This window comes from Methylobacterium platani (assembly GCF_001653715.1).
In the GTDB taxonomy this organism is placed as follows: Bacteria; Pseudomonadota; Alphaproteobacteria; order Rhizobiales; family Beijerinckiaceae; genus Methylobacterium; species Methylobacterium platani.
The window spans coordinates 1-56,275 of the sequence record NZ_LWHQ01000001.1 but is presented as its reverse complement, the minus strand read 5'-3'; the positions used below and the strand labels follow the sequence as shown (position 1 = coordinate 56,275).

The following is a 56,275-nucleotide window of genomic DNA, read 5'->3' as shown; positions in this document are numbered from 1 at the left end:
CTGCGCGCCGCCTACGACGCGGCGGCGCTGCCGCCCTCCGGCGAGTTGGAGGCGCTGGTCGCCCGCCTCGTCGTGGCGCTCGCCGGGATCGACGTCGCGCCGGCGGAGGCGTTCCGCCGCGACCTGCTCGCCGAGGTGCCGCGGCTGCGCCGCCGCGCCCTGACCCTGTGCAACAACCACGCCCGCGCCGACGATCTGGTGCAGGAGACCCTGCTCAAGGCATGGGCGGCGCAGGACCGGTTCGCGCCCGGCACCCACCTGTCGGCCTGGCTCTACACGATCCTGCGCAACAGCTTCTATTCCGAGCACCAGAAGCGGGCGCGCGAGGTCGGCGACCCCGACGGGCTGTTCGCCGCGAGCCTCGTCTCCCTGCCGGCGCAGCAGGGCAGCCTCGACCTGCACGACGTGCAGGCCGCCCTCGACCGCCTGGTGCCGGACCAGCGCGAGGCGCTGCTGCTCTCGGCCGTCCACGACCTCTCCTACGAGGACATCGCGGTCGCGATGGAGTGCCGGGTCGGGACCGTGAAGAGCCGGATCAACCGCGCCCGGGCGCGCCTCGCCGAGATGCTGGGCTGAGACGTCGCCGCTTCGCCGGACCATGCCCTAGAGAACTCCATGATCGCGCTGCGATCGCGAAGCTCTCCAGGTCTTTGTTCTGCCGAGTTTCTACGACGAACCGGTTCCCACTTCCTCGGACAATACTCTAGCGGCCGCAGCCGGTGCAGATGCCGCTGTCGATCCGGTCGTCGAGGCGCTCCTGGCGGGTGCGGTCGTCGATCCGGCGCTCCAGGCGCGCGTCGGGCCCGCCGGGATGCGGCATGACCTGACCGACCGAGCTGGTATTCGGCGCCGTGATGGTCGAGCGCGGACCGCCTCCGGTGCCGGTCTGGTCCGGGAGGTCCCGAGCCTGCGCGACGCTGCCGGCGGAGACGAGCGCGCCGACGAGGAGCGCGCGGATGAGCGGACGCGGTGCGGGCATGATGGGCTCCTGTCGCAAGAGGACGATCAACAGCCGGGGCGGGGCCGTCCGCAGGATCCAACGCGGCAGGGGAGCGCCCGTTGCGCCGCCCGCGATACCGTCAGGGTCGCCGATTCGGGTCCGGCAGCTCGCGCTGGTCGGGATGATGACCGAACACGCCGACGGCGACCAGAACGACGATGAGCCCGAGGGCGACCAGGAATACCTGCATCACGACTCCTATCGCGCGAGGACGGGCCGGAACCGGACCCCGCGCGCTCCCTTTCAAGATCCACGCCACCTTCTGCGGGTGGCCATAGCCGCCGCCCCATGACAGCCGGACGACGGCGGCGGGGACGACAGGATGCCCAGTCTGCATGCAGAGCGGACCGAATGCCAAGGATTTCATCCGCAAGGCGGCCTCGGCGGCCGCTTCGCCGCGGGGCGGGCGGGGAACGCCGACCCGGTCCCACCGTTGCCCCGGTCCGCTTCCCGCCCGAACAGACCGGACACCTCCCATGCCCGCCTCCTTGCCGATCCGCACCTCCCTCCTGGCCTTCGCCCTCGTCGCGGGCACGGCGACCGTCGCGGCCGCCCAGGGCATCAACAACGGCACCGGCGTCGCCCCGCCCTCGAGCGGCAATACCGGCTCCGGCATGGCGAGCCAGCCGCCGGGCACCGGCATCGGCGGCAACAACCCGGGCAGCATGGGCTCGACCGGCTCGCAGGGGTCGAGCGGCGGCAACATGGGCCCCGGCCCGACCGTGAAGACCGACGGCCCGACCGGCAGCGGCGCCCCCGGCACCGGCCCGGGCTCGCAGAAGAACGGCACCGCACGCTGAGATAGAACGCGGCTGCGCGCCAAGATTCCGGCGCCGGGATCTCGGCGCCAAGATCCCGGCGCCGAGATCCCGCGCGTCCGGCGCATTTGTCAGCGCCGGCCCGCGCCCCTACGACACGGATCATCAGGTTCGGAGGGGATCATCCATGCGCATCACCGCCATCCGCGACATCGTCGCGCCGATCAAGTCCGACATCGCCAACGCCTGGATCGACTTCTCGACCATGACGGCGAGCGTGGTCGCGGTGGTGACCGACGTCGTGGTCGACGGCCGGCCCGTCGTCGGCTTCGGCTTCAACTCGAACGGGCGCTACGCGCCGCAAGGCTTGCTGCGCGAGCGCTTCATCCCGCGCCTGCTCTCGGCCGCGCCCGAGGACCTCCAGGGCGAGGACGGGCTGATCGACCCGCACCGGGCCTGGGCGGCGATGATGCGGAACGAGAAGCCCGGCGGCCACGGCGAGCGCTCGGTGGCGGTCGGCGTCCTCGACATGGCCCTGTGGGACGCGCTCGCCAAGGCGAAGGGCGTGCCGCTCTGGCGGCTTCTCGCCGACCGCTACCGCGGCGGCGAGGCCGACCCGACCGCCTGGGTCTACGCCGCGGGCGGCTACTACTACCCGGGCAAGGGCGTCGGCGCGCTCCAGGACGAGATGCGCTCCTACCTCGACCGCGGCTACAGCACCGTGAAGATGAAGGTCGGGCTGGTGCCGCTGGAGGAGGACGTCGCCCGGATCGAGGCGGTGCTCGCCGTGCTCGGCGGCGACGGCTCGCGGCTCTGCGTCGACGTCAACGGCCGCTTCACCCTCGAGGAGGCGATCCGCTTCGGCCGGGCGGTCGCGCCCTACGGGCTGCGCTGGTACGAGGAGCCGGTCGATCCCCTCGATTATCTCGCCCATGCGGCGCTCGCCACGACCTATGACGGCGTGCTCGCCACCGGCGAGAACCTGTTCTCGCACCAGGATGCCCGCAACCTGATCCGCCACGGCGGCCTGAGGCCGGACCGCGACATCCTGCAATTCGATCCAGCCCTGTCCTACGGGCTCGTCGAGTACCTGCGCACCCTCGAGGTCCTGCGCGCCCACGGCTGGTCGCCGCGCCGCTGCGTGCCCCACGGGGGGCACCAGTTCGCCCTCAACATCGCGGTGGGCCTCGGGCTCGGCGGCAACGAGAGCTATCCGGACGTCTTCGCCCCCTTCGGCGGCTTCGCCGATGCGGTGCCGGTCGCCGACAGCCGGGTCGCGATGCCGGACGTGCCCGGCATCGGCTTCGAGGCGAAGAGCGCGCTCTACGCGGTGATGCGGCCGCTGGAGCGGGCGTGACGCGAGAGCCCGCGACGGACGGCCGACCCGGGGGCGGCGGCCGGCCGGCCGTCCCGCTTGCGCCGCCGACCTGGCGTCGCTCCTGGCGCTTCTTTCCGCCTCCGAGGTCAGCCGCGCCGCCCCGGTCGCCGCGGCCGAGCGGATCTGGCAGGAGACCCTGGCCCATCCGGGCGTCGCGGTCTTCGTGTCGGAGGAGGGCGGGAGGATCGTGGCGACCTGCACGCTCGTCACCGCGCCGAACCTGCTGCGCGAAGGACGCGCCCATGGCTTCCTGGAGAACGTCGTCACCCATCCGGAGGCCCGGGGGCGCGGGCACGGCCGGGCCGTCGTGCGGGCGGCCCTCGCCCGGGCCTGGGCGAGCGGCTGCCACCACGTCCTGATGCAGAGCGGGCGCGCCGATCCGCGGGTGCACGCCTTCTACGAGGCGCTGGGCTTCGTGCCGGGCCGGCGTACGTCGCGACGCCGCCCGTCGCGCCCTCGGGCGAGTGACCGCGCCCTACGACACCGCCCCGGCGAACTTCTCCAGGTGGCCCCAGGCCTCCGCCCCGTACTTGCCCTTCCACTCGGTGTAGAAGCCCGCGCTCCGCAGCTTGTCCTGGAAGGGGCCGGCGGGCGCGTCGTTGATCGCGAAGCCGGCCTTCCCCAGCGCCTCGCGCATCGCCACGCCCTGGCCGGCGATGTCCTGCCGCTGGTCGAGGGCCACGGCGTTGAAGTGGCGGGTCAGCACCGCCTTCACGTCCTCGGGCAAGCGCGACCAGGTCCGGTTGCCGGACATCAGCCAGAACCCATCCCAGATGTGGTTGGTGAAGGAGAGGTACTTCTGCACCTCGGCGAGCTTGAAGCTCGCGATGATGGCGAGCGGGTTCTCCTGGCCGTCCACCACCTTGGTCTGCAGGGCCGAGTACGCCTCCGAGAAGTTGAGCGCTACCGGCGCGGCGCCGAGCGCCCGGAAGGCGGAGGTGAACAGCGCGCTGTTCGGCACCCGCAGCTTCAGGCCCTCGAAATCGGCCGGCCCCCGGATCGGCCGGGTGCTGGTCGTGGTCTGGCGGAAGCCGTTGTCCCACATCCGCTCGAACGGCACGAGGCCGGCCTTGGCGATCTCGCCCCGGATATAGGCGCCGAGCTCGCCGTCGACCGCCGGCCAGACCTTGTCGTAGCCGCTCCACGCGAAGGCGATGTTGATGAGCGAGGCCCGCGGCACCAGGGTCGCCAGGTTCGAGGAGGATTGCGCGAACATCTCGAGCGCGCCGGAGCGCAGCTGGCTCAGCATGTCGGTGTCCGAGCCGAGCTGGCCGTTGGGAAACACCGCGACCTCGACGGCGCCGCCGGTCTCCTTGGCGACCCTGTCGGCCGCCTCGCGCAGGCGGATCGTCGCCGGATGGGTGTCGGGGGTGACGACGCCGCATTTGAGCCGCAAGGCCCCGGCCTGCGCGCGGAGGTGCGGTGCCGGGAGGAGCGCGGTCGCGGCGGCGCCGGCGATCAGGGCGCGGCGCGTGGGGTGGTGCATGGTGTCGGCCTCCCGGGTGTCCGGCCGCTCCGGGGGCTGCTTCGCGCCCGTGGGCCGGATCTCGTCTGCCGCCCTGCCTTAAGCCGAATGCGCGCGCGGTGCCAACGCCGCCCTCACCGCCCCCCGAGCGCCCGCGCCGGCGCGGTGGCGAGGTCCACCGCCCCCTCGGCGGTGTCGCCGATGCCCTGGCCGAGGTTGCGCAGGTGCTCGCCGTAGGTCTCGCGGCTCTGGGGGTCGATCACCGCGACGGGGGCCGAGACCGCGAGGCCCGCGGCGGTGCCGACGGTGGCGGCGGCGCCCGCGGTCATCTGGACGATGCGGTCGCCGAAGCCCACGCGGGAATCGGTGATGGTCTGGCCGTCGGCGAGGCGGTTGCCGAGGAGCTCCACGAGCTGCGGGCTGCCGGCGAACTTGCCGTGGTTGAGGGCGTCCTCGCCCTTCATCGCGGTCAGGTTGAGCACCGCGATGTTCTCGCGGGCGAGTTCGCTGCGATAGGGTTCGGTCGAGGGGTCGATGGCGCCGAGCCGCGCGCCGGAATTGCCCCAGACCAGGCGCGAGACCGCGAGCGCGTTGTCGTCCTGGGAGACGAACAGGCTGAGCCGCGGCCGGGTCGGGCCCATGTCGCGGAAGGCCTCGCGGGCGAGGTCGACGTCGACGTCCGGGGCGGCCAGGACCACGTCGCGGATCTTTCCGGCGACGCGCCCGTCGCGGATCGCCATCTGGCGCAGGGATTCGAGCACCAGCCAGTTGCCCATCGAGTGGGCCAGCACCGTGATCTCGCCGACCTCCGGGTTCTGGGCGAGGCGCCGCAGCACGCCCTCGAGGGCGTTGCGCGAGTAGTTGGTGCTCTCGCGGTCGTAGCCGTAGGCGAGCACGCTGCCGCGGGACGGCCAGGTGAACAGCACCGGCATCACGTCGGCCTTGGTGTCGTGCACGATCTGGGCGAAGCGGTAGACCGCGTCTTCGAAGCGGTTGTTGAAGCCGTGGACGAAGACCAGCACGTGGCGCTTGCCCGTCCGCGCGGCCGTGCGGCGCAGGCGGGCGGCCGCCTCCGGCCGGTCGAGGGTCTCGGCCTTGAGGGTGACGAAGTCGGTGGCGGGGTTGCCGGGCAGCTCCTTGGGCCACTGCACGGTGCCGGGCTTGCGCATCGAGTCCGGCGGGATCGACACCGTGATGTCGGCGTAGGACAGGGCCGGCCCGCGGTCGCCGGAATACATCTCGCCCGGATTGGCGGCGGTCTTGCGGGTCGTGGCGACCAGCATGTCGACCCGCGACGCCCCCGGCACCGTGGCGGCGACCGGCGCCAGCACGCCCTTCGGCGTGCCCGCGCAGGCACCGAGCACGGTCGCGGCGAGGAGGATTCCCAAGCTCCGGCTCCGCACGAGGATCCCCATCGCCAACACCGCTCTTCCCCAAGGCCAGGCTCAAGGCCACGCGCCGGCGAACCCTGCGGCGCCCGGCGATTCCTCGCGCCCGATTCTTGCGGGCACTCCTTAAGGATGAGCCAAACCGATGCGGCGCCAATGGGGCGGCGGGGCCGGCGCGCATTTCCCCGCGCCACCGTGGCCGCGGGGGCACGCTCCCGCCCGGCCGCGGGCCCGCAGCGCCCGGGCCGGTTTTCAGGAACCCGGAAGATGCTCTAGAGGCTGGCCCGACAGACCCGGCGCCCTCCCGGCGGGCCGGGATCCTCGCCTCGGTCCATGGTCGCCCCCCTCCCCCTCTCGATCTTCCTCATCGCCCACAACGAGGCCGACCGGATCGGCGCCACCCTCGCGGCGGTGCGCGACCTGACCGACGACCTGATCGTGGTCGATTCCGGCTCGACCGACGGCACGCGCGAGCTCGCCGCCTCGCTCGGCGCGCGGGTGATCGCGCGCGACTGGCCCGGCTACGGGCCGCAGAAGCGCTTCGCCGAGGAGCAGTGCCGCCACGTCTGGATGCTGAACCTCGACGCCGACGAGGTGGTGCCGCCTTCGCTGAACGCCGAGATCCGCCGGCTGTTTTCCGCCGGCGAGCCGCCGCACCCGGCCTACGCGCTCGGCATCGCCGAGGTGTTTCCCGGCGAGACGCGGCCGCACCGCCTCGCCTACACGCTGTGGCCGGTGCGGCTCTACCGGCGCGACCGCGGCCGCTACTCGCCCTCGCCGGTCCACGACCGGGTCGACCTTGATGCGGGCGCCACGGTCGGGCGCCTCAAGGGGGTGATCCACCACTTCTCGGTCCGCTCCCTCGGCGACCAGCTCGACAAGCTCAACCGCTATTCCGACCAGCAGGCCGACGATCTCGAGGCGCGCGGCGTCGCGATCCCGACCTGGCGGCTGTTCGTCGAGCTGCCGGGCAACTTCCTGAAGGCCTATTTCGGCCGCCGCCACTGCGTGCGCGGCGCCTACGGCTTCCTGACCGCGATGAACTACGCGATCTCGCGCCACCTCCGGGTCGCCAAGCACTACGAGCGCCGGATCGGGGCGAAGGGCCGGCGCGCGAGCCGCTGACGGGCCGCCGCTTAACCTGTGTTGGAGCGGACCGGGGCGGCCCGGTGCGAGGCTCGCCCTCCCCCCAGGCGGCGCGACGCGCGCGGCCGCCGCCCCTTCGGCGACAGCCATGCCCCCGGCACACAGACGAGACCCTCCGGCGCCGGACGCCGCCGCATCCGCGCACGACATCGTGGTGATCGGCGGCTCCGCGGGGGCGGTCGCCCCCTTGCGGGCGATCCTGGCGGGTCTGCCGCCGGACGGCCCGGCGGCGTATCTCGTCGTCCTGCACATGGCGAGCGGCGGGCGCCTCGCGGCGCGGCTCGGCGCCAATCCGGGGCCGCTCCCCCTGGTGACCGCCGAGGACGGCCTGGCGATCCGCCCGGGGCACGTCTACCTCGCGGCGGCGGACCGGCACCTGCTGGTGGAGACCGGCCGCGTCCGCCTCGGCCGCGGCCCGCGGGAGAATACCAGCCGGCCGGCGATCGACGCCCTGTTCCGCTCCGCCGCGCTCGCCTACGGGCCGCGGGTGGTCGGCGTGCTGCTGAGCGGGCTCCTGCACGACGGCGCGGCGGGCCTCGATGCGATCAAGGCCTGCGGCGGCCTCGCCCTGGTGCAGGATCCCGACGACGCCGAGGCGCCCGACATGCCGAGAAGCGCGCTGGCGGCGGTGGCGGCGGATGCCTGCGTGCCGACGGGCGGCCTCGGCGATGCGCTGGCCGGCCTCGTCGCCCGCCCGGCCGGTGCGTCCGGCCCGGTCCCGGACGACCTCGCCCTCGAGGTCGCGATCGCGGCGGGCCGCTTTCCCGCCGCGGAGCCGGGCCGCCGGGCCGAACCGGCCCCGATCACCTGCCCGGATTGCGGCGGCGTGCTGTCCCAGCTGCGAGAGGGCCGGGTGCTGCGCTTCCGCTGCCAGGTCGGCCACGCCTACACCGCCGAGGCCCTCGCCGACGCGCAGGGCGACGCGGTCGAGAACGCCCTGCGGATCGCCCTCCGGGTGGTCCAGGAGCGGGCGGATCTCGTCGGGCGCATGGCCGCGGAGGCCCACCGGCGCGGCAACGCCCTGATGGCCGGGATGTACGAGGAGCGGGCCCGCGAATACGGGGGCCACGTGCGCACGATCCGCCGGGCCCTGCGCGACGGGCCGGGCCGCGACGGGCCGGACGAGGCCGGCCCGGCCGGCTGAGCCGGTTGCCCCGGGAGAAACCCGCCGCCTTACCCTGACAGCGCCGCCCCGGATGCGTATGATCGGGGTCGACCGGCCGCGCCTGCCGTCCGCCGCCAGACACGGAGACGACGACCCTTGGCCAGGAAGACCCGTGCGGGATCGGGAAGCCCCATGGAGGAAGGACGGTCGCAGGAGCCTCTGGTGGTGGTCGGCGTCGGCGCCTCCGGGACGGCGATCGATTCCCTCGAACGCTTCCTCGCCCACGCGCCGGAGATGCCGGGCATCGCCGTGGTGATCGCGCCGCAGCAGCGCCAGCTGTTCGACGAGGCGCGCTGGCGCACCGTCCTGGCGCGGGCCGCCGCCCTGGTGCCCGCCACGGTCGAGGAAGGCGGGGCGATCGAGCCCGGCCGGCTCTACGTCCTGCCGGAGGGCCGGAGCGCGACCCTCGCCGGAGGGCGGTTCCGGCTCGGACCCGTGGGCGATGCGGAGGCGCGGGGCGCCCTCGACACCTTCCTGGTCGCCCTGGGCGAGGACCGGGGCGCGGGCGCCGTGGCGGCGGTGCTCGCCGGCACCGGCGGCGACGGTACCCTCGGCGTCACCGCGATCAAGGAGGCCGGCGGCCTGACCCTGGCCGAGCCCTGCGGCGAGGAGGCGGCGTCCGCCAGCACCGCCGCGGCCCTCGCCGACCACGTCGTGCCGCCCGAGCAGATGACGGAGCGGATCCTGTCCTATGCCCGTCACCTCGCCCGCGGCCGCAGGGCCGCCCGGGAGGCGGAGCCCGAGACCGCCGGCGAAGCGCTCCTGCGCATCGCCACCATCCTGCGCAACAAGACCGGGCACGACTTCCACGGCTACAAGCAGAACACCTTCCTGCGCCGCGTCCACCGGCGGATGCAGGTCGTGCAGGTCGAGACCGTCGAGGCCTATGTCGAGCACCTGCGCGCCGACCCGGACGAGGTGCAGAACCTGTTCAACGACCTCTTGATCGGGGTGACGCAGTTCTTCCGCGACCATCGCGAGTTCGGGCTGCTCGAGAGCGCGGTGATCCCGCGGCTGTTTGCCGGCAAGGGCTCGGGCGACCAGGTCCGGGTCTGGGTGCTCGGCTGCGCCACCGGCGAGGAGGCCTACTCGATCGGCATCCTGCTGCGCGAGCACATGGCGACGCTCGACGCGGTGCCGCAGGTGCAGATCTTCGCCACCGACATCGACGGGCGGGCGCTGGCCTCCGCCCGGGTCGGCCGCTACGGCGAGGCGGTGGCCCGCCAGGTCCGGCCCGACCGCCTCGCCCGCTGGTTCGTCCGCGAGGGGACGACGTACAGCGTCGTCAAGGAGCTGCGGGAGATGTGCATCTTCTCCCAGCACAACGTCATCAAGGACGCGCCGTTCTCCCGCCTCGACCTCGTCTCCTGCCGCAACCTGCTGATCTACCTCAACGGCGACCTGCAGAACCGGGTGATCCCGCTGTTCCACTTCGCCCTGCGGCCGGGCGGGTTCCTGTTCCTGGGCAATTCCGAGAACGTCACCCGGCACGCCAAGCTGTTCGCACCCGTGGACCGACGCTACCGCATCTTCCGGCGCCTGGAGAGCGCCACCCGGGTCCTGCCGGAATTCCCCCTCACGGTGGCGGCCGACCGGCGCCAGGCGGAGACCGGCGGCGCCTTCCCGCCGCGGGCGATCGAGGGCGGCCTCGCGCGCCGGGCCGAGCGGGTGGCGGAGCGCTACGCCCCGGCCTACGTCGTGGTCGACGAGGCCTACGACGTGCTGCACTTCTCCGGCCGCACCGGGCGCTACATCGATCCGGCGACGGGCGCGGCGAGCCTCAACCTGCTCAACCTCGTCCACCGCGACCTGCGCCTCGACCTGCGCGCCGCCCTCCTGAAGGCCGGGGCCGAGCACCGCACCGTCAAGGCCGAGCGCACCGCCATGGGCTCGGACGGCGAGCGGCGCCTCGTGACGCTCGTGGTCGAGCCGGTGCCCGGCCCCGACAATCCGCCGAGCTTCGTCATCCTGTTCCAGGAGGGCGAGACCCTCGACGGCGACGGCACCGGGGAGCCGACCCCGTCCTTCCTGCGCGACGAGCACGTGCAGCGGCTCGAGAGCGAGCTGCGCCTGACCCGCGAGCGCCTCCAGGCCACGATCGAGGAGCTGGAGAGCACCAACGAGGAGCTGAAATCCTCCAACGAGGAATACCAGTCGATCAACGAGGAGCTGCAATCCGCCAACGAGGAGCTCGAGACCTCGAAGGAGGAGCTGCAATCGGTCAACGAGGAGCTGCAGACCGTCAACGGCGAGCTCGGCCACCGGGTCACCGACCTCGGCCGGGCCAACAGCGACCTCAAGAACCTGCTCGAGAGCACCCAGATCGCCACGGTGTTCCTCGACAACGAGTTCCGGGTGAAGAACTTCACCCCGGCGGTGACCGACATCTTCCACCTGATCGAGTCCGACCTCGGCCGGCCGATCACCCACATCGCCGCGCGGATCCACTATCCCGAATTGCCCGAGGACGTGCGCAAGGTGCTGCGCACCCTCGGCACCATCGAGCGCGAGGTCGGCAGCCCGGAGAGCGGCGGCGCGCGCTACCTCGCCCGGGTGCTGCCCTACCGCTCGATCGACAACTTCATCGCCGGCGTCGTCATCACGTTCCTGGACATCAGCGCGACGGCCCGGGCCGAGCGGGCCCTGCGCGCCAGCCAGGAGCGCTTCCGCCGGATGGAGCGCGTCGTCCCGGCCTTCCTGTTCACCGCCGATGCCGGGCTCGACTGGCTCTACGTGAACCCGCGCTTCTACGAGCATACCGGCCTCGAGGACGGCCGGGCCCTCGGCCTCGGCTGGCTCACGGCGGTGCACCCGGACGACGTCGAGGAGAACCGGCGCCGCCGGCAGCGGGCGGTCGCCGGAAGCGAGACGTTCGAGCACGAGTTCCGCATCCGCTCGGCGGCCGGCACCTATCGCTGGTTCACCGCGCGGGCCGAGCCGATGGCCGATCCCGACGGCGGCGCCGTCACCTGGTTCGGCTCCTGCACCGACAGCCACGAGCGCCGGATGGCCGAGGACCGCCAGCGGCTGCTGCTCACCGAGCTGCAGCACCGGGTGAAGAACATCCTGGCGGTGGTGCGCTCGGTCGCCAACCGCACCGCCGAGGGCACGAGCTCGCTCGACGACTTCGTGATGCATTTCGACGGCCGCCTCGGCGCGCTCGCCCGCACCCAGAACATCCTGACCCGCAGCGCCGACGCCGCCACCGACCTCGCCGAGCTCGTCGGCGAGGAGGTGCTCTCGCACGCGGTGCGGGACGGGGGCCAGGTGACCCTCGAGGGCCCCGAGATCCGCCTGCCGCAGAAGACCGCCGAGACCCTGGGCCTGGCGCTGCACGAGCTCGCCACCAACGCGATCAAGTACGGCGCCCTCGCCCGGCCCGAGGGGCGGATCGCCATCGCCTGGCACCTCGACGGCGACGGCCTCGACCGGCGCCTGCGGCTCGACTGGCAGGAGAGCGGCGTCACCCTGCTGGCGACCGCGCCGACCCGGCGCGGCTTCGGGCGCGAGCTGATCGAGCAGGGGCTGGTCTACGAGCTCGGGGCGGCGACCGCGCTGGAATACCGCCCCGGCGGCATGCGCTGCGTCATCGAGCTGCCGTACCGGACCCTCGCGGCACCGGACCGGGCGGCGCGGGGCGTCGGCGCCGCGCCGGGGGAGGCCGACGATGCCGGTTGAGCTCCTCGCCCGCAACCCCGCCCCGCCGGACGCGGTCCTGCGCCGGCTGTCGGCCTACGCGCCGCTCGCGCCCGACGAGGAGGCGCTGCTGCGCCAGATCACCGCGCGACCGGTCCCGATGGCGGCCCGCACCGAGCTGGTGCGCGACGGCGAGGCCTCGCCGCGTCCCCAGGTGCTGGTGGAGGGCTGGGCCTGCCGGCAGCGGCTGCTCCTCGACGGGCGGCGCCAGATCGTCGTCGTGCTGCTGCCCGGCGACGTGATCGGCCTCGACCGGCGCCGGCGGCCGCTGCCCTTCGGCGCCGTCGCCACCCTGACGCCGGCGCAGGTCTGCGACGCAGGCCCCCTGCGCGAGCGCGCCGCGGGGCACGGCGGCGCGCCGGGCGACGAGACCGGCCTTGCCGCCGCGCTGCGGCAGGCGCGCGAGATGGAGGAGATCTGGCTCGTCAACCAGGTGGTGCGGCTCGGGCGCCAGACCGCCTACGAGCGCGTCGCCCATTTCCTGCTCGAGCTGCGCGAGCGGCTCGCCGCGGTGGGACGGGTCCAGGACGACCGCTTCTCGTTCCCGATCACCCAGGAGATCCTCGCCGACGCCCTCGGCCTGAGCGTCGTGCACGTGAACCGCACGATGCAGCAGCTGCGCCGGGACGGATTGATCGAGCAGCGCGCCACCGCCATCACCCTGCGCGACGTGCCGGCCCTGGCCTCGATCGCCGACTACCCCTACCTCGCGAAAGCGGCGCCGCGCTGATGTCCGCCCCGGGCCGGACCGGCCGCCTCTCCCCGGCGATACCGCATGCGTCCCGGGCTTCTTCACATAAGTGATAGAAAAGGCCCGAAAAGCCCAGCAACCTGTCAATCGTTGCGGCAATTCTTGCCCGACCGTCCCTGTTGGCCCGGTCTCGACCGGGTGGACGACCATCAGGGATGTTGCTGAGGCCCCCAAGTCGACTTCACCGCCCTGCTCGCTCCCGCCGGCAGGGCCTCTTTTTGGGTGCGAGCGGGCGACGGGCCGGCCCCGCGCCGAGAGGACGGAGCGCGGCCGGCGGTCGACGATGCCGCGTTGCCAGCGCCCCGGAAGCTTCCCATCCTGCCGCACCGCCGGCCGGCGCGACCCGGACCGGGGCGCGCCCTGAGCCGGCCGCTCCTTTGACGCGAGGCGGGGAGGGATCGAGCGTGGAGGATTACCGGGCCGAGTTGCTGCGCCAGGTCCGCCTCGGCGACATCGCCACCGGCGAGGCCGCGGGCGCCTGCCTGCCGGGCCTGCTGCGCCGCCTGAACCATCACGAGACCCGGGCCGGCACCGCCCCGCATCCGTTCCGGCTCTACCATCTCTGGCGCCGCAACAGCCTGCGCCGGCAGGTGGCGGATGCCCGCTGGCACGTCGAGCAGGGCCGGGCCGCCCGGATGGGGGACCTGGCCTCGCGGCGGTGAGGCAGGCTCAGGCGCAGCTCTCGGCGATCAGCCGGCGCACGAAGCCCGCGCAGTCCGCCAGCTCCCGCGCCTCGACGTACTCGTCGGCCTTGTGGGCGCGGGCGATGTCGCCCGGGCCGATCACCACCGAGGGCACGTCGCCGAGGCTCTGGAACAGCCCGGCCTCGGTGCCGTACGACACCTTGGCGTGGCCGTTGCGGCCGGCCAGCCGCTTGGCGAGGGTGACGAGGGGCGCGTCGGGCGCGACGTCGAGGCCCGGATAGTCGATCACCGGCTCGACCGCGATCCCGCAGGCGGGGTCGCGCGCCCGCATCTCCGGCACCAGCACGTCCTCGGCATAGGCCAGCACCGTCCCGGCGAGGGCGCGGGGATCGTCGGCGGCGATGGCCCGGAACTCGAACCCGACGGTGCAGCGGTCGGGCACGATGTTGAGCGCGGTGCCGCCCTGGACCAGGGCGGTGAGCCCGGTCGTGTGGGGCACGTCGTAGAGGTCGTCGCGGGTGCCGTCGCGGGCGAGCCCCTCGGCGGTCACCCGCACCCGCTCGATGAAGCGGGCCGCGTACTCGATCGCGTTGACCCCGGTCGGGGCCAGCGCCGAGTGGCAGGCCCGGCCCCGGAACGTGACCTTGGCGCCGTACTTACCCTTGTGGCCGATCACCACGTCCATCCCGGTCGGCTCGCCGACGAAGCAGCCGAGCGGCCGGACGCCCCGCTCGCGCATGTGGGCGATCAGCGGCCGGACGCCGAGGCAGCCGACCTCCTCGTCGTAGGAGACGGCGAGGTGCAGCGGGCGCGTCAGGGGCGCCGCCGCCATCTCGGGCAGGAGCGCCAGGCAGACCGCGAGGAACCCCTTCATGTCCGAGGTGCCGCGGCCGTAGAGGCGCCCGTCGATCTCGGTCAGCCGGAAGGGGGGGTGCGTCCAGTCCTGGCCCTCGACCGGCACCACGTCGCTGTGGCCCGACAGGACGTAGCCCGGCCGGTCGGCCGGCCCGATCGTGATCCACAGGGCCGCCTTCTCGCCGGTCCCGTCGACGACCCGCTCGACCGTCGCGCCGTGACGCCGGGCATGGTCCTCGACGAAATCGACGAGCGGCAGGTTCGTGGCGGAGCTGACCGTCTCGAAGGCCACGAGGGTGGCGAGAAGGTCCTGGATGGCGGCGGACTGGCTGTCGGAGGACGTCATGGGAAATACGGGGGCCTGACGGGACGCGGTGGGACGCCCACCGGGGACGAGAGTTCGGGCCGGTCGCGGGATCCGCCGGGGGCGAGGCCGCCGCGGGACGACCGGAACGCCCTCCTTATGCCGCGTTCCGGCCCCGGCGCACAGCGGGCGCAGGCCCGTCGCGGACGCTCAGTCGGCCTCGGTCGGGGCCTTGCGGATAAAGGCGAGCACCTCGTTCATCGGCAGCGACCCGGGATAATCCGGGAAGGCGAGGCTCACCGGCGCGCCGAGGACCGCCATGATGTCCCGCAAACCGTCGACCCAGGCGCCGGCCTCGGCCTGGGTCGCGAAGCCGTCGCGCGTCATCGTCTTGTCCGGTTCGATGGTCACCATGACGGAAAATCGTCCGTCCGGCATGTCGAAGATCTGATAGGTCACGCGACGAGCCATTCGCGTGATTTACGAAAAAATACCCATAAGTCAATTGATAAAAAGAGCCCTGCACTTTCGAAGGAATCTAAACCTCCCTGGCGCGTACCAGATTTAAGGCCTCACAGGCCTCGCATCAGCTTGATCGCGCATCGCCGAGCGCGCATCGCCGAGCGCGCATCGCCGAGCGCGCATGGGCGCATCACGGACCGGTCGCCGGGGTCGGGGGCTGCCGCCTACCCGGCGAGGTCGAGGAAGTGCCGCCCCTCGCGGTCGTCGATCTCGACGATCCAGAGGTCGGAATCGAACCGGATCTCGCGCGCGAGCCTCGTCTCGACGTCGGGCGGCAGGGCCTCGCGCATCAGCGGCTCGAAGCGGCGGCCGCCGGTCTCGTCGCCCTCGAACAGGGCCTGGGGCGCCGGGCCGTAGAGGTCGGCCCGGCCGTCGAGCCGGTCGACCTTGACGAAGATCGCACCCGCCTCCGGCGCGCCGCGCCGGCGCTGCACCGCGCTCACCCCCTCGACCGCGCAGCGGCGCAGGTGGGCGGCGACCCAGAAGTCGGAGCGCAGGCGTGCCATCGGGCGGGGCGTCCTCGGGATGTCGGTCGGCGGAAGGTCCGTGCGCCTCATAGGACGGCGCCCGATCGCGGGGCAATCGGGCGCCGCGTCGGATCGAACGGGACGCACCGGATCAGGACATCTGGGCGATCCCGGCCTCGAGCTCGGCCACGTCGGCCCGCTCGCGCCAATCCTCGACGCCGTGCTGGCGGGCGAAGCGCAGGGCGGCGGCGCGGACCGCCCGGTCCGGATCCCGGGCGCGGGCGATCTCCACGGTCCCGACCGTGAACGGGACCCCGAGGATCTGCTTGGCGAACAGCACGCGGTACTGCGACATCGACCGTCTCCTTCAGGCGGTGGATCGCGTCGACACGGGATGGGTTACCGTCCGCAGGGCTCCCGAGGCGACCTCGCCGCGGCCGTCGGCCGGGCCGTGGACGGGGCGCGCCGATGCGCCTTTCGCCACGAGGGAACCGATCGACCACGATCGGGAAGAGGGTATCGGCGCGCTCCGCGCCGGAGCAAGCCTTCCTTCCGGCCGCTCGTTCCTCCATGTGGCGACGATCTGCGCCGACGGAAGGTGCCTCACGGGCGTGTGATCGGCGGGGCGCCGGGTCCCGGCGACAGGGTCGCGAGCGGCATGCCCGCAGGGCGGGGCGGCCGTGCGGGCGGGCCCGGTGCGAGGCCGCGAAAACCCGCTATCTCGTGCGCGCAACGCCCGTCGGGCGCACCGCATGACACGCCGCCGGGATCCCATGCACGCCCTCTCCGCCGCGACCCGCCTGAGCCTCAGCCTGATCGCCGGCGGGGCGGTCGCGAACATCTACTACAACCAGCCGCTGCTCGGCCTCCTGGTCCAGGATTTCGGCCACGACGCCTCGGTGCTGGTGCCGACCGCGACGCTCGCCGGCTACGGGCTCGGCATCCTCGGCCTCGTGCCCCTCGGCGACGCGCTGGCGCGGCGCAGCCTGATCGTCGGCCAGCTCCTGCTGCTCGCCGCGGTGCTGGTCCTGGCGGGCCTGAGCGGCACGCTGAGCCTCCTCGTGCTCGCGAGCCTCCTGATCGGCGTCCTGTCGACGGCGGCCCAGCAGGCCGTGCCCTTCGCCGCCGAGCTGGCACCGGACGCGACGCGGGGCCGGATGGTCGGCCAGGTGATGACCGGCCTGCTGCTCGGCATCCTGCTCGCCCGGACGCTCAGCGGCTTCGTCGGGTCCTGGCTCGGGTGGCGGGCGGTGTTCGTCGGCGCGGCCGGCCTCTCGGTGGGCTTTGCCGCGCTCGCCTGGTTCGGCCTGCCGAAGGCGGCCCCCGCCGCGCGGCTCGGCTACGGCGCGCTGATGGCCTCGATCCTCGACCTGGTGCGCGAGCAGCCGACCTTGCGCCGGGCCGCCCTGTCGCAGGCGCTGCTGTTTGCCGCCTTCAACGCCTTCTGGACCACGCTCGCGCTCCTCGTCGAGGCGCCGCCCTTCGGGCTCGATCCCGCGGGCGCCGGCCTGTTCGGGCTGATCGGCGCGGCGGGCGCGCTCTGCGCGCCGATGGCCGGGCGCTTCGCCGACACCCGCAGCCCGCGGCCGGTGCTGATCGGCGGCGCCGTGCTCACGCTCGCCGCCTTCGCGGTGTTCGGGCTGTTCGGCGGGTTCTCCCTCGTCGCGCTGGCGGTCGGGGTGCTGCTCATCGACATCGGCATCAACACCGCGCTGATCGCCAACCAGACCCGGGTCTACGCGCTCGCCCCCGGCGCGCGCGGGCGGATCAACACCGTGTTCTTCACCGCGGTCTTCGCCGGCGGCGCGCTCGGCGCCTCGGCGGGCACGCGGGCCTTCGCGGCCGGGGGCTGGCCGGCGCTCTGCGCGGTCGGCGGCGCCTTCGCGGCGGCGAGCCTGCTCGTGCCCCTGCTGGAGCCCCGCGACCGCCCTAGATCGTAGCGATCGCCGTTTCCGAGCCCGCCCCTGTCCCGCTCCGCCCGCCTCCTCGACATCGACACGATCTACTGCGAGCCCGCGGTCGAGGCGCACGAGCGCGGCCGGGAGATCCTGGCGCGCTTTCCGCAAGCGCGACGGATCGCGGTCCCGTCGCACTGGAACATCCCGGAGCTGCACGGCAATGCCGGCTCGGTCGAGGACTGGGTGCGGATCAAGCGCTCGACCCTGGTGCTCGGGGTCAAGAAGGGCCTGGCCTCGCGGCCGAACGGCCGCAGCGCCCACTTCATCGCGCCGTCGAGCTCGAACGGCTGCGCCATGGCCTGCGCCTATTGCTACGTGCCGCGCCGCAAGGGCTACGCCAACCCGATCACCCTGTTCGTCAACACGGAGGCGATCGGCCGGGCGATCGGGCGCCACGCCGCCGCGCAGGGCCCCCTCCCCGCCCCCGACCAGATCGACGACCGATTCTGGGTCTACGACATCGGCGAGAACGGCGACCTCTCGGTCGACGCGCTCGCCTGCGACAGCGTGCGCGACCTCGTCGGGCTGTTTCGCGGCATACCCAACGCCAAGGCGTCGTTCGCCACCAAGTTCGTCAATCCCGACCTGCTGGCTTACGCGCCGGAGGGCAAGACCCGGATCCGCTTCTCGCTGATGCCCGAGCGGATCGCCCGGGTGGTCGACGTGCGCACCTCGCCGATGGCGGAGCGGATCGCCGCGATCGACGCCTTCGTCGCCGCCGGCTACGAGGTCCACGCCAATTTCTCGCCGGTGATCCTGTACGAGGGCTGGGAGGAGGATTGGCGGGCCTTGTTCCGCGCGCTCGATGCCGGCATCGGCCCGGCCGCGCGGGCGCAGCTCAAGGCCGAGATCATCTTCCTCACCCACAACGCCGCGCTCCACGACGTGAACCTGCGCTGGCACCCGAAGGCCGAGGCGCTGCTCTGGCGCCCCGACATCCAGGAGACCAAGCGCTCCGAGGGCGGGATGGAGAACCTGCGCTACCGCACCGGCTGGAAGGGCCGCTGGCTGTCGCGGTTCAAGGCGCTGCTCGCCGAGGAGCTGCCGTCCTGCGGGGTGCGCTACGCCTTCTGAGGCGCGCGCCCCCGGACGTCCCGGCTCAGTGGGTCCAGGGCGCGGTGCGGTTGTACTTGAAGTTGTCCGAGTAGGAGAGGCCGCGGCGCAGGGCCTCCTGCGGCTCCTCGACCCGGTAGGCGATGCCCTCGCGGGTCGCGTAGGCGATCGCCTCCTCCTTGGAGTCGAACTCGAGCCGCACCTGCTGCAGCATGTCGGAGGACGAGGTCCAGCCCATCAGCGGCTCGGTCTCCCGCGGGCTCGTCTGCTCGAACTCCAGCGTCCACTGCTTGGTCCGGGCGAGGCCGGACTGGGTCGGGTCCTTGGCAGGGCGGAAGATGCGGGCGGTCGACATCGCGGGCTCTGATCCGTGGGGTGGATGGTCGGGGCGGCCGGATTCGAACCAGCGACCCTCTGGTCCCAAACCAGATGCGCTACCAGACTGCGCTACGCCCCGACTGGCGCTAGGCCGTTGGATCTCTAGCGATTTGCCACCTTACGCGCAAGACGCCACGCAAGACGCCACACTGGGCCGGACGCGAACGAACCGGCGTCCTCGGGGAACCAGGCAGAATGACGAGCCCCGATCGACGGCCGAGGTTCGACCGGAAACACCGCGGCCGGGAGAACGAGCCTGCACCGGATTCGAGCCGGGCGCTCTGCCGTCCCCGTCGACTAATCGATTTTCTTCATGCGGGCATTCACCAACGCCCCGACTATGCCGCTCACGCCCAAGCCCGCCAGAGCCATCGCTGCAGCATCATGTTGCTGCTCCGCGAGCCTGATGACGCCATACAAGATTGCCAACAAGCCCGTCACGCCGCCGATGAGCGCGATGATGTTGAACGAGAAATCAAGGTACTGCGCGCGAGTCGCTGATGATATGTACGCACGCTGATCGCGCTCAGCCATTTCGATCAAGCGATTGGCCGACCCTGCCAAAATCCCTTCGTACCCGGCGACCGTTTCCGGCGCCGGGATCGGCCCGCCATGCTGCCTGGACAGCACCTCGGTCTGCGTGACCGTTATACCCTGACCGATCGCGTTCAACACGCGATCGACGATCTCCGGCTGAAGCTCCGGGCCGACCACACCGTCGAGGTTCTCGCTGATCTTCTGCAAGATCTCCTGACGGACCTCCTGAGGCAGACGATTGTCGCTAGGCGGAACGTTGCCCGGTCCGCTGCTCATGCGCAATCCGTCTCATGCTGCGGGATAGGCTATCGCCGACACTGCGCCAGGCATGGTCCACCGTTTCACCTCTGCGCAGGCTGCGCGACTCGATCTGCGCTCCCGATACGAGCAAGGCCGGTGCGCCCAAGCCCATCGTGAAGATGCGCAGCAGGGAGCGCTTGGCCTTTCTGACCGGCACGGCATCGTCCCTCGTCGCTTCGCTCGCCATCCTTCAAGGCCTCGCATGCTGGGACCGGACCCGTCAGCGACCATATAGGAAGCCGGGTCCGACTTCGCATTCCGCTGCGGCCCGGATCATCCCCCGCGCGGTCGGTGAGGGAGGACCCGGGGCCAACTCCCGGCACCTCCGACGGGGCGACGCGCTGCATCGCGCCGCCTTGTCGCCTGCGGCCGGGCTGGGTATGGGCCGGGTCCGGGGCCCCTCCCGCCAGAGACGAGACGGCATGATCGGCAAGCTGAAGGGCGTGGTGGATTCCTACGGCGAGGACTTCGTGATCCTCGACGTGCACGGTGTCGGCTACGTGGTGCATTGCTCGGCCCGCACGCTGCAGCGCCTGCCCGCCACCGGCGAGGCGGCGGAACTGGCGATCGAGACCCATGTGCGCGAGGACATGATCCGCCTCTACGGCTTCCGGGCCGATGCGGAGCGCGAGTGGTTCCGCCTGCTCCAGACCGTGCAGGGCGTCGGCACCCGGGTGGCGCTGGGGGTGCTGTCGGTGATGGAGCCGGGCGACCTCGCCACCGCCATCGCCACCGGCGACAAGGGCGCGGTCGCCCGCGCGCCCGGCGTCGGCCCGCGCCTCGCCGCGCGGCTGGTGGCCGAGCTGAAGGACAAGGCGCCGGCCTTCTCCCCCGTCGATCCGGCCCTGATCCAGCTCACCGGGGCGGTCGAGGCCAACACCGCACCCCAGCCGGTGGCCGACGCGATCTCGGCGCTGGTCAATCTCGGCTACGCCCAGGTCCAGGCCTCGGCGGCGGTCGCCGCGGCGCTCAAGGGTGCCGGCGAGGGCGCGGCCGCGATGGAGGCCAAGACCCTGATCCGCCTGGGCCTGCGCGAACTGGCGCGCTGAGCCGGCGGCGCCGCGCTCCTATACCCTCGCGCCTTGGCATCGACACGTCGATGCCAAGGCGTCCGGCGCATCGGCGCCGACGCGGGGACAGGGAAACCTTGCGGGCTTAGCCAGCGCCCTCGAACGGATCCATTCGAAGGCGCGGCGGTATTACCCCGCGCTCCAGAACGGCGGCTTGGGGCGCAGCGGAGAATCAGCCCGCACGAGCAGGCCGTCGACCTGCAGCAGCGAGCCGTCCCGGTAGCGGTGCTCGTCGACGACGTCGTAGAGCACGAACCCCATCGCGGCGAGTGCGCCCAGGGCCTCGCCGATCAGCGGCGCGCCCTCGTTGTAGTCCAGGAGGGACAGCTCCAGGAGGATCACCTCGACCTCGGCGAGCCGGTCGCCGAGGCCGCGCAGCACCTCGACCTCGGCGCCCTGCACGTCGAGCTTGACGAAGGCGAACGGGACGCCGCGCCCGGCGACGAGGCCGTCCAGGCGGCGCTGCGGCACGCGCCGCTCTTCCATCGGGAAGTCGGCGTTCTCGCGGAACTTCGAGGAGCCGGTCGTGACGAGGTCGGGGCGGGCCGCCGTGTCGACGACGAAGAACGGCGTCCCCTCCGTCTCCCGGTCGCCCAGGAGGGCGATCGCGTGGGCGGCGTTGCCGATCTCGGCGGCGGTGCGCGCGAGCACCGGGCCCTTCTCGGCGAGGGCGTCGACCATCAGGATATGGGCGTCGGGGAAGATCCGGCGGGCGGCGCGGGCGAAATGCCCGTCATGGGCGCCGATGTCGAGGAGGCCCGCCGGTGCGAAGCCCCGCGCCCGCAAGGCCGCGAGCGCCTCGATCATGCGGCCGGCCAGGAGCGGCCGAGGAGCCGGAGCCGGCGGCCGCGCGGCGGTCAGGTCGTCCAGCACGCGGCGCCACTCGGCCACCCGCACGGGCCAGTCGTAGAGCCGGCGCATCGCCGCCTGCTGCTCGGCGGCGAGCGCCGGGCGCCCGGCCCAGGGGCCGGCGATCTCCTCCGCGAGCAGGGACGCGACGACCTCCGCATGGGTGACCGGATCGGGCTGGAAGGCGTAGAGCCGCCCGAACCCGCCCACCGCCTCCGGCAGCGCCCCGAGCGTCGGACAGATCACCCGGCAGCCCGCCGCCAGCGCCTCGATCACGGCGAGGCAGGAGGTCTCGGCGAAGGTGCTCGGATAGGCGAGCACGTCGATGTCCCGCAGGGCCTCGCGCAGCTCCGGGTTCGGCACGATGCCGTGGTGGTGGACGTTCGGCAGCGACCGCGCCCGGGCGAACAGCGCCGCGTGGGGCGCGTCGTCGAAGGCGGGGCCGTAGAGCCGGTGCGACGACCAGATGTGCAGCTCGGCCCCCTCCGGCCGCAGCCGGTCCCAGGCCTCGAGCAGCACCGCGAGGCCGCGGAACGGGGTGCTGGTATAGGCGATCTTGAGCGGGCGCCGGACGGCCGGGACCCGGTCGGCGGCCGGGACCTCGGTGGCGTTGCGCAGCACGAGGCAGCGGTCCGGCGCCAGCCCGAAGGTCGCGACGAAGCGCGCCCGCTGCCACTCCGACACGAAGACGAAGCGGTCGACCCGCGCCGCGAGGCCCCCGTCGCGCATCCATTGCACGGCCCGCTGGTCGACGTCGTGGTGGACCCATACCACCAGGGGACGGCCGTCGAGGCGGGCCGGATCGTAGCCGTTGACGCAGAGCTGGACCGCCTCGAGCGCGCCGCCCATCCGGGCCCGGAGGCCCTCGACCATCAGCTCGGTGCCGGCCAGGGGACGGTCGGGCGCCCAGGGAGCGTCGGAGCGAGGGCGGGCGACGGCACGCCAGGTTCCGCCCGTGGTCGGCCAGGCGATGGCGGGCGCGGCGGGGACCGCGCGCGGCGGGGCCGCCTCGGCCAGCCGGTCGAGGGCGAACCGGGCGTTGGCGGCCACCCGGGCCCGGTCCCCGTCGGGCAGGGCCTCGCCGGAGAGCAGGGTCAGGCAGGCCTCCAGGCTCTCCCGGTGATGCCCGGCCCAGTAGGCATTCACCGCGAACTCGTCGCGCAGGCCGTGGGTGTAGATCCAGTCCTCGCGGAACAAGGCGTCCGCGGGGAGCGGAAGGTCGAGAGCCTGACGTGCGAGGTCGACGCCGCGGCCATGGAGCCCGTTGTTCCGGCAGAAACGGGCGCCGCCGTGGAACGCCTCCGCGCGCGTCGGGCAGGTCCCGGCCGCCGCCGCGTAGGCGGCGAGGACGTCCTCGGCCGGATGGGCGAGCGCTTCCTTCAGGCGCGCTGCGAAGAGGAGGCTGAGGTAGACCTCCTGCTCCCAATGGCCGAGGCGGGCGCGGTCGAGGTAGACGGCCAGCGCCTCCTCCGACCGCCCATCGTCCCGCAGCGAGTTGGCGAGGTAGAACGTGTAGCGGGCGACCAGCCCCGGATCGTCCTCGGTCGCCAGGGCGTCCCGCAGGAGCTTGGCATCCCGCTCGAACTTGCCCGGACGGTTCGCGCCGCTGGCATGGTCGACGAACAGCGCGCCGCTCAGCATCTGCGATTCGCCGGACGAGACCTGGAGGTACTCGTGGGTGACGCCGCGATAGCACGCCTGGGCATCGCGCTTGAGCAGGCGTGCGTTCCAGTAGGTGATCCCGGCCTTCTGCTGCAGCATGTAGACCGAGGCGGTCAGCGTCCGGAACACGTCGGGCGACTCGACTACCAGCTCCATGTCGGCATCGACGAGAAGCAGGTAGTCGAACGACAGGTCGGACCGGCGCGCGCGATCCAGCGCCTCGTTGCGCGCCTGCCCGAAATTCCTGAACTCCGTGCTGTGAAGCTCTCCCGGCAGGCTCCTCGCGGCAAAATACTCCGTGATGTACGCCTGCGTTCCGTCGGAAGATCCCGTATCACAGATCACCCAGCAGTCGATCCAAGCGGAAACAGCGTCAAGACATCTTTTAATATTTGATATTTCGTTCTTCACAATCATATTCAAGCAGATTTTCATCGATCCCTCGCAATAAAAGGCTAATTTTGTTCTGTGCAGACATCGCTATGCCAAGGCATACGCGACCGCAACTGCACCGGCCGCCTGTCCATGGCGTGATCAAATCGATCTCGCGTCGATGCGGGGGACGCATCGCGAACCGACATCATTGCGAGGTCGGCGAAGACCGCCGGGCTCCGAAACCGCGGACCCGCGAGGGATGACGGCGCTTCGGCGGGGCGCGCGGGCAGGAAGACGGATCGATGCTCGGAGGAGCCGGCCACGCGAAGCATTGTCTCCATCCGTCAGGCGGACACCTTTCGCGTGGGCGAGGACGATCCGTCAACCCCGGCGCGGGCCGGTCGACGGCAGTTATTGCTTGAGAGATCTTTCTCGCCGGTGCGGCCGGTTCCGATCACAGGGCCGAACCGCGGTGCATCGGGCGGCCCGCGCGCCGGCGCCGGCCCACGACCGGGGCGGACGCACCGCGTCGTCCCGGCCGGCGGCCTCAGACCTTGAAGTCGAACACCCTCGCCTGCGCCGACGTCGCGGCGGTGCCGCTCCCGCCGTAGCCGCTCGCCTGGGTCTGGTTCTGCCCGTCCTGCAGCTGCTTGAGGAAGCTCGACAGCAGGTCGCTCGCGCTCGAGGAGCCGGAGGTCGCATCGGCGGAGCCGGTCGCCGCGACGGCGTCCGCGGGCGGCGCTCCGCCGGGGCCGCCGTGACGGTCGCCGGCCCCGTGCGACGACAGCATGCCCTTGAGCGTCGTCGCCTGGTCGCTCGTCAGGGTCCCCTTGTCGACCTCGGCGCCGATCAGGTCGTCCATCCGGCCCTTCGCCTGCGACGGGGCGAGGTCGGAGCTGCCGGTACCCGAGGCGCCGGAGATCGACTGGTCGATGTCCTGGACGGCGCCGGTGAGCGCGTCGGCATCGGTGGCGCTGAGGCTGCCCGCCTGCTGCTGCGCCGAGATCTGGTCGAGAAGCCGCTGCTTGGGCGCGCCGGCCCTGTGCGCGCCGGTCATCGGCGGCCTGACCTGCGGCGCGGCGGAGCTGGATGCAGAGACGATCGTCATGGGCGTTGCAAGACCTCGTGGAGGCCGGGACGATCGGATGTCCCCGGCACGCACCATCCTGCGGCCGCCGTTGCTGAAGAGATCCTTCACCGTCCCGGGAATCGGGTTTCCGGCCATTGCACCGCACCAGGCCGCAACGCGCGGTTACATCTTCGCCCGATGTTGCAGAATCTTGCGGCTCACACCGATCGCGCGGCTCACGCCGACATCTTGGACGTGCGGCTCACGCCGACATCTTGGACGTGCGGCTCACGCCAACGTCTTGGACGTGCGGCTCACGCCGACATCTTGGACGTGCGGCTCACGCCGACATCTTGGACGTGCGGCTCACGCCGCTTGGGCCGGGGGCTGGCGCGGCACGGCGCCGGCGGCCCGCGGCAGCTCGAGGCGCACGCACAGGCCGTGCGGCTCCCGGTTCTCCAGGGTGAACACGCCGCCATGCGACTGGGCGATGGCGCTCGCGATCGACAGGCCGAGGCCGAAGCCGCCGGCCTCGTTGAGGGTGCGGGCCCGGTCGCCGCGCACGAAGGGCTGGAGCATCAGGGCGCGCTCCGCCTCCGGGATGCCCGGGCCCTCGTCCAGGATCTCGACCGCGACCCGGCCCGGCCCGGCCTCGACGAGGCGCACGGTGGCGGCCCCGGCATATTTCACCGCGTTGTCGATCAGGTTGGTGAGGGCCCGCTGCAATTCGCCGGACGAGCCGCGCACGAGCGCCGGCTGCAGGTCCTCGGCCCGCACCGCCTCACCGATATCGGCGAAGCCGTCGCAGACCGTCTGCACCACCGAGGCGAGGTCGACGAGGCCGAGATCCCCGCGCGGCTGCCCCTCGCGGGACTGGCCGTCGCGCACGAAGGACAGGGCGGCTTCGACGAGGGCGTTCATCTGGTCGAGGTCGCGCAGGAACTGCCGGCGCAGGACCTCGTCCTCCAGGAACTCCGCCCGCAGGCGCAGGCGGGTGATCGGGGTGCGCAGGTCGTGGCTGATCGCCGCCAGCATGTGGGTGCGGTCGTCGATCAGGCGCAGGACCCGGTCGCGCATCCGGCCGAGGGCCCGCGACACCGCCAGCACCTCCTCGGGGCCGCGCTGCGGCAGCGGCCGCGCCTCGGTGGCGGTGCCGAAGGCCTCCGCCGCCTCGGCGAGGCGCGCGAGCGGCGCGGTGAGCGCCCGGGTCGCCCAGATCGACAGAAGCGTGAGCGAGAGCGCGAGGAAGACCAGGGTGATGAAGATCGCGCTGGTGAGCGGCGGGTGCGCCAGCGGCAGCGGCGGCAGCTCGGCGGCGAGCTGCAGCCCGGCGGGCCCGGCGATGCGCAGGTGCAGGGCGCCGGTGGGCATGTGCTCCGCCGCGAGGCCGTAGGCGGGGCCGAGCGCCGCCCGCAGGCCCGTGATCTCCGGCACGTCGGCGCCCGGCGCGACGGGCGCGTTCGGCGCGTCGGCGGGCAGCAGGGTCAGGTGGAGGGCCGAGGCGCTGTGGCGCGCCGCCGCCACCACGTCGGCCCGGTCGTCCGCGGGCGCGGCCGCCACCATGTGGACGACGGTGACGAGGCGGTTGGCGAGCGCGCTCGGGCGCTCGTCGGAGCGGCGCAGCTCCGGCCGGAGCAGCACGAAGGCCACGGTCACGACGACGTGCGTGACCACGATCGCGGCCACCACCAGGAGGGCGAGCTGCCCGGCGATCCGTCCCGGCAGAGGCCCCTTGCCCGTCATGTCGAGATCACCTCCGGGGTGAACAGGTAGCCGCCGGAGCGGATCGTCTTGATCATCTCGGGGTTGCGCGGATCGCGCTCGATCTTCTGGCGGATGCGGCTCACCAGCACGTCGATGCTGCGCTCGAACGGCCCCGGCGCGCGCCCCTGCGTCAGGTCGAGGAGCTGGTCGCGGGAGAGCACCCGGCCCGGGCGCAGGCACATCGCGTGCAGGAGGTCGAACTCGGCCCCCGTCAGCGCCACCTGCGCGCCCTCCGGGTTGAGGAGCTGGCGCAGGCCCGCATCGAGCACGAAGCCCGCGAAGGCGTGGCGGCGCACGCCCTCGTCGTCGCGCCCCTGCGCGGCCGCGCCGCGGCGCAGGATCGCCCGGATGCGGGCGAGGAGCTCGCGCGGGTTGAAGGGCTTGGCGAGGTAGTCGTCGGCCCCGATCTCGAGCCCGACGATCCGGTCGATCTCCTCGCTCTTGGCGGTGAGCATCAGGATCGGCATGCCGGAGCCGGCGCGCAGGCGCCGGCAGATCGACAGCCCGTCCTCGCCCGGAAGCATCAGGTCCAGCACGATCAGGTCGACCCGGGAATCGGCCAGCAGCCGGTCCATCTCGCGGCCGTCGCCGGCGATCGAGACCCGGCAATCGTTGCCGCGGAGATAACGGGCGACCAGCGTGCTGATCTCGCGATCGTCCTCGACGATCAGGATGTGCGGTGTCGTGCTCACGGGTTCGCCTTATGCCGCAGACCGGGTTTTGCTTGAAGCCATCAAAGTGCATCCGTGTGTTGCTGGCGGGCGCCGCGACAACGTCGCGCAACCCCGCAAGGCAGGAGGCGCATGGGGTCGCCGCCGCCGGGCGGCACGCCCGGTGGCGGCGACCCCCACGATGGTGCCGCATTTTCCCGCCATGCAAAGCCCCCTCGGCAATGTCCCGCGCGCCGGCCGGGCCGGGGAAAACCGTGATACCCCCGAAGGCGCCCGGGAAAACCGCGTCGCCGGGGCCCACCGGGCCGAGAAATGCACTAGAGACTGGGCGCAGGAACCAGCCCCGGAGGGTCAACCATGCAGCAGAACCGCCTGTTCGACGATTTCGCCCGCCTGATGACCGACGCGGCCGGCGCGGCCCAGGGCGTGCGCCGCGAGGCCGAGACCATGGTCAAGGCGCAGATCGAGCGCATGCTGCGGGACATGGACGTGGCGACCCGCGAGGAAGTCGAGGTCCTGCGCGACCTCGTCGCCTCCCTGCGGGCCCAGAACGACGCCCTCACGGCCCGGGTCGCCGCCCTGGAAGCCGCCCCCGAGGCGAAGCCCGCCAAGGCCTCTTCCAAGGCCGGGGGCGGGGCCTCCGGGGGCACCGCGACGGCCTGACCCCCCGCGCCCCGGGCGGGTGCGCCGGACCGGCGCGCGGGCGCGAAGCCCCCGCGCTTGTGCACAGGAAGCTTCGGTGGATAGCCGGCGGCCTGCCGCCGGCACCGCGGCTTTCCGCTTTGAGTCCCTGGACTCGCCCGGGCTATAGTGGGTCACGCACTGATTCGCCGCCGCCCAGGGGGACAACAAGTCGACGCTTTAGCTTATCGCCTGCACGCCCTCACCGTGCCCGGGTCGCGATCTGCCTTGAAGACGACACGCCGCCGCGTCCGCTGACGCAGCTGTTTTCCGCTCTGACGAGCCAAACTTGGATCGCCATGACCCAGCTCAACATCGACGACCTGACCCGCGCCGAGCACCCGCTCGATGTCGTCGAGCGCCTCGCCTCCCTCCGGGACTGGATCTTCGATCGCGCCGAGACCGACGAGATGTCGGTGGCGGTCGCCGGCCGCTGGGCCGAGTACCACGTCGCCTTCACGTGGATCGAGGACGTGGAGGCGCTGCACGTCGCCTCGGCCTTCGACCTCAAGGTGCCGGACCGGCGGCGCAACGAGGTGCTGCGGCTCGTCTCGCTGGTCAACGAGCAGCTCTGGGTCGGCCACTTCGACCTCTGGAACAGCGAGCACGTGGTGATGTTCCGCCACGCGCTGGTGCTCACCGGCGGCGCCGAGCCGACGCACGGCCAGTGCGAGACGATGCTGAAGACCGCGGTCGAGGCCTGCGAGCGCTACTTCCAGGCGTTCCAGTTCGTGATCTGGGCCGGCAAGACCGCCCGCGAGGCCCTCGACGCCGTGCTGTTCGAGACCGAGGGCGAGGCGTGAGCGGGTCCTCCCTCCTGCCGGCCTCGCTGATCCTGGTCGGCGCCGGCAAGATGGGCGGGGCGATGCTCGAGGGCTGGCTCGCCGACGGCCTGCCGGGCGAGCGCGTCGCGGTGATCGATCCGAACCCGGCACCCGCGATGGTCGCGCTCTGCGCCGCGCACCGCATCGCCCTCAACCCGGCGCACCCGTCCGAGCCCGAGGCCCTGGTGCTGGCGATCAAGCCGCAGGGCCTGGAGGCGGCGGCCGAAGGGCTGGCGCCGCTCGCCGGTCCCGCCACCGTCGTGGTCTCGGTGCTCGCCGGCAAGACCATCGCCAATCTCAAGGACCGTCTGCCCCGGGCCCGCGCCGTGGTGCGGGCGATGCCGAACCTCCCGGCGAGCATCCGCCGCGGCGCCACCGGGGCCGCCGCCTCGCCGGAGACGAGCGAGGACCAGCGCCGCACCGCCCACGCGCTGCTCGCCAGCAACGGCCTCGTCGAGTGGCTGGAGGACGAGAACCTGATCGACGCCGTGACGGCGGTCTCGGGTTCGGGCCCGGCCTACGTGTTCCTGCTCGCCGAGGCGCTGGCCGAGGCCGGCATCGCCGCCGGGCTGCCGGCCGAGGTCGCCGCGCGCCTCGCGCGCCAGACCGTGGCGGGAGCCGGCGAGCTGCTCGGGCGGAGTCCCGAGGAGCCGGGCACCCTGCGCCGCAACGTGACCTCGCCGGGCGGCACCACCGCGGCGGCCCTCGAGGTGCTGATGGCCGGGGACGGCCTGGCGCCGCTGATGCGGGACGCCGTGGCGGCGGCGAAAAGCCGGGCCGGGGAGCTGGCGGGCTGATGCGTCGCCGCGGGGCCCTGCCCTTCGGGCGGCGCGAGACCTAGATAGGAAGCCAACGGCGGCGGGACCGGCCTCGACGGTGCGCCCTGTCCGCTGAGCGACCTTCAGGTATCGGAGCGCCCTCATGGCCCGCAATCCCAAGACGTCCGGCGAGCGCGATGGCGCCGGCGACACGCCGCACGCCACCCGCCTGCCGCCGCGGGAGGCGATCGTCGAGGCGCTGATGCGGCTTGCCGCCGAGCAGCCCTGGAACGACATCGAGATCGCCGACATCGCCCGCGAGGCCGGCGTGAGCCTGGGCGAGTTCCGCGATGCCTACCCCTCGAAGGGCGCGGTGCTCGGCGGCTTCGCCCGCATGATCGACAAGCAGGTGCTCGAGGGCGCCAGCGACGACCTCGACGAGGAGCCGACCCGCGAGCGGCTGTTCGACGTGCTGATGCGCCGCCTCGACGCGATGGATCCCTACAAGCCGGCCCTGCGCCGCATCGCCTTCGCGTTGCGCGGCGATCCCCTGTCCCTCGCCGCCCTCAACCAGGTGGCGCTCAACTCGCAGCGCTTCATGCTGGCCTCGGCCGGCATCAGCACCGAGGGGCCGCTCGGCCGGCTCAAGCTCCAGGGCGTGGTGATCGCCTTCGCGCGGGTGATGGAGGTGTGGCTCGAGGACGACGACCCGGCGCTCGCCCGCACCATGGCGGCGCTCGACCGCGAGATCCGCAACGGCGAGCGCTTCATGGAGCGGGCCGAGGACGTGCGCCGCCTGACCGCGCCGTTCCGGGCGCTGGCCCAGTCCCTGACCGAGGGCCGCCGGCGCCGGCGGCGGGACGATCGCCGGGACGATCGCCAAGACGGCCGCCAAGACGGCCGCAACGAGGACGACGGCAATCCCCTCGGGGGCGATCCGGCGGCGGCGATCTGACGCCGCGCCCGTCCCCGGAATTTCGAGCCGTTCCAGGGTGACCGTGGGTCGCGCGCGGTCTAGCCTGTGCGAGGACCAGCCTCACGCGGCGTGACGGCGCTCCCCACGAGGACGACCCCGGATGCTCGACCTGTCCACCCGCGCCCCGGCGACGATCGCCCGCGTCGAGCAGCCGCGCTACACTGCGCTGGCGCAGGCCCTGCACTGGATCACCGCCGCCCTGGTGCTGGCGGTGCTGCCGCTGGCCTGGATCGCCACGAGCCTGCCGGCGAGCCCGGCCAAGGGCTTCTACTTCCAGATGCACAAGTCGGTCGGGATCACGATCTTCGCGATCGTCGCCCTCCGCATCCTGTGGCGGGCCCGGCACCCGGCCCCGCCCGAGGTCTACGTGCCGCCGGGCTTGGCGCTTCTCGGCCGGATCAACCACTGGCTGCTCTATCTCGTCTTCCTGCTGATGCCGGTCAGCGGCTTCGTGATGTCGGCCGCCGCCGGCAACACCACGCAGTACTTCTACCTGTTCCCGATCCCGCCGTTCATGGAGAAGAACAAGGCGGTGCAGGATCTCGCCGACCAGATCCACCTCGCCGGCCAGTACGCGGTCTACGCCCTCGTCACCCTGCACGTCCTCGCCACGGCCTGGCACCTGATCGCCCGCCGCGACGCCCTCCTCGACCGGATGCTGCCGCGCCAGGACGTGTGAGACGAGAATGTCCGAGGGCGGGCGCGACCACCTCTACCTGCTGGCCCCGGATTTCACCGATCCGGCGTTTCCGGGCCGGCGGTTCTACTGCTGGCACTGCGCCCTGATCGAGGGCGTGCTGGCGGGATTCCCGGCCCTCGGCCGGCGGATCGCGGTGAGCCGCCTGCCCTGGCCGCGGCCGCGGCAGGCGCTGATCGACCGGGTCGGCGAGGCCCACCAGGCGCTGCCGCTCCTGGTGCTGGCCCCGGACGCGCCGGACGGCCTCGCCACCGGGCGCCACGGCGGGGTGCGCTTTGTCGACGACAAGGACGCGATCCTGCAAGTCCTGCACCGGCGCCACGGGTTTCCGGAGGCGCATCCCTGAGGGCTGCATCCGCGGTCGCGTCGGCATGTCTTATTTCGAACAAACAAGACGAGAGGGCCGGATGCGCGCTTTTGCAGCAATCGCATCCGTTGCGCGAAGCCCGGCTGTTGCTCATGAGACGAAGATCGGCGCGCGAGCTCCGCCGATCCGCGAAATCCTGATCCGACGGTCGCGACAGGGGGCGACGCAGGCGTGCCTGACACCCGCGAAGAGAACCGCATCGCCAGCGAGCTGACCCGGACCGGCGCGAGCCCGGATCCGTTCGCGGCCGCCGTGCGGGCGACGCGGATGCCGATGCTGATCACCGATCCGCATCAGGCCGACAACCCGATCGTGTTCGTCAACGACGCCTTCTCGAAGCTCACCGGCTACGCCCGCGACGAGATCCTCGGCCGCAACTGCCGCTTCCTCCAGGGCCCCGACACCGACCGCGACGACGTCGCGCGGATCCGCGACGCGGTCGAGCGCCGGGTCTCGATCGAGGTCGACCTCATCAACTACAAGAAGAACGGCGAGACGTTCTGGAACCGCCTGCTGGTCTCGCCGGTCTTCGACGACGACGGGCAGCTGACCTACTTCTTCGCCTCGCAGTTCGACGTGACGCTGGAGCGCGAGCGGCTGGTGCGGGTCCAGCGCGACCGCGACGCCCTGGAGCGGGAGATCGAGCGGCGCTCGACCGCCCTGCGGCGCAGCGAGGAGCGGCTGCACTTCATCCTCAAGGCGTCCCGCCTCGGCTCCTGGACCCTCGACCTCGCCGACATGCGGCTGGTCGCCTCCGACAGCTGCAAGCGCAATGTCGGCCGCGAGCCCGGCGATCCGTTCTCCTTCGACGACCTCGTCGCGGCGATCCTACCGGAGGACCGCGACCGGATGCAGGCGGCGATCCGGGCCTCGATCGAGAGCCGGAGCGACTACGACATCGAGTACCGCATCCGCACCCCGTCGGGGGAGGTACGCTGGCTGCAGATCCGGGGCCAGCCGTTCTACGACGCCGACGGGGCGCCGCTGAGCATGGCCGGCGTGACCCTCGACGTGACCGAGCGCAAGCGCGGCGACGAGCACCGGGCGCTGCTCGCCGAGGAGCTGAACCACCGGGTGAAGAACTCCCTGGCGACGATCCAGTCGATCGCCAACCAGACCCTGACCCACGCGACCTCGCTGGACGAGGCGCGCAAGGCCTTCAACGCGCGCCTGCAATCCCTCGCGGCCGCCCACGACGTGCTGACCCGCGAGAGCTGGGACGGCGCGACCCTGGCGGAGATCGTCGAGGAAGCCCTGCGCCCGTTCCGCACCGGCGCGGGCGTGCGGTTCAAGACCGGGGGACCGCCGGTGCGCCTGCCGCCGCGGCTGGCCCTCGCCTTCGTGATGGCGCTGCACGAGCTGGCGACGAACGCGGTCAAGTACGGCGCGCTCTCGACCCCGCAAGGGCGGGTGATCCTCAACTGGGACATCGTCGACGGCTCGCAGCCCGGCCGCCTGTGGCTGCGCTGGGAGGAGATCGGCGGCCCGCCGGTCGCCGAGCCCGCCCGCCGCGGCTTCGGCTCGCGGATGATCGAGCGGGTGCTCGCCGCCGAGCTCGGCGGCACCGCCCAGGTCGAGTACCGGTCCCGCGGCGTGGTGGCGACGGTGGAGGCGCCGCTGCCGGAGGCGGGAGCGCCATCGTCAAAATCGACTTGCACGCCGCCTGCGAAACCTTCCTTTTAGCACCTAATGCCGATTTAGCACCTAATGCCGATGAAAATCACCTTAGATGGCGGAATAAGCGTATTTACAATTATTTAGCAATGGCAAATTGTGAAATACTAAAAAATAGCAAGGAAATCGAATTTGGCGTCTCGGCATCTAGCAAGCACACCTAGGCGTCAGGATTCGGGGGCGGCAGGTGCTTTTGCTGATCGATCGTCACAATATGAGGCCGGCCCCTTGCCGTCTCACCGATTTTACGAACTATCTCGATCTGTGTATTTACTATTTCTTCTTTAACTTTATTACTAGAGATTTGTTTTTTCATCTCCTCCAATTGATCAAAATCATCCCTGAGTTCCTGAGTCGTCTGCTCAGGATTTTGGCGAAATACTCTGGGCAATCGATTCAGCAGCACTCCAGCGCCAGCCCCGGCAAGCGTCACTGCTATAAGCCGAGGCGGATCCTCGAACCATGAGCTTCCTATTACATAACTCAACGAAGCAGAAGTCATGCTGAGTACAACAGCCGTGGTTGCCCGATCGATCTGCTTGCCGATCGCAATTAAATCGCGCGCTACGCGCTTGGCGCGTCCCACTATCAGCGCGTTCATTGTGGCCACTCTATTGCTTATTCGACCATTCTTCGTTGAAATATCTATACATTAGATCAGCGCGATGCCGTAGAAGAGCAGATTTGGTCATTATTATGAGAGATGCGATCATGCCTCCGAGGGGGACAATGCTTATGATCGGCAGCCCGCTGATTATTTTCATGATGTTATTTTTCGCAACATCTAAATTTTCTACAACCAATACAAAGTAAAACACACAGGCGAGCAATATAAACATATTAATCACGAAATCAAAATACGCCTTTTTCTTGACAATCAAAATCTCAAGCACAGCGAGCTTAAAATCGCTCCTGGCTTGAGCTTCAGCATAAACCGATTCCTCGGCGTCGCTGTCGTATGGTAGCATGGCTTACTCTGATCATGCGGCGGCCGACTCTTTTTATAGCACGTTCCGTGCCCATGCATAGCCTCCATCATCGAGCGACGAAATCTCCGACCCCACGCCTACCTTCGAACACAAAATCATCGATTCTCAATAACGGAATACAATGCATCTAAAACAACTTATTTCCCTTCACTCGGATCAGTCTTGCGTATGATCTAGCCGTCTGACTCGCGCGCACTTCCCCGCTCAGCCACCGGATCACCGGCGCGAGCCGCGTCCCCTCCCCGCCCGCCGGCACGATCAGCCGCAGCGGCGCGCCCGCCACCATCCGGTCGCCGAACGGCGCGACGAGGCGTCCGGCGGCGAGCGCCGGGCCGACGAGGGCGCTGTGGCCGATGAGGACCCCGCTGCCGGCGAGCGCCGCGTCGAGGGCGATGCCGTAGAGCGAGAACGCAGCCTCCCGGGCCGGGCGCAAAGCCCCGGCGCCGTGGCGGCTGAGCCAGCGCGGCCAGTCCTCGTGCCAGACCGAATCGTGCAGCAGCGTCGTCCCGGCGAGGTCGCCCGGATCGCGCAGCCGCGCCGCGAGGGCGGGCGCGCAGACCGGGAACAGGTCGTCGCGGGCCAGCACGACCGCGGTGCAGCCGGCCGGAGCGTCGGCGAAGTACAGCCCGAGATCGACGAGCTCGCGGGCGTAGTCCGGCTGCTCGTCCCGGGTCAGGATCGCGACGTCGCGACCGAAGGTTCCCTGCAGTTCAGGCAGCCGGGGAGCGAGCCAGAGCTGGGCGATGCACGGGAGCGCCGCCAGCGTCAGCTCGCGCGGCCGGCCGGCGGCGCGCATCGCCCGCACCGCCCCGTTGAGCGCGTCGAAGGCCGCCGTGAGGGCGGGCAGCGCCGCCCGACCCTCCGGCGTCAGGACGAGGCCGTTGGGGAGCCGGTGGAAGAGCGGCCGGCCGAGCCAGGCCTCGAGCCCCTTCACCTGGGTGCCGATCGCCGCCGGGGTGACGTGGAGCTCGCGGGCCGCCGCGACGTAGCCGCCGTGGCGCGCCGCCGCCTCGAAGGCGCGCAACGCCGTGAGGGAGGGAGGTGAGGGCCGGCCGCCCGGATCCATCGCGAGGCCCCTGGCGGGAGAGGCCAAGGAAAACTTGGCCTGAGCCTCGGTTTATCCCGTTTGCCGGCCGCCGGGGCAAGCCCGACACTCCGGCTCCGCCAGACGCCACCGGACCTTCCACATGCGCCTCCTGCACGACGGCTACTTCGACCGGGGCCTCGACGCCGACCCGGACCTCGCCGCCGCGATCCGCGGCGAGCTCGCCCGCCAGCGGGACGGCATCGAGCTGATCGCCTCGGAGAACATCGTCTCGCGGCTGGTCCTGGAGGCGCAGGGCTCGGTCCTCACCAACAAGACCGTCGAGGGGCTGCCCTACGCGCGCTATTACGGCGGCGCCGAGCATGCCGACGCGATCGAGGCCCTGGCGGTGACCCGGGCGACGCGGCTGTTCGGCTGCCGCTTCGCCAACGTGCAGCCGCATTCGGGCTCGAACGCCAATGCGGGCGTGTTCCTCGGGCTGCTCGCGCTCGGCGACACGATCCTGTCGATGGGCGTCGAGGCCGGCGGCCATATCAGCCACGGCCATCCGGCGACCCTGACGGGGCGCGACTACCGCATCGTCCGCTACGGCGTGGAGCGCGACAGCGAGCGGGTCGCGCTCGACGCGGTCGCGCGGCTCGCCCGCGAGCACCGCCCGCGGATGATCGTCGCCGGCGGCTCGGCCTATGCCCGCGCCCTCGACTTCGCGGGCCTGCGGGCGATCGCCGACGAGGTCGGGGCGCTGCTGATGGTCGACATGGCGCATGTCGCCGGCCTCGTCGCCACCGGGCTCTACCCCGACCCCTTCCCGCACGCCCACGTGGTGACCTCGACCACCTACAAGTCGCTGCGCGGCGCCCGCGGCGGGCTGGTCCTGTGGAACGACCCCGCCCTGTCGGACCGGATCAATCACGGCATCTTCCCGGGCGTGCAGGGCTCGGTGATGATGCACGCGGTCGCCGCCAAGGCGGCCTGCTTCGGCGAGGCCCTGCGGCCGGAATTCGCGGCCTACAACCGGGCGGTCCTCGACAATGCCCGGGCGCTCGCCGACAGCGTCGCCGCGGCCGGGATGCGCCTCGTCGCCGGCGGCACCGATTGCGGGCTGATGCTGGTCGACCTGAGCCCGCAGGGCGTGACCGGCGACGTGGCGGCCAAGGCCCTCGAGAGCGCGGGCCTCGCGGTCAACAAGAACCAGATCCCGTTCGACACCCGCCCGCCCGAGGCGCCCTCGGGCCTGCGCCTGTCCTCGAATGCCGGCACCGCCCGGGGCTTCGGCCCGGACGAGTTCCGCCGGATCGGCGGCTGGATCGCCCGGGTGGTCGCCGCGCCCCACGACGCGGCCGGGCTGGCGGCGGTCCGGAGCGAGGTGCTGGCCCTGTGCCGGCTTTTCCCGATCTACGGGACGTGAGCCGCGAGCCCCCGGCGCCCGCCCGACGCAGGCGGGCGCCGGCGCGGCTCAATGGGCGCTGCCGGTCGCCACGAACTTGAACAGGAACACCCCGGCGATCACCCACACCACCGGCTTCACCTCGCGGAAGCGGCCGGTGAGCAGCTTGATCACCGCGTAGGTGATGAAGCCGAAGGCGACGCCGTTGGCGATCGAGTAGGTGAAGGGCATCAGGAGCGCCGTGACGCAGGCCGGCAGCACCTCGGTCAGGTCGTCCCAGTCGAGGTCGACCAGCTCGTGCAGCATCAGGCAGGCGACGTAGAACAGGGCCGGCGCCGTGGCGTAGGCCGGGACCGAGCCGGCGAGCGGGGCGAAGAACAGGCAGGCGAGGAACAGCACCGCCACCGTCGCCGCGGTGAGCCCGGTGCGGCCGCCCTCCTCGACGCCGGACGCGCTCTCGAGATACGCGGTGGTGCTCGAGGTGCCGAGCAGCGAGCCGACGAAGATCGACGAGGAATCCGCCATCAGGGCCTTGTCGAGCCGCTCCATCTTGCCCGCCGTGAGGAGCCCGGCCCGGTTGGCGACGCCCATCAGCGTGCCGGTGGCGTCGAACAATTCGACGAGGAAGAACACCAGGATCACGTTGAGCAGCCCGCCCGACAGCGCGCCCTTGATGTCGAGGGCGAACAGGGTCGGGGCGATCGAGGGCGGCAGCGAGGCGACGCCCTGGAAGTGGTTGTCGGCGACGACGAAGCTCAACGCCGTGACGGTCAGGATGCCGGCCAGCAGCGCGCCGCGCACCTTGCGCACCGACAGCACCGCGACGATCAGGAAGCCCAGGACGGCCAGCACCGCGCTCGGCTTGTGCAGGTCGCCGAGGGTCACGAAGGTCGCCGGGCTCGCCGCCACCACGCCGGCGCTCTTCAGCGCGATGATGGCGAGGAACAGCCCGATGCCGACCGTGATGGCGATCCGCATCGATCGGGGAATGCCGTCGACGATGATCCGGCGCAGGCCGGTCAGCGTGACGGCCATGAAGCACAGGCCGGAGATGAACACCGCCCCGAGCGCCGCCTGCCAGGTGTAGCCCATCTGGAGCACCACCACGTAGGCGAAGTAGGCGTTGAGCCCCATGCCGGGGGCGAGCGCGATCGGGTAGTTGGCGTAGAACGCCATCACCAGCGAGCCGATCGCCGCGACGAGGCAGGTGGCGACGAACACCGCCCCCTTCGGCATCCCGGCATCGCCCAGGATGTTGGGATTGACGAAGACGATGTAGGCCATCGTCAGGAAGGTGGTGAGCCCGGCGAGCAGTTCCGTCCGCACGGTCGTGCCGTGGGCCGAGAGCGCGAAGGTGCGCTCCAGGAATCCGTTCGGCCGGGTCAGGCCGTCGTCGCGCTTCAGGTCCATCGCTCCCCCTCGCTCCTGTCGAGTGCGTCGTTGATCGGTCGGTAGATCCGGTCGGGCGCGAACGGCGTCGCGGTCAGCCGCGCGCCGGTCGCGTCCCGGATGGCGTTGCCGAGGGCCGCCGCCACGGGGTTGAACGGGCTCTCGCTCATCGACTTGGCGCCGAGCGGGCCGACGGAATCGTGGGTGTCGGCGAAGACCACCTCGGTGCGGGGCACGTCGGCGAGGGCCGGGACGTGGTAGGTGCGGAAGGACGGGGTCGCGACCCGGCCCTCGGCGTCGATCCGGAGATCCTCGTAGAGCGCGGCGCCGAGGGCCTGGGCGACGCCGCCCTCGATCTGGCCGCGGCACTGGACCGGGTTCATCACCCGGCCGGCATCGGCGGCGTGGACGCTCCGGAGGATCCGCACCTCGCCGGTCCCCGGCCGCACCGCGACCTGGAAGCCCTGGACGTTGAACGCCACCGAGCGCGGGCTGCCGTCGGCCCGGCCGACCGCCTCCAGGGTTCCGAGCTCGGCGAGCGGCACCCGCGCCGCACCCGCCGCGACGGCGTCGCCGTCGAGCCGGCAGGCCTGCGGATCGAGGCCGAGCCGGGCGGCGGCGCCCTGCTTCAGCATCGCGGCCAGGGCCTCGCAGGCCCGCAGGGTCGCCTGGCCCGCCACCACGATCCCGGTGCTGCCGTAGGCGCCGGTATCGTGCCCGACCGCGTCGGTGTCGCCCTGGCGCAGGGCGATCCGGTCCGGCGCGGTGCCCAGCACCTCGGCGGCGATCTGGCCGTGCACCGTCGCGGTGCCGTTGCCGAACTCGACCGTGCCGACGCTCAGGAAGTAGCGTCCGTCCCGGAGCGCGATCCGCGCCTCGGCGAAGTGGCCGCGGGGCGGGATGGTGTCGATCATCGCGAGCGCCATGCCCGACCCCGTGCGCCAGCCCGGCGGGGCCGCGGGCGGCGGCTCCGCCAGGGCCTGCGCGACCGCGTCGAGGCACTGGTCGAGGCCGTAGCTGCCGTACCGGACGTCGTGCGGCTCGAGGCTCGTCGAGACCATCGGGTCGCCCGGGCGCACCACGTTGCGGCGGCGCAGCTCGAACGGGTCGAGGTCGAGCGCGCGGGCGAGATCGTCCATGGCGGATTCCACCGCGAAGACGGTCTGGCTCAGGCCGTAGCCGCGGAACGCCCCGGCCGGCAGGGTGTGGGTGTGGACGGCGGCGCCGTCGACGCGCTTGTTCGGGCAGCGATAGACGGCGATCACCTCGTTGCAGCCGTGATGCAGCACCCCGCCGGCATGGTTGCCGTAGGCGCCGGTATTCGACAGCACGTCGAGGGCGATCGCCGTCAGGGTGCCGTCGGCGCGGGCGCCCAGGCGCACCCGCACCCGCATCGGGTGGCGGGTGGTCGCGGCGGTGAACTGCTCGGTGCGTGTCAGCTCCCAGCGCACCGGCCGGCCGGTCGCCAGCACCGCGAGCGCCACCAGGTCCTCGGTCAGCATCTCCTGCTTGGCCCCGAAGCCGCCGCCGACCCGGCCGCACTCGACCCGGACCCCTTCGCGCGGGAGGTCGAACAGGGTGCAGAGGGCGTCCCGGGTGAGGAACGGCACCTGGGTGCTGGAGCGGATGACGAGGCGCCCGTCCGGGTCGCGCCAGCCCATCGCCGCATGGGTCTCGAGATGGGCGTGCTGGATCCGCTGCGCGCGGTAGGTGCCCTCGGTGACCACGTCCGCCTCGGCGAAGCCGGCCGCGACGTCGCCGACCTCGCCATGCGCCTCGGCGGCGAGGTTGGGATGGGGGTGGAGCGGCGGCGCGTCCTCGCCGGTCTGCCGCGCCCCGTGGACGAGCGGAGCCTCGCGGGCGAGGGCGAGCTCGGGGTCGAGGCAGGCCGGCAGCGCCTCGTAATCCACGATCAGGGCCCGGCAGCCGGCCTCCGCCGCCGCCTCGCTCTCGGCGAGCACCGCCGCGACGCGCTGGCCGACGAAGCGCAGGACCGGGTCGAGCACCCGCGTGTCGGCGGCGTCGTCGGCCGGGTTCTCGTGCCGGCCGGTGGAGAACAGGCGGTCCGGCGCGTCGGCATGGGTGAGCACCCGCACCACGCCGGGCAGCGCCAGGGCCGCCGTCGCATCGATGCTCCGCACCCTCGCATGGGGATGGGGCGAGCGCAGCACCTTCAGGTGCAGGGCGCCGGGCAGGTCGCGATCGAGGGTGTAGCGTGCCCGGCCGCTGACGATCGCGCCGCCGTCCGGGGCCGGCGGGCTGTGCGCGCAGGACGGCGCGGCCTCCCCGGTTATCGCATCCGCGATCGCCCGGTAGCCGGTGCAGCGGCAGAGGTTGCCCTTGAGCGCCGCCGGCAGGTCGCGGACCCGGCCCCGGTCGAGGGCGGCGGCCGTCATCACCATGCCGGGGGTGCAGAAGCCGCACTGGAAGCCCTGGCCGGCGACGAAGGCCGCCTGGACCGGGTGGAGGCGGTCCGGCACGCCGTCGCCCGGCGCGCAGGGACCGGCCAGTCCCTCGACCGTGGTGACCGCCCGCCCGGCGGCCCGGAAGGCCGGCACCAGGCAGGCATGCAGCGGCTCGCCGTCGAGATGGACCGTGCAGGCGCCGCAATCGCCCGCGTCGCAGCCCTTCTTGACGCCGAACCAGCCGAGCTCGCGCAGCAGCGTGCGCAGGCACTGGCCCGGGCGAGGCGCGGCCTCGTGGGCGTGGCCGTTGACCGTGAGCCTCATGCGCCGCCTCCCGCGAGCTCGGCCCGGGCCTCCTCGGCGAGGAGCCCGGCGACGTGGCGGCGCCAGTCCGGCGCGCCGTGGACGTCGTCGTACCAGAGGCGATCGGGAATCGCCGCGGCGAGCGCCGCCCGGAGCTCCTCCGCCCGCGGAATCCCCGCGAGGTCGATCCGCACCGGGCGCCGGGTCGCGGCGGTCACCGTGACGGCGAAGGCCCCGGAGGGATCGCGCGTCGCGATCACCAGGGCGCCGGAGCGGCCCTCGGGGCTCAGGGACAGGCGCCGGAAGGCGGCGCGGCGGCGCAAAGCCGCCGCCGGCAGGTCGATCCGGCGCAGGATCTCGCCGGGGGCGAGGGCCGTCGCCTGCGGCCCGAGCACCAGGTCGCGCACCGGCAGGGTCCGCTCGCCGCCGTCGGGGGTCCAGATCAGGGCGGTGCCGTCGAGGGCGACCGCGAGCGCGATCATCGGCCCGGCGGGGAGCGCCAGGCAGAGGTTGCCGCCGACCGTGGCGGCGTTCCAGACCTTGAACGAGCCGAGCAGCGCCCGGCAGCAGCGGCCGATCAGCGGCGCGGCCGTGAACGACGCCGGCAGGTCGAGCCGGTCGAGGGCCGCGATGGTGCAGGTCGCCGCGATCTGCACGCCCTCCGCCGTCACCGCGTGCGGCTCCCAGCCGAGGGAGGGCAGGTCGATCAGGCGGCCGATCCCCTCCTGCGGTTCCGAGAACAGCCAGGTTCCGCCGGCGAGCCAGGCGTCGCCGGGCCGCCAAGCCGGCAAGCCGGCCCGGGCGCGGGGCGCCACCACCTCCGTGATGCCGTCGAGATCCATGAGCCTTCCCGCGAGCCGCCCACCCGCACCCCGGGCGGGGCGCGAGGCTACCTTAAGGCAAGATCGCGTCCAACGCGGCGGGGGCGCGGGCCCCTTTCGCCGCCTGCCCGGGCCGCGGCGGCGACCCTGAGCCGGCGAAGCGTTTGTCGACGATCGCGTTAACTATTTATTTGCAATTCGATTGACTTTAGCAAGTCATTAACCCACTTATCGCGCATTCCGGACGATGAACAGGTCGCCGTCATGCCAACTCTAGAAAAGTCTACTGTCGGATATACGTTCGCGAACGAGACAGGGGCGAAAGACATGCAAGCGGCGTATCGCAGCGGAACGGACCTTCCCACGGCCGACAAACAGCCGGTCGACTTGGCCCCGCAGCGGACTAAAGTCCTGAAGGCGAAGCCGGCACCCAAACTCAATCCTGAGTTGATTATCAAATCTTTTAATACCTGGGCGTTCAAGCGCGAGCAGCCCGGCAACCCCGAGCGGCTGGTGCCGATGGTCGAGGCGGCCGCCCGCGCCGGCCGGCCGCTCGAATTCGTGCTGTACTGGGGCAAGGGCCCGCGCTCGGAGATCGCCGCGCCCGACCTCGCCTGCCTCGACTATCTCGGCCAGCTCGCCGAGCGGGTGCGCCAGGCCTACGCGCCGGGGGCGATCTTCCGGCTGATCTTCACCGACACCCACGCCTCGCTGAACGGGCACCCGGCGGAGGTGGTGGATGCCTATTTCGGCGCCATCGATGCCGCCGCGCAGGCCCGCGGCTTCGCCAGCGCCCGGCTCAGCGACGTCGTCGCCTTCGCCCGGGAGATCGGCGCCGACGCGCCGGAGGAGGAGCCGACCGGCGAGGTCCTGGCCAGCCTGATGGCCTGCGCGGCCAAGTGGTACCGCGGCGAAGGCTCCACCGCGCAGGGCGCCCTCGACTACCACCGCATGAACATGGTCGAGAAGCGCGCGGTCGCGGCGGCCTTCCCGGAGGCGGTGTTCGTCACCTTCAACGGCAGCGAGTTCCGCGACCTGTTCCCGGCCACCATGCCGATCTTCTACATGTACTCCCTGCGCCGCGGCGTCGGCGTGAAGCCCTGGTTCATGGATGCCGGGTTCGCGGCCGCCAAGCTCGCGGATGCCGAGACCCCGGAGGCCAAGTCTTCGGAGGCCAAGTCTCCGGAGGCCAAGTCCCTGGAGGCCAAGTCCCTGGAATCCGCGTCCTCGGACGCCTCGTCCCCGGCCGGGCAGCCGGTCTCCTGACCTCGCCGCGTTTATCGCCGGAGACCACCCGATGACGCGCGCTGCCGGCTCGCAGGCCGCCGAACGGCCTAAGGCGGAGGCTGCCCGCCCCGCCGACAACATCCCCCTCGGCATCGCGCTGATGATCGGCGCGACCGTCCTGCTGACCCTGTCGAACGCATTCTCGAAGCACCTCGTCGCGCATTATCCGGTCGGCGAGGTGATGTTCCTGCGCTCGTCGATCGCCTTCGGGCTGGTCTGCGCCTTCATGCTGCCGGCCACCGGCCTTACGGTGTTCCGCACCAAGAAGCCGGGGGCCCACGTCGCCCGCGGCCTGTCCCAGGCGATCTCCCAGACGCTGACGGTGCTGGCGCTCGGGCTGATGCCGCTCGCCGGGGTCACGGCGATCGGCTTCTCGGCGCCGCTCTTCGCCGCCGTGGTGGCGATCCTCTGGCACAAGGAGGCCTCGGACCCGGTGCGCTGGGGCGTGCTGGTGGTGGGCTTCCTCGGCGTGCTGGTGGTGACCAATCCGGGGGCGGACTCACTCCAGGTCGGCGCGCTGTTCGCGCTGGGCAACGCCGTGATGTACGGCACCGTCACGGTGGCGGTGCGGGGCATGGCCAAGACCGAGAAGGCCGGCACGCTGCTGATCTGGCAGATGGCCGTGATGGCGGCGGCGCATTCGGTGCTGCTGGTCTTCGGCTTCCGGCTGCCGAGCCTGCCCGACGCCGCGCTGTTCGGGCTCCTCGGCGTCTCCAATGTCGGCGCGCAGTATCTCTGGACCCGGGCGCTCGCCTCGGCGCCGGCCACCGCGGTGTCGCCGTTCTACTACCTGATGCTGGTCTGGGGCATGGGGCTGGGCTACCTCGCCTTCGGAGAGGTCCCGAACCTGCACCTCGTCGTCGGCGGCGTGATCGTGGTGGCGGCCGGCGCCCTGCTCCTCTGGCACGAGACCTGGACGCGCCGGGCCGCGGCCGGCCGGACCGGGGCACCCCGGACGGGGACCGGCCGGACCTTGGCCGGTCGCATCCTGGCCGGGATCTCGACCCGCAGGATCTTGGCCAGCGCGCACGACGCGACGCCCCCGCGGCTCGCCCGGCCGGCGGCCATGCGCCTGCACCGGCCCGAGACCCTCGGCCTGACGAGAGATTACGCGGCGTAGAACGATGTCCGCCCGGTCCGTTCGAACAAGGACGGCGCGCCTCCCTTCCCCCATTCGGGAGCGGGACGGCGCGCCGTTCTCGTTTCCGGGTCGACCGGGCGGACATCGGAGGACGACCCGTCCGACCGGACGCGCCGGGCGGCCTACCGCGGCAGCAGGACGACGAGCTTGTGGTCCGGCTGGGTCGCCGGGACGAAGGTGACCTGCTCGTAGCGCAACCGGCCGTCCTCGGGGTGCGCGAAGGTGCGCAGGCCCCCTTCCCGGGCCAGCACCGCGTGGTCGTTCCAGAACATCGCGAAGTCGGGACTGTGCCGGCGCAGGTCTCGGACAAGGTCCGCCATCGCCGGATCGTCCGGGTTGTGCCCGGTATCGGCCCGGAACTCGGCCAGCAGGCGGCGGGCGCGCTCCTCCCAGTCCACGATGAACTGGCGCGCCGCCTCGTGCAGGAACACGAACCGCAGCAGGCACGGCTCGCCGCTGTCGAGCCAGGGCGCGAACAGGCGCCCGGCGGCCTCGTTCCAGCCGCGCGCCTGCCAGAGCCGGTCGAGGAGGTAGGCCGGGACCGACAGGGTGGCGAGCGTGTCCAGCAACTCGGGCGGCGCGGCGGCCGGCTCCCGCGCCGCGGCGGGCACGGCCGGGTCGCGCCGGCGCGTCAGCTCGAACAGGTAGGCCCGCTCCGCCGGGTTCAGGCGCAGGGCCTCCGCCAGCCGGGCCAGGGCCGCCGCGGACAGGGCGATGTCCCGTCCCTGCTCGACCCAGGTGTACCAGGTCGTGCTGAGGCCGCCGAGCTGCGCCACCTCCTCGCGCCGCAGGCCGGGCGTGCGCCGCCGGCCATGCGCGCCGGGCGGCTGCCCCACGACGGCGGGCGACAGCGCCTCCCGGCGGGCGCGGAGGAAGGCGCCGAGGAGGCGCCGCTGATCCATCGGCAGGGACATCGGGGCTAGGACATCGAGGCAGGGGTATCGAGGCAAGGACATGCCGGTGCCGGATATACCAGGATACCCTGCCAACTTGTACCAGCATGACGACGCCGGCACGGTGGTGCTTCCACAGCGGAGACACTCCATGACAACGCAGCACGCCTTCGTCGCGCAGGAATATGGCGGCCGGGCCGCGGACTACGTCGCCAGCGCGGTTCACAGCGCCGGCGGCGACCTGGACCAGGTCGAGGCGATCGTGCGCGGCCTCGCCGCCGCGCGGGTGCTCGACCTGGGCTGCGGCGGCGGCCATGTCAGCTACCGCGCGGCGCCCCACGTGGCCGAGGTGGTCGCGTGCGACATCACGCCGGCGATGCTGGAGGCGGTCGCCGCGGCGGCGGCCGAGCGCGGCCTGTCCAACATCGCGGTCCGGCAGGCGGCCGCGGAAGCGCTGCCCTTCCCGGCCGCGTCGTTCGACGTCGTCCTGTGCCGCTTCACCGCCCATCACTGGCAGGACCTGGAGGCCGGCTTGCGGGAGGCGCGCCGGGTCCTGAAGCCCGGCGGCCGGGGCGTGTTCATCGACACCGTCGCGCCGGCCGACCGGGTCCTCGACAGCCACCTGCAGGCGGTCGAGCTGCTGCGCGACGCCTCGCATGTCCGCAACTACAGCACGGCCGAGCTGATCGCCGCCCTGTCGCGCGCGGGCTTCGCGGTCGAGGGCCTCACGATGCGGCGGCTGCGGATGGAGTTCCCCGTCTGGACCGCCCGGACGCGGACGCCCGCCTCCCACGCCGCGGCCATCCGCTCGCTGCAGGACCGCGCGCCCGCCGTCGTCAGGGACGCTTTCGCCGTCGGCCCGGACGGCAGCTTCGACCTCGACTCGGCCACCCTCGTCACGGTCGCGTCCTAGGTCCTCGTCCGGCCCGCACCCTCGTCCGGGCCGATCGCGCCGCCGGGATCTTCACGCCGCCGGGGTCCCTACGCCGCCAGGGTCTCGGCCCGCCGCTCCTCGGCGCGCCAGCGGCCGATGAGCGCGCGGGCCTCCTCGGCCGGGACGGGGCGGCTGAACAGGTAGCCCTGGACCTCGTCGCAGCCGAGCAGCGCCAGCACCCGGTGCTGGTCGGCGGTCTCGATTCCCTCGGCGGTGGTGCGCATGCCGAGCACCCGGGCGATGTCGATGACGGCGCGGACGATCGCGGTGTTCTGCGCGCCGGAGCCGAGCCCGGTGACGAAGCTGCGGTCGACCTTGATGCGGTCGAACGGGAAGCTCCGCAGGTAGTTGAGCGACGAATAGCCGGTGCCGAAATCGTCCATCGCGACGTGCAGGCCGAGCGCCTTGAGCTGGCGCAGGATGGTGAGCGTCCCCTCCCCGCTGTCGAGCAGCATCTGCTCGGTGATCTCGAGCTCAAGGCGGTGGGCCGGCAGGCCGGTCCGCTGCAGCACGCCGCGCACCATCCCGACGAGGTCGGGGCCGGAGAACTGCACCGGCGAGAGGTTGACGGCGATCTTCAGCCGCTCGGGCCAGGTCGCGGCCTGGCGGCAGGCCTCGGTGAGGGACCACTCGCCGATGGCGTGGATCAGGCCGCATTCCTCGGCGATCGAGATGAACAGCGAAGGCGGCACGTTGCCCCGCTCCGGGTGGCGCCAGCGCGCCAGCGCCTCGAACCCGGCGATCTCGCCGGTCTTCAGGACGACCGAGGGCTGGTAGTGCAGCTCGAGCTCGTCCCGCTCGATCGCCCGGCGCAGGTCGGCCTCGATCTGGCGCCGCTCGTCCAGGCCCTCGCTCATCGTCCGGTCGTAGAACCGGAAGGTGCCGCGCTTGCCGGCCTTGACGGCGTAGAGCGCGAGGTCGGCGGCGATCAGGATGTCGTCGGCGGTGGCGCCGTCCTCGGGCCCGACCGCGATGCCGATGCTGACGCTGGAGCGGATCTGGTGGCTGCCGATCTCGAAGGGCGGCAGGACCGCCTCGGCGATGCGCCGTGCCAGGGCCTCCAGGGCCGCCCGGTCGCCGGCATGCGGGACCAGCAGGGCGAACTCGTCGCCGCCGAGGCGCGCCAGCACGTGGCCGGGATCGAGCATGGCGGAGAGCCGGTCGCCGACCGCCTGGAGCAGGTGATCGCCGACCTTGTGGCCGAGGGTGTCGTTGACGAGCTTGAACCGGTCGAGGTCGAGGAACATCACCGCGTAAGGCGTGCCGGGCGCCGCCCGGGCCGCCTCCGCCATGCCCTCCAGGGAGGCGCGGAACACCCGGCGGTTCGGCAGGTCGGTCAGGGGATCCTGCGAGGCCAGCCGGGCGACCCGGGCCTCGGCCTCGGAGCGCTTGGCCTCGATGCGCAGCAGCTTCTCCACCGCCACCCCGACGAGGAGCGTCAGGATCGCCGCCACCACCGCGTCCATGCGGAGGGCGGCGCGGGCGTCCTTGTAGATCTCGGCCTCCGGCACGCTGACGCTCACCCAGAGCGGATGCTCGCGCACCTTGCGGATCGTCACCAGCCGGGTCTCGGCCCCGTCCGGCATCTCGAGGGTGAAGGTGCCGGAGCGGCCCGAGCGGATCTTCTCGTAGGTCTCGGTCCGGCCGAGGTCGGCGCCGACCCCGAAGCCGCCGCCGACGCCGCCGCTGGAGCGCACCACGCCGTCGCTGCCGATGAGCGAGATCGCCGCCGGGGTGCCGAGGTCGATCTTGTCGTAGAACTTGGTCAGGTGGCTCGGGTTGAGCGAAGCCACCACCACGCCGCCGAAGCGGCCGTCCGGTCCGCGGAAGCGTCGGCTGAACTGCACCGAGACCCGGCCGCTCGCCCGCCCGATCACCGGGCGGCTGATGTAGAGCATGTCCTCGGGACTCTCGACCTGGACGCGGAAATGGTCGCGGTCGCTGAGGTCGGTCGCCGGCGGCGGCTGCGGTCCGGCATTGGTCGCCCGCATCACCCCGTCCGGCCCGATGATCGCCACCTGCACGATGATCTCGCTCAGGAGATCGGTCGTGTTGACGATCGTGCCGTAATCCTCCCGCCCGGCGCGGTTCTCGATGCTGCGCCGCATGTACAACAGCGACTTGTCGATCTCGCCGATCGAACGCAGGACGTTCTCCTCGAACACCATCGCGAAATTGTGCGTGGTCCGCTCGGAATCCTGGAGGGCGCCCTGCACGTCGTTCTCGTGCTTGACCGCGACGCCGGCCCACAGGAGCGCCACCACGATCAGGCCGAGGAGCACCGGCCCACGGCGCTCCGCCAGGAATCTCGGAAATTGCGTGAGGTACAGGGCCATCCCGGCTCGTCCAGCGGCTTCGACCGCGCAACTATGCGCCGCGAAAGTTATCGGGATCTAAATGCGCCAGCCCCATTCCGACGGTTTCGCGAATGGATACAGTGGCATAGCTTTGCCGCTCCGTGGCTCGACTGATGTGTTGTTTGGCTGGACAGGATGGTCTTTGGTTGTATAGCTGGGTCCAGCGGCCGCTCTGCCCGCCCCCCGGCGGCCGCCCGAGCGTCAAATCCTGCGAAACCTGAAGCCGACGAAAGTCGATACACCAGAACACAACCAATGGTAGTGACAACTGATGTGTCGTCGTCGACGGCGAAGGACGAACCCGGCCCCGCATCGGGGTGTCAGGTCTAGGATTCGTCCCGTCGGCTCAGTCGATCGCGCTCAATTCGATCTTCGAACCCCCGTCCCGGCGCCGCCGGTCCGCCGTTTGTCCGCGGCGCGTCCTGACGCGGTCTCGCCGATCGCGACGGCGAGAACAGCCGACGTATTCGATCGACTGCGAAACGACGCCGAAACAAATTACCGGAGCGCAAAGCTCTGCCGCCCCGGTCGGATCCTGCACGAGGTCGATCCCGCGGCGTTTCGCTCGACCGTCGACATGTCGCGATACGCTCGATCGGCGGCGGATCGGGCCACGACATCTGGCGCATTCAGGCGCGGCGGCGCAACCGGCGCCAGCCGAGCACCACGCCGCTGCCGGAGATCGTCAGGCCGAGGGCGCTGAGGATGCCGATCAGGCCGAGGCGCCAGCCCGGATGCTGCGCCAGCGGACCGGCATCGAGGGTGTGGAGGGCGTCGAACAGCCAGCGATTGGCCCGGCCGCTGCGGTCGGTGCGGTCGAGGATCGTCCCGGTGGCCGGATCGAGATGGAACCAGGTCCCGGCCGGATCGTCGAAGGCGAGGCGCAGGACCGGCAGGAGCGGAGCGCCGTGCCGGTCGTACCAGTAGGCATCCGGCGCCGTGATCCGGGTCGCCGACCGGAGCGCCGCCCCGGGCAGCATCGCCCGGCCGGCCGCCGCCACCGCCTCCGGCGTCAGGCCGGGCCCGCAGCACGGCGCGACCCCGCCGGGCCCGGCGGCGGCGACGAGGGGCCGGCCGCCGATCCAGGCGATATCGAGCGCGACGCTGCCGGCGGGCGCCTGCCGGAGGGCGTCGAGGCCGAGGGGGAAGACCGGCGCGTCCTGGCCGGCATAGGCGGCCCGCATGGCGGCGTCGGGCGCGCGCGGCCCGAACCAGCCGCGCGGGTTCATCGACAGCCAGCCGCTGAGCACGAAGGTCACGACGACGAGGCCGCCCGCCACGCCGGCGAGGTGGTGCCAGGCGGCAAAGCCGCGATACGGCGTCAGCCGGTCGCGCATCAGCCGGACGAGGCCGAGGGCGTAGCCGCTGAGCGCCCCCGCAAGGGCGATGCCGGAGACCCACAGGACCACGTCCTGCCACAGCCCCGCCCGGGCCCGCAGCGGCGTCAGGTAGATCCAGTGGGTCACGGCGCCGGCCCAGTTCCAGACCCGCTCGGCCCGGGTGGTGTCGAGGACGAGCTCGCCGGTGGCGACCGACAGGTAGAGCTCGGTGCCGGCTCCGTCGCCGAGGGCCACGCGCCGGAACGGCCGGGCGGGATCGTAGCGGGCCGTCACCGTCCACTGGTCGCGGGTCACCGGCCCGAGATCGACGACGCGCCGGGCCGCCGGATGGGTGGCCGCCAGGACCGCCGCGCCCGCCGCGTCGAGGGGCGGGAAGGCGAGGCCGGTCGCCGCCGAGATCGCCCGGCGCGCGCCGTCGGCCTCGGTGATCCAGTAGGCCGGCTCGCCCCCCCGCATCGCCAGGGTGAGGCGGGCGGGGAACCGCGCGAGGCCGGCGCGCGCCATCGCCTCCTGCGGCGCCAGCCGCACCGCGTCGAGGCGAAGCGGCGGCAGGGCGCCGCGCCGCTCGGCCTCGGTCAGGGCGGGAAAGCCGACGAACAGCATCACCAGGCCGGAGACGAACCAGGCGACGAACAGCAGCCCGGTGGCGATGCCGAGCCAGCGGTGGCCGAGATGCAGCCACCGCTTCAGCCGCTTGACCGGGCCCTTGCGCAACCGGGCCCGCATCAGAACGTGACGTGGTAGGCGAGCTCGACCGAGCGCGGGCGGCCGAGCAGCCAGGAATTGGTGTTGCCCGAGACCGCATAGAGCTGGTCGGTGAGGTTGTAGCCGCGCAGGGACAGGCGCGAGGTCGGGGTCACCTGCCAGTCCAGGGTGGCGTTGAGGAGCGTGTAGGCCGGGCGCCGGAAGGTGTTGGCGAAGTCGCTGAAGACCGGGCCGACGTCGTTGACGCCGAGCCGCGCCACCCAGCCCGGGGCGAAGGCGTAGGCGAGCCAGACGTTGGTGACGCGCTGGGGCACGTCGATCGGGACGTTGCCGGCGAACGACACCAGGCCCGCATCGGTGTTCTGCGAGAATGCGTCGTAGCGGGCCCGCAGCAGGGCGGTGTTGGCCTCGATGCGCCACTCGTCCGACAGCTGGTAGGCGACGGCGACCTCGACGCCCCGCGACGACTGGCTGCCGACCGCCGCCACCTCCGTCGGCCGGCCGGGGATCGGGGAGAGCAGGTTGTCCTTGCGGATGTGGTAGGCCGCGAAGGTCCATTCGCCGCGCCCACCGTCGAACAGGCCCTTGGCGCCGGCCTCGACCTGGTCGCCGGTGGCGAGCCGGAACTGCGATTCCGCGACGCTGGTGGTGATCAGGCTGCCGAGGGGATCGGCGGCGGTGGCGTACTGGGCGTAGAGGGCGAGGTCGGGCGTCGGGGTGTAGACCGCCGCGACCCGGGTGCTCACCGAATCGAACGTCTTCTCGAACGCGGTCCCGGCCAGCGGCCGGCTCACCGCCACGGTCGGCGCGTCGTAGCGGATGCCCGTCACCAGGGCGAGTTGGGGCGACAGTTCCAGCCGGTCCTCGGCGAAGACCGAGGCCTGCCGGGTGCGCGACAGGATGTCGGTGCGGGTGCCCGCGAGGTTGATGAAGCGGCCTTGCGCGAAGGTGTACGGGTCGACGACGCTCTCGCCGCCATAGGGCGAATTGCTGTCGCGCCGGAAATCGACGTGGTTGACGTCGAAGCCGACCACCACGGAATTCCTGAACCCGAACAGGCTGCCGCGGAAGGTCGCGTCGAAGCGGTTGCCGATCTGCTCCTCGTGGTGGCGGATCTCGATGTAGTCGCTGCGCCCGATCAGCCCGGTCGCCGGCTGGTAGGTGTATTGCTCGACGTCGCGCCAGTGCCGCTCGGTCGAGAGGCGGTAGGCGGTGTTGCGGATCGTGATGTCCGGGCTCGGGTTCCACTCGGTGCGCAGTTGCGTCCAGTTGTCGAACCAGGCGATCTGCGAATCCCGGACGTTGTAGTTGGTGAAGCGCAAGCGGTCGGGCACCCGGTCGCCGACGAGCGGCGAGCCCCAGTAGCGGGTCGGCTCGTTGGTGCCGAGGTCGTGCGAGAGCGTGACGCTGAGATCGGGCGCCGCCCGCCAGGTCACCGCGGCCGAGAGGGCGAGATTGCGGAAATCGCCGTCGGGCTTCACCCAGCCGTCGGCCCGGTTGCCGCTGAGGTTGATCCGGTAGGCCAAGTCCTCGCCGACCGGCCCGCCGGTATCGAGGGCGAGCCGCGCGACGCCGTCCGAACCGATCGCCGCCCGCGCCTCGCCGATGGCGGTGAAGACCGGCTTCTTCGGCACCACGTTGACGATGCCGCCGATCGCGCCCTCGCCGTAGAGCACCGAGGCCGGGCCGCGCAGGACCTCGATCCGCTCCGCCGACCAGGTGTCGAACGGGAACGTCACGGTGCCGGCCCCGACATAGAGCCGCGTGCCGTCGTAGAGCTGCTGCACCGAGCCGGCGCCGGCGAAGCCCCGCGCCGTGAAGGCGAGGTTGCCGTTGCCGGGCGCGGCGATGCTGGTGATGCCGACGGCGTTCTGGGTCACCGCCTCCTCGACGGTGGTCTGGCCTCGCGCCCGGATGGTCTCGCCGCTGATGATGTCGAGGCTCGCCGGGGTCTCGAGCGGGGTGAGGCCGAGGCGGGACCCCGAGCGCGACGGCGTGGCGAGGTTGAGGCCGGGCGCGGCGGCGTCGCGGCTGCGCCCGCCCGCGACGTCGATGGCATCGAGGGGCAGGTCGTCGGCCCCGGCCGGCCGGGCGGCGAGGACAACGGCGAAGGTGGCCGCGACGGTGATGAAACGAGGGGCGCGGAGCGCGGGCATGGCGGAGTCCGGAACTGGCTGTCGCTCCGTCCGTAACGATTCCTCGCCGATATGTAACGTTATAAAGTTACATATCCGAAACTCCGGGCGACGCGCATCGCGACGTCCGCGCATGCGGCGCACCGGATCGGCGGATCGGGGGAGGAGGGCGAGGGGCACGGGCGGGACGGCGCGAGGCTGTGGCACGTCACCGCGAACGACGGCGGGACGGATGCCTCTGGCACCCGCCTCGACCACCCATCAGGACACCCCGCCCGACGTGCTCGCGTGTGACCACGGCTGACGGCAGGTCTCCTGGCTCACGGGTCAAGCGCCTGCCATCGTCTTCCCAGGGACCTGCGACGGTCCCCAGTGACATGAGTGATGGAAAGCTCGCCGCTTACAGTTGCGGGGGCAGCCGCGGCATCGGGCGAACCCTCACCGCGTTCCCTTTTGATCCCCGGAGGGAACCGTCGGCGACAAGCCTAGCGGTTCGGCAACGAAGGAGCAACGGGCGTCGACGGGAAACCTGGGAAGCGCCGCCCCCTTACGGCGCGTGCGCCCCGGCCCCGTCGACCACGCCGCCGATCAGGTTCCGCCCGAGCAGGAACTCGGCGCTGAAATCGGTGCGGATCAGCGGCTCCAGCGCCATCGTCCCGGCGAGCGAAGCGGCCTCGCTGCGGCGGGCCGCCACCGCCTCGGCGCGGTCGACCGCCCGGAAGCGGATCCGCGTGCCGCCCTGCGCCTGGGCGAGGCGCCCGAGATCCGGGCCGATCACCGTGGCGATCTTCGGGTAGCCGCCGGTCGACTGCCGGTCAGCCATCAGGACGATCGGCCAGCCCTCCCCCGGCACCTGGATCGCCCCCATGGCGATGCCGTCCGAGACGATGTTGTAGCCCTTGGCGTGGGTGAGCGGCGTCCCGTCGAGGAAGCAGGCCATCCGGTCGCCCTTGGTGGTCACCGTCCAGGGCCCGGCCAGGAAGGCGGCGATCTGGTCCACGGCGAAGAAGTCGTCCTGCGGGCCCATCACCACCCGGATCTCCTCGGCCGGGCGCACGAGCCAGGGGGCGACCAGGGCGTGCGGATCGCCGGGACCCGGGCGCGCCTCCGCCACCGCGAGCCGGTCGCCGGCCCGCAGGGCCCGCCCGTCGAGGCCGCCGAAGCCGGAGCGGGTATGGGTCGCGGTCGCGCCGAGGGTGGCCGGGAGGTCGAGGCGGCCGGCCACCGCCAGGTAGGTCCAGGCGCCGGCCCGGCCCGCCCGGACGGCGAGGCTGCTCCCCGGCCTCAGCGTCAGCGCGCAGGCCGCCGGCAGCGGCGTGCCGTCGAGGCTGATCCGGAACGCCCCGCCGGCGAGCGCGATCCCGAGCGGTCCGCCCTCCGCCGTCACCTCGACGCCGCCGAGCGAGACCTCGAGCGCCGTGGCGCCGAGGGAGTTGCCGAGCGCCCGGTTGGCGGTGGCGTGGGCCAGCGGGTCCATCGGCCCGGCGGCGGTGATGCCGTAGCGCAGGTAGCCGTGCCGGCCGCCGTCCTGGAGCGTCACGCCGGGGCCGGCCGAGAGGATGCTGAGTGTCGCGGTCATGCGGCCTCGCGGCGCTGGGCGACGAGCTCTCCGGCGGCGGCGCGGCGCTCGAGATCGGCGAAGGTCGCGGCGTCGATCGCCGCGAAGCGCAGGGTGTCGCCGACGGCGACCGGGAACGGGTCGGGCTGGTGCGGCGCGTAGAGCCGCTCCGGCGTGCGGCCGACGACGTACCAGCCGGTCGGCATCGGGAAGGTGCCGACCGCCGCCAGCCCGCCGCCGATCAGGAGGGCGTTCGCCGGGTGCGGCGGGCGCGGCGTGGCGCGGCGGGACACGGCCAGCTCCCGGGGCAGCCCGCCCAGATAGGCGAAGCCCGGGGCGAAGCCGTACATGTAGACCCGGTACTCGGCCCCCGCATGCAGGGCGGCGACGCGCTCGACCGTGAGCCCCGTGGCCTGCGCCACCGCGCCGATATCCTCGGCGCAGGCCGGGTCGTAGCAGCACGGCAGCGTCCACACGGCCGCGCCCGCCCGGGCCGCGCCGGGTGCTGCGGCGAGCGCCAGCACCCGGTCGGCGAGGTCGTCGCGGTCGAGCACCAGCGGATCGTAGTGGATCATCAGCGAGCGGTAGGTCGGCACCGTCTCGCGCAGGCCCTCCGGCGGCGCGGCGCGCAGCGCGTCGTCGAGGGCCAGCACCCGGTCGTGGATCGCCGGATCGACGGTGGTGCCGAACTCGGCGACCAGGGCGGCCTCGCCGGCATCGAGGAGGCGGGGGCTCTCCGAGGGGAACGGCATCGGCGGTCAGGCCCGGAACGGGGCGAGGCGCACGCCGGCGCCCTCGAGCCGGGCGCGCACGGCGCGCGCGGTGGCGACGGCGTGGGCGGAATCGCCGTGGACGCAGACCGAGCGGATCGGCGTCGGCAGGCGCCGGCCGCTCGCCGCGATGATCGCCCCCTCCTGCACCATGGCGAGCACCCGCTCGGAAGCCTCGGCCTCGTCGGTGATCATCGCGCCCGGCTGGCCGCGGGGGATCAGGAACCCGGCCTCGGTGTAGCCGCGATCGGCGAAGATCTCCTGGTGCACGTCGAGCCCCTGCGCCTCGCCGGCCGCGACCTGGGCCGTCAGCGCGATGGCGAGCAGCGACAGGGAGGGGTCGACGGCCTTGACCGCCTTCGCGATGGCGTCCGCCACCTCCCGCTCCACCGCCGCGAGGTTGGCGAGCGCCCCGTGCGCCTTGACGTAGGTGATCCTGTGGCCCGCATAGGCCGCGAGGCCGGCCGCGGCGCCGATCTGGTAGGCGACCAGCCGCTCGACCTCGCCGGGGGTGAAGGGCAGCACCCGGCGGCCGAAGCCCCACAGGTCCGGATAGCCCGGATGGGCGCCGACCGCGACGCCGCGCTCGCGCGCGATGGCGAAGGCCCGGGCCATGATCTCGGGATCGCCCGCATGCAGGCCGCAGGCGACGTTGGCCGAGGTCACCACCTCCAGCATCGCCGCGTCGTCGCCGCAGCGGTAATCGCCGAAGCCCTCGCCGAGGTCCGAATTGAGATCGATGGACAGCATGGCGGGCACTCCGGGGCCGAGAGGCGGACGCCTTTTCCTGGCATCGCCCCGGCGCCCCTGCAACCCGCGGGCCGCGCCGTCCCGGGTTGCTTCCCGCGCCGCCCGGTCGTCCGGCGGGCCCGCCCCCGGCTCAGAGCGCCAGCGCGCTCCGCGCCAGCCAGAACACGCCCCAGCCGAGGAGCCCGAACCACGCCAGCACCAGCGGGACGCCGACCGCCAGGGTGAGCATCACGGCGGCCTGGCGCAGCCTGGCCTCGAACGGTACGGCGGAGGGGGCGGCCCGTCCCATGGCGGACGCCTTCGTGTCGACTTGAAACATCGCTGCCGGTTTCCGTGAGGTCCTGGCGCTGCGGTGGCAAGCGGCGGGCCCGCTGCGCGGCACACCGGACGCGGCCTGCCGGGCGGCAACGAGCCCGGTCGGCGATACCCGTCGATGCCGGGCGGGACGCGGCGGGGTGAGACAGCGTCGTGGATTCCTCACCTCCGCGCGTGGACGGCGTGGCCGCAGCCCGCTACCTTCCACAACACGGTCAGGTTGCGACGAGCCGCACTGATCGCCGCGCGGGCACGGTCCCGCCGCGGAACCGAGGAGCCGGGCGGGCCGGGCCCGCCGATCCGGAGGTGCGATCATGCGTGAGGGGATGCGCCGCTCTCTCGGCCTCGCCCTGATCCTCGGCGCCCTGTGCGCGCCGCCGGCACGGGCTCAGGACCAGACCGCTCAAGACCCGGCCGCCGGCCCGCGCCCGTGGAGCGACCCGCCGGCGAAGGCCGCCGGGGCGCCGGCCGCGCCCGAGGCCGGCAAGGCGGCAGCCGTCGCGCCGGACGCCCCGTCCCCCGCCGTCAGGCCGGCGCGGCTCGCCGCGA

Annotated in this window: 49 protein-coding genes, 1 tRNA gene, 2 pseudogenes and 1 riboswitch (1 of these 53 cut by a window edge); of the genes and pseudogenes, 24 read left to right on the top strand and 28 right to left on the bottom strand. The window is 72.3% G+C overall.

The genetic code is table 11. The annotated features are described in order from the left end of the window. Window positions 1-576, top strand: partial view of a sigma-70 family RNA polymerase sigma factor gene (locus tag A5481_RS00245; protein WP_048433506.1) — the 3' portion only. 99 nt of this gene lie to the left of the window's left edge; only the last 576 of its 675 coding nucleotides appear in the window; its start codon lies off the left edge, out of view; the stop codon is at window positions 574-576. Between the two features lie 127 nt (window positions 577-703). Here A5481_RS00245 and A5481_RS00240 read toward each other — a convergent pair whose 3' ends face one another. After that, window positions 704-979, bottom strand: a complete 276-nt coding sequence (locus A5481_RS00240; protein ID WP_048433505.1) for a hypothetical protein — start codon at window positions 977-979, stop codon at window positions 704-706. Between the two features lie 497 nt (window positions 980-1,476). Between A5481_RS00240 and A5481_RS00235 the strand changes: the two genes are divergently transcribed. From A5481_RS00235 to A5481_RS35020, 3 genes and pseudogenes are all read left to right on the top strand, one after another. Then, window positions 1,477-1,800 (top strand): hypothetical protein, encoded by a 324-nt coding sequence (locus A5481_RS00235; RefSeq protein ID WP_048433504.1) that lies wholly within the window; start codon window positions 1,477-1,479, stop codon window positions 1,798-1,800. A 145-nt stretch (window positions 1,801-1,945) separates the two neighbouring features. Then, window positions 1,946-3,115: a mandelate racemase/muconate lactonizing enzyme family protein gene (locus A5481_RS00230; RefSeq protein WP_048433503.1), complete on the top strand. Its 1,170-nt coding sequence runs from the start codon at window positions 1,946-1,948 to the stop codon at window positions 3,113-3,115. Between the two features lie 70 nt (window positions 3,116-3,185). Beyond that, a pseudogene (locus A5481_RS35020) lies at window positions 3,186-3,542 on the top strand (GNAT family N-acetyltransferase); the annotation flags it as partial. A 69-nt stretch (window positions 3,543-3,611) separates the two neighbouring features. Here A5481_RS35020 and A5481_RS00225 read toward each other — a convergent pair. Both A5481_RS00225 and A5481_RS00220 read right to left on the bottom strand, forming a co-directional pair. Next, window positions 3,612-4,622: a TRAP transporter substrate-binding protein gene (locus tag A5481_RS00225; protein ID WP_048433502.1), complete on the bottom strand. Its 1,011-nt coding sequence runs from the start codon at window positions 4,620-4,622 to the stop codon at window positions 3,612-3,614. Window positions 4,623-4,735: 113 nt separating this feature from the next. Continuing rightward, on the bottom strand, window positions 4,736-5,989 hold the full coding sequence (locus tag A5481_RS00220) for an alpha/beta hydrolase (RefSeq protein ID WP_342447329.1): 1,254 nt from the start codon (window positions 5,987-5,989) through the stop codon (window positions 4,736-4,738). Window positions 5,990-6,322: 333 nt separating this feature from the next. Between A5481_RS00220 and A5481_RS00215 the strand changes: the two genes are divergently transcribed. The 5 genes from A5481_RS00215 (at window position 6,323) to A5481_RS00195 (ending at window position 13,409) form a co-directional block, all read left to right on the top strand. Next, window positions 6,323-7,114 carry a glycosyltransferase family 2 protein gene (locus A5481_RS00215; RefSeq protein WP_048433500.1) on the top strand — a complete coding sequence of 264 codons (792 nt, stop codon included), beginning with the start codon at window positions 6,323-6,325 and terminating at the stop codon, window positions 7,112-7,114. A 109-nt stretch (window positions 7,115-7,223) separates the two neighbouring features. Further along, window positions 7,224-8,279 (top strand): chemotaxis protein CheB, encoded by a 1,056-nt coding sequence (locus A5481_RS00210; RefSeq protein ID WP_048433499.1) that lies wholly within the window; start codon window positions 7,224-7,226, stop codon window positions 8,277-8,279. A 153-nt stretch (window positions 8,280-8,432) separates the two neighbouring features. Beyond that, window positions 8,433-11,978, top strand: coding sequence for a CheR family methyltransferase (locus A5481_RS00205; protein WP_048433498.1), 3,546 nt, complete (start codon window positions 8,433-8,435; stop codon window positions 11,976-11,978). Further along, on the top strand, window positions 11,968-12,726 hold the full coding sequence (locus tag A5481_RS00200) for a Crp/Fnr family transcriptional regulator (protein ID WP_048433497.1): 759 nt from the start codon (window positions 11,968-11,970) through the stop codon (window positions 12,724-12,726). Before A5481_RS00205 ends, A5481_RS00200 begins: the two co-directional genes overlap by 11 nt. 425 nt (window positions 12,727-13,151) lie before the next feature. After that, a complete protein-coding gene (locus A5481_RS00195) occupies window positions 13,152-13,409 on the top strand; it encodes a hypothetical protein (protein WP_048433496.1) in 258 nt (85 codons plus the stop codon). A 7-nt stretch (window positions 13,410-13,416) separates the two neighbouring features. On the opposite strand, the gene argE is transcribed toward A5481_RS00195, so the two are convergent. From argE to A5481_RS00175, 4 genes are all read right to left on the bottom strand, one after another. Then, the gene (gene argE / locus A5481_RS00190; RefSeq protein ID WP_048433495.1) at window positions 13,417-14,592 is read right to left on the bottom strand and encodes an acetylornithine deacetylase; all 1,176 of its coding nucleotides are present in this window, start codon (window positions 14,590-14,592) and stop codon (window positions 13,417-13,419) included. Between the two features lie 168 nt (window positions 14,593-14,760). After that, a complete protein-coding gene (locus A5481_RS00185) occupies window positions 14,761-15,009 on the bottom strand; it encodes a hypothetical protein (protein WP_245238758.1) in 249 nt (82 codons plus the stop codon). A 227-nt stretch (window positions 15,010-15,236) separates the two neighbouring features. After that, window positions 15,237-15,578, bottom strand: coding sequence for a DUF1491 family protein (locus A5481_RS00180; RefSeq protein WP_048433493.1), 342 nt, complete (start codon window positions 15,576-15,578; stop codon window positions 15,237-15,239). Window positions 15,579-15,690: 112 nt separating this feature from the next. Beyond that, window positions 15,691-15,894 carry a hypothetical protein gene (locus tag A5481_RS00175; RefSeq protein ID WP_048433492.1) on the bottom strand — a complete coding sequence of 68 codons (204 nt, stop codon included), beginning with the start codon at window positions 15,892-15,894 and terminating at the stop codon, window positions 15,691-15,693. Window positions 15,895-16,291: 397 nt separating this feature from the next. Between A5481_RS00175 and A5481_RS00170 the strand changes: the two genes are divergently transcribed. Beyond that, a complete protein-coding gene (locus A5481_RS00170) occupies window positions 16,292-17,479 on the top strand; it encodes an MFS transporter (protein ID WP_048433491.1) in 1,188 nt (395 codons plus the stop codon). A gap of 24 nt (window positions 17,480-17,503) precedes the next feature. Beyond that, window positions 17,504-18,571 (top strand): spore photoproduct lyase family protein, encoded by a 1,068-nt coding sequence (locus A5481_RS00165; protein WP_048433490.1) that lies wholly within the window; start codon window positions 17,504-17,506, stop codon window positions 18,569-18,571. Between the two features lie 25 nt (window positions 18,572-18,596). On the opposite strand, the gene A5481_RS00160 is transcribed toward A5481_RS00165, so the two are convergent. The 3 genes from A5481_RS00160 to A5481_RS00150 form a co-directional block, all read right to left on the bottom strand. Beyond that, on the bottom strand, window positions 18,597-18,905 hold the full coding sequence (locus A5481_RS00160; RefSeq protein ID WP_048433489.1) for an ETC complex I subunit: 309 nt from the start codon (window positions 18,903-18,905) through the stop codon (window positions 18,597-18,599). Between the two features lie 25 nt (window positions 18,906-18,930). Beyond that, window positions 18,931-19,007, bottom strand: a tRNA-Pro gene (locus A5481_RS00155). Between the two features lie 218 nt (window positions 19,008-19,225). Continuing rightward, on the bottom strand, window positions 19,226-19,741 hold the full coding sequence (locus A5481_RS00150) for a DUF2335 domain-containing protein (protein WP_048433488.1): 516 nt from the start codon (window positions 19,739-19,741) through the stop codon (window positions 19,226-19,228). A gap of 446 nt (window positions 19,742-20,187) precedes the next feature. Between A5481_RS00150 and ruvA the strand changes: the two genes are divergently transcribed. Next, the gene (gene ruvA, locus A5481_RS00145; protein WP_048433487.1) at window positions 20,188-20,814 is read left to right on the top strand and encodes a Holliday junction branch migration protein RuvA; all 627 of its coding nucleotides are present in this window, start codon (window positions 20,188-20,190) and stop codon (window positions 20,812-20,814) included. Window positions 20,815-20,964: 150 nt separating this feature from the next. Here the strand turns inward: ruvA and A5481_RS00140 are convergent, their stop codons facing one another. The 4 genes from A5481_RS00140 to A5481_RS00125 all read right to left on the bottom strand — a co-directional run bounded on the left by A5481_RS00140 (window position 20,965) and on the right by A5481_RS00125 (window position 27,246). Then, the gene (locus A5481_RS00140; RefSeq protein ID WP_210179208.1) at window positions 20,965-23,763 is read right to left on the bottom strand and encodes an FkbM family methyltransferase; all 2,799 of its coding nucleotides are present in this window, start codon (window positions 23,761-23,763) and stop codon (window positions 20,965-20,967) included. A 505-nt stretch (window positions 23,764-24,268) separates the two neighbouring features. Further along, complete coding sequence (locus tag A5481_RS00135; RefSeq protein ID WP_048433515.1) at window positions 24,269-24,778, bottom strand: hypothetical protein; 510 nt, start codon at window positions 24,776-24,778, stop codon at window positions 24,269-24,271. 378 nt (window positions 24,779-25,156) lie between these two features. After that, entirely contained in the window at window positions 25,157-26,533 is a 1,377-nt protein-coding gene (locus tag A5481_RS00130; RefSeq protein ID WP_048433486.1) for a sensor histidine kinase, read from the bottom strand. Next, window positions 26,530-27,246 (bottom strand): response regulator, encoded by a 717-nt coding sequence (locus A5481_RS00125; RefSeq protein WP_048433485.1) that lies wholly within the window; start codon window positions 27,244-27,246, stop codon window positions 26,530-26,532. Before A5481_RS00125 ends, A5481_RS00130 begins: the two co-directional genes overlap by 4 nt. Before the next feature lie 336 nt (window positions 27,247-27,582). On the opposite strand from A5481_RS00125, the gene A5481_RS00120 reads away from it, so the two are divergent. From A5481_RS00120 to A5481_RS00090, 7 genes are all read left to right on the top strand, one after another. Next, window positions 27,583-27,888, top strand: a complete 306-nt coding sequence (locus tag A5481_RS00120; protein ID WP_048433484.1) for an accessory factor UbiK family protein — start codon at window positions 27,583-27,585, stop codon at window positions 27,886-27,888. Between the two features lie 317 nt (window positions 27,889-28,205). Further along, entirely contained in the window at window positions 28,206-28,709 is a 504-nt protein-coding gene (locus A5481_RS00115; RefSeq protein ID WP_048433483.1) for a type III secretion system chaperone family protein, read from the top strand. Beyond that, a complete protein-coding gene (proC, locus tag A5481_RS00110) occupies window positions 28,706-29,527 on the top strand; it encodes a pyrroline-5-carboxylate reductase (protein WP_048433482.1) in 822 nt (273 codons plus the stop codon). The genes A5481_RS00115 and proC overlap by 4 nt, the downstream gene beginning before the upstream one ends. A 124-nt stretch (window positions 29,528-29,651) precedes the next feature. Next, window positions 29,652-30,443: a TetR family transcriptional regulator gene (locus A5481_RS00105; protein ID WP_048433481.1), complete on the top strand. Its 792-nt coding sequence runs from the start codon at window positions 29,652-29,654 to the stop codon at window positions 30,441-30,443. Between the two features lie 121 nt (window positions 30,444-30,564). After that, complete coding sequence (locus A5481_RS00100) at window positions 30,565-31,143, top strand: cytochrome b (protein ID WP_048433480.1); 579 nt, start codon at window positions 30,565-30,567, stop codon at window positions 31,141-31,143. A 7-nt stretch (window positions 31,144-31,150) separates the two neighbouring features. Beyond that, window positions 31,151-31,507 (top strand): DUF3088 domain-containing protein, encoded by a 357-nt coding sequence (locus tag A5481_RS00095; protein WP_048433479.1) that lies wholly within the window; start codon window positions 31,151-31,153, stop codon window positions 31,505-31,507. A 192-nt stretch (window positions 31,508-31,699) separates the two neighbouring features. After that, complete coding sequence (locus A5481_RS00090; protein ID WP_048433478.1) at window positions 31,700-33,211, top strand: PAS domain-containing protein; 1,512 nt, start codon at window positions 31,700-31,702, stop codon at window positions 33,209-33,211. Between the two features lie 151 nt (window positions 33,212-33,362). Here the strand turns inward: A5481_RS00090 and A5481_RS33170 are convergent, their stop codons facing one another. The 3 genes from A5481_RS33170 to A5481_RS00085 all read right to left on the bottom strand — a co-directional run bounded on the left by A5481_RS33170 (window position 33,363) and on the right by A5481_RS00085 (window position 35,284). After that, window positions 33,363-33,803, bottom strand: coding sequence for a hypothetical protein (locus tag A5481_RS33170; protein WP_156311801.1), 441 nt, complete (start codon window positions 33,801-33,803; stop codon window positions 33,363-33,365). Between the two features lie 10 nt (window positions 33,804-33,813). Next, a complete protein-coding gene (locus A5481_RS33165; RefSeq protein ID WP_156311800.1) occupies window positions 33,814-34,170 on the bottom strand; it encodes a hypothetical protein in 357 nt (118 codons plus the stop codon). Between the two features lie 148 nt (window positions 34,171-34,318). After that, on the bottom strand, window positions 34,319-35,284 hold the full coding sequence (locus A5481_RS00085; protein WP_245238755.1) for a LysR family transcriptional regulator: 966 nt from the start codon (window positions 35,282-35,284) through the stop codon (window positions 34,319-34,321). Window positions 35,285-35,378: 94 nt separating this feature from the next. On the opposite strand from A5481_RS00085, the gene A5481_RS00080 reads away from it, so the two are divergent. Further along, window positions 35,379-36,644, top strand: coding sequence for a serine hydroxymethyltransferase (locus tag A5481_RS00080; RefSeq protein ID WP_048433476.1), 1,266 nt, complete (start codon window positions 35,379-35,381; stop codon window positions 36,642-36,644). A gap of 48 nt (window positions 36,645-36,692) precedes the next feature. Here A5481_RS00080 and A5481_RS00075 read toward each other — a convergent pair whose 3' ends face one another. The 3 genes from A5481_RS00075 to A5481_RS00065 are packed head-to-tail and all read right to left on the bottom strand — an operon-like array spanning window position 36,693 to window position 41,562. Continuing rightward, on the bottom strand, window positions 36,693-38,033 hold the full coding sequence (locus A5481_RS00075) for an NCS2 family permease (RefSeq protein WP_048433475.1): 1,341 nt from the start codon (window positions 38,031-38,033) through the stop codon (window positions 36,693-36,695). Beyond that, window positions 38,024-40,741, bottom strand: a complete 2,718-nt coding sequence (locus A5481_RS00070; RefSeq protein ID WP_048433474.1) for a molybdopterin-dependent oxidoreductase — start codon at window positions 40,739-40,741, stop codon at window positions 38,024-38,026. The genes A5481_RS00075 and A5481_RS00070 overlap by 10 nt, the downstream gene beginning before the upstream one ends. Then, window positions 40,738-41,562 carry an FAD binding domain-containing protein gene (locus A5481_RS00065; RefSeq protein WP_048433473.1) on the bottom strand — a complete coding sequence of 275 codons (825 nt, stop codon included), beginning with the start codon at window positions 41,560-41,562 and terminating at the stop codon, window positions 40,738-40,740. Before A5481_RS00065 ends, A5481_RS00070 begins: the two co-directional genes overlap by 4 nt. Before the next feature lie 426 nt (window positions 41,563-41,988). On the opposite strand from A5481_RS00065, the gene A5481_RS00060 reads away from it, so the two are divergent. Further along, window positions 41,989-42,807: a hypothetical protein gene (locus tag A5481_RS00060; RefSeq protein ID WP_156311799.1), complete on the top strand. Its 819-nt coding sequence runs from the start codon at window positions 41,989-41,991 to the stop codon at window positions 42,805-42,807. A 31-nt stretch (window positions 42,808-42,838) separates the two neighbouring features. Further along, on the top strand, window positions 42,839-43,948 hold the full coding sequence (locus A5481_RS00055; protein WP_053082330.1) for a DMT family transporter: 1,110 nt from the start codon (window positions 42,839-42,841) through the stop codon (window positions 43,946-43,948). Between the two features lie 143 nt (window positions 43,949-44,091). Here A5481_RS00055 and A5481_RS00050 read toward each other — a convergent pair whose 3' ends face one another. After that, window positions 44,092-44,871 carry an MmyB family transcriptional regulator gene (locus tag A5481_RS00050; protein WP_053082333.1) on the bottom strand — a complete coding sequence of 260 codons (780 nt, stop codon included), beginning with the start codon at window positions 44,869-44,871 and terminating at the stop codon, window positions 44,092-44,094. 142 nt (window positions 44,872-45,013) lie between these two features. On the opposite strand from A5481_RS00050, the gene A5481_RS00045 reads away from it, so the two are divergent. Beyond that, window positions 45,014-45,775 (top strand): class I SAM-dependent methyltransferase, encoded by a 762-nt coding sequence (locus tag A5481_RS00045; RefSeq protein WP_048433470.1) that lies wholly within the window; start codon window positions 45,014-45,016, stop codon window positions 45,773-45,775. 68 nt (window positions 45,776-45,843) lie between these two features. Here the strand turns inward: A5481_RS00045 and A5481_RS00040 are convergent, their stop codons facing one another. From A5481_RS00040 to A5481_RS00010, 7 genes are all read right to left on the bottom strand, one after another. Continuing rightward, window positions 45,844-48,132, bottom strand: coding sequence for a putative bifunctional diguanylate cyclase/phosphodiesterase (locus tag A5481_RS00040; RefSeq protein ID WP_048433469.1), 2,289 nt, complete (start codon window positions 48,130-48,132; stop codon window positions 45,844-45,846). A 650-nt stretch (window positions 48,133-48,782) separates the two neighbouring features. Continuing rightward, window positions 48,783-50,219 carry a peptidase gene (locus A5481_RS00035; RefSeq protein ID WP_048433468.1) on the bottom strand — a complete coding sequence of 479 codons (1,437 nt, stop codon included), beginning with the start codon at window positions 50,217-50,219 and terminating at the stop codon, window positions 48,783-48,785. Beyond that, window positions 50,219-52,354 carry a TonB-dependent receptor gene (locus A5481_RS00030; RefSeq protein ID WP_064503694.1) on the bottom strand — a complete coding sequence of 712 codons (2,136 nt, stop codon included), beginning with the start codon at window positions 52,352-52,354 and terminating at the stop codon, window positions 50,219-50,221. The genes A5481_RS00035 and A5481_RS00030 overlap by 1 nt, the downstream gene beginning before the upstream one ends. 267 nt (window positions 52,355-52,621) lie before the next feature. After that, a riboswitch (cobalamin riboswitch) is annotated at window positions 52,622-52,823 on the bottom strand. A gap of 57 nt (window positions 52,824-52,880) precedes the next feature. Further along, window positions 52,881-53,912, bottom strand: a complete 1,032-nt coding sequence (locus tag A5481_RS00025; protein ID WP_048434461.1) for a 5-oxoprolinase subunit C family protein — start codon at window positions 53,910-53,912, stop codon at window positions 52,881-52,883. Next, window positions 53,909-54,643 (bottom strand): 5-oxoprolinase subunit B family protein, encoded by a 735-nt coding sequence (locus A5481_RS00020; protein ID WP_048434460.1) that lies wholly within the window; start codon window positions 54,641-54,643, stop codon window positions 53,909-53,911. The genes A5481_RS00025 and A5481_RS00020 overlap by 4 nt, the downstream gene beginning before the upstream one ends. Window positions 54,644-54,649: 6 nt before the next feature. After that, a complete protein-coding gene (locus tag A5481_RS00015; protein WP_048434459.1) occupies window positions 54,650-55,411 on the bottom strand; it encodes a 5-oxoprolinase subunit PxpA in 762 nt (253 codons plus the stop codon). 130 nt (window positions 55,412-55,541) lie between these two features. Next, a complete protein-coding gene (locus A5481_RS00010; protein ID WP_048434458.1) occupies window positions 55,542-55,730 on the bottom strand; it encodes a hypothetical protein in 189 nt (62 codons plus the stop codon). A 310-nt stretch (window positions 55,731-56,040) separates the two neighbouring features. Here A5481_RS00010 and A5481_RS00005 point away from each other — a divergent pair. Next, window positions 56,041-56,275, top strand: a pseudogene (locus A5481_RS00005) (tonB-system energizer ExbB); the annotation flags it as partial.

Bases quoted from the DNA above. Each gene is read 5' to 3' on its own strand.
- A5481_RS00180 (WP_048433493.1), bottom strand. From the start codon at position 15,578: ATGGCACGCCTGCGCTCCGACTTCTGGGTCGCCGCCCACCTGCGCCGC.
- A5481_RS33170 (WP_156311801.1), bottom strand. From the start codon at position 33,803: ATGAACGCGCTGATAGTGGGACGCGCCAAGCGCGTAGCGCGCGATTTA.
- A5481_RS00050 (WP_053082333.1), bottom strand. From the start codon at position 44,871: ATGGATCAGCGGCGCCTCCTCGGCGCCTTCCTCCGCGCCCGCCGGGAG.
- A5481_RS00120 (WP_048433484.1), top strand. From the start codon at position 27,583: ATGCAGCAGAACCGCCTGTTCGACGATTTCGCCCGCCTGATGACCGAC.
- A5481_RS00075 (WP_048433475.1), bottom strand. From the start codon at position 38,033: ATGGACCTGAAGCGCGACGACGGCCTGACCCGGCCGAACGGATTCCTG.
- A5481_RS00080 (WP_048433476.1), top strand. From the start codon at position 35,379: ATGCGCCTCCTGCACGACGGCTACTTCGACCGGGGCCTCGACGCCGAC.
- A5481_RS00045 (WP_048433470.1), top strand. From the start codon at position 45,014: ATGACAACGCAGCACGCCTTCGTCGCGCAGGAATATGGCGGCCGGGCC.
- A5481_RS00105 (WP_048433481.1), top strand. From the start codon at position 29,652: ATGGCCCGCAATCCCAAGACGTCCGGCGAGCGCGATGGCGCCGGCGAC.
- A5481_RS00170 (WP_048433491.1), top strand. From the start codon at position 16,292: ATGACACGCCGCCGGGATCCCATGCACGCCCTCTCCGCCGCGACCCGC.
- A5481_RS00235 (WP_048433504.1), top strand. From the start codon at position 1,477: ATGCCCGCCTCCTTGCCGATCCGCACCTCCCTCCTGGCCTTCGCCCTC.
- A5481_RS00035 (WP_048433468.1), bottom strand. From the start codon at position 50,219: ATGCGGGCCCGGTTGCGCAAGGGCCCGGTCAAGCGGCTGAAGCGGTGG.
- A5481_RS00225 (WP_048433502.1), bottom strand. From the start codon at position 4,622: ATGCACCACCCCACGCGCCGCGCCCTGATCGCCGGCGCCGCCGCGACC.
- A5481_RS00205 (WP_048433498.1), top strand. From the start codon at position 8,433: ATGGAGGAAGGACGGTCGCAGGAGCCTCTGGTGGTGGTCGGCGTCGGC.
- A5481_RS00095 (WP_048433479.1), top strand. From the start codon at position 31,151: ATGTCCGAGGGCGGGCGCGACCACCTCTACCTGCTGGCCCCGGATTTC.
- A5481_RS33165 (WP_156311800.1), bottom strand. From the start codon at position 34,170: ATGCTACCATACGACAGCGACGCCGAGGAATCGGTTTATGCTGAAGCT.
- A5481_RS00115 (WP_048433483.1), top strand. From the start codon at position 28,206: ATGACCCAGCTCAACATCGACGACCTGACCCGCGCCGAGCACCCGCTC.
- ruvA (WP_048433487.1), top strand. From the start codon at position 20,188: ATGATCGGCAAGCTGAAGGGCGTGGTGGATTCCTACGGCGAGGACTTC.
- A5481_RS00010 (WP_048434458.1), bottom strand. From the start codon at position 55,730: ATGTTTCAAGTCGACACGAAGGCGTCCGCCATGGGACGGGCCGCCCCC.
- A5481_RS00200 (WP_048433497.1), top strand. From the start codon at position 11,968: ATGCCGGTTGAGCTCCTCGCCCGCAACCCCGCCCCGCCGGACGCGGTC.
- A5481_RS00140 (WP_210179208.1), bottom strand. From the start codon at position 23,763: ATGATTGTGAAGAACGAAATATCAAATATTAAAAGATGTCTTGACGCT.
- A5481_RS00160 (WP_048433489.1), bottom strand. From the start codon at position 18,905: ATGTCGACCGCCCGCATCTTCCGCCCTGCCAAGGACCCGACCCAGTCC.
- A5481_RS00100 (WP_048433480.1), top strand. From the start codon at position 30,565: ATGCTCGACCTGTCCACCCGCGCCCCGGCGACGATCGCCCGCGTCGAG.
- A5481_RS00070 (WP_048433474.1), bottom strand. From the start codon at position 40,741: ATGAGGCTCACGGTCAACGGCCACGCCCACGAGGCCGCGCCTCGCCCG.
- A5481_RS00230 (WP_048433503.1), top strand. From the start codon at position 1,946: ATGCGCATCACCGCCATCCGCGACATCGTCGCGCCGATCAAGTCCGAC.
- A5481_RS00215 (WP_048433500.1), top strand. From the start codon at position 6,323: ATGGTCGCCCCCCTCCCCCTCTCGATCTTCCTCATCGCCCACAACGAG.
- argE (WP_048433495.1), bottom strand. From the start codon at position 14,592: ATGACGTCCTCCGACAGCCAGTCCGCCGCCATCCAGGACCTTCTCGCC.
- A5481_RS00175 (WP_048433492.1), bottom strand. From the start codon at position 15,894: ATGTCGCAGTACCGCGTGCTGTTCGCCAAGCAGATCCTCGGGGTCCCG.
- A5481_RS00240 (WP_048433505.1), bottom strand. From the start codon at position 979: ATGCCCGCACCGCGTCCGCTCATCCGCGCGCTCCTCGTCGGCGCGCTC.
- A5481_RS00025 (WP_048434461.1), bottom strand. From the start codon at position 53,912: ATGACCGCGACACTCAGCATCCTCTCGGCCGGCCCCGGCGTGACGCTC.
- A5481_RS00210 (WP_048433499.1), top strand. From the start codon at position 7,224: ATGCCCCCGGCACACAGACGAGACCCTCCGGCGCCGGACGCCGCCGCA.
- A5481_RS00020 (WP_048434460.1), bottom strand. From the start codon at position 54,643: ATGCCGTTCCCCTCGGAGAGCCCCCGCCTCCTCGATGCCGGCGAGGCC.
- A5481_RS00130 (WP_048433486.1), bottom strand. From the start codon at position 26,533: ATGACGGGCAAGGGGCCTCTGCCGGGACGGATCGCCGGGCAGCTCGCC.
- A5481_RS00065 (WP_048433473.1), bottom strand. From the start codon at position 41,562: ATGGATCTCGACGGCATCACGGAGGTGGTGGCGCCCCGCGCCCGGGCC.
- A5481_RS00055 (WP_053082330.1), top strand. From the start codon at position 42,839: ATGACGCGCGCTGCCGGCTCGCAGGCCGCCGAACGGCCTAAGGCGGAG.
- A5481_RS00015 (WP_048434459.1), bottom strand. From the start codon at position 55,411: ATGCTGTCCATCGATCTCAATTCGGACCTCGGCGAGGGCTTCGGCGAT.
- A5481_RS00040 (WP_048433469.1), bottom strand. From the start codon at position 48,132: ATGGCCCTGTACCTCACGCAATTTCCGAGATTCCTGGCGGAGCGCCGT.
- A5481_RS00150 (WP_048433488.1), bottom strand. From the start codon at position 19,741: ATGAGCAGCGGACCGGGCAACGTTCCGCCTAGCGACAATCGTCTGCCT.
- A5481_RS00030 (WP_064503694.1), bottom strand. From the start codon at position 52,354: ATGCCCGCGCTCCGCGCCCCTCGTTTCATCACCGTCGCGGCCACCTTC.
- A5481_RS00135 (WP_048433515.1), bottom strand. From the start codon at position 24,778: ATGACCGGCGCGCACAGGGCCGGCGCGCCCAAGCAGCGGCTTCTCGAC.